The sequence below is a fragment of the Acinetobacter sp. YH12201 genome, from assembly GCF_013418145.1.
Classification (GTDB): domain Bacteria; phylum Pseudomonadota; class Gammaproteobacteria; order Pseudomonadales; family Moraxellaceae; genus Acinetobacter.
This window is the reverse complement of sequence record NZ_VPCP01000008.1, coordinates 1-57,671: the sequence shown is the minus strand read 5'-3', so window position 1 is coordinate 57,671 and position 57,671 is coordinate 1. Positions and strand designations below refer to the sequence as shown.

At 43.4% G+C, this 57,671-nt stretch carries 50 protein-coding genes and 1 tRNA gene (1 of these 51 running past the window's edge); 25 read left to right on the top strand and 26 right to left on the bottom strand.

The features are described 5' to 3' along the window. Together tkt and FTU91_RS03335 are read left to right on the top strand one after the other, a co-directional pair. On the top strand, positions 1 to 1,283 hold the 3' portion of the coding sequence (gene tkt, locus FTU91_RS03340) for a transketolase (RefSeq protein ID WP_180043108.1). 706 nt of this gene lie to the left of the window's left edge; only the last 1,283 of its 1,989 coding nucleotides appear in the window; its start codon lies beyond the left edge, outside the window; its stop codon occupies positions 1,281 to 1,283. A 160-nt stretch (positions 1,284 to 1,443) separates the two neighbouring features. After that, entirely contained in the window at positions 1,444 to 1,659 is a 216-nt protein-coding gene (locus FTU91_RS03335; RefSeq protein ID WP_180043107.1) for a hypothetical protein, read from the top strand. 249 nt (positions 1,660 to 1,908) lie between these two features. Here the strand turns inward: FTU91_RS03335 and FTU91_RS03330 are convergent, their stop codons facing one another. Both FTU91_RS03330 and FTU91_RS03325 read right to left on the bottom strand, forming a co-directional pair. After that, on the bottom strand, positions 1,909 to 2,448 hold the full coding sequence (locus FTU91_RS03330) for an IS630 family transposase (RefSeq protein ID WP_126038012.1): 540 nt from the start codon (positions 2,446 to 2,448) through the stop codon (positions 1,909 to 1,911). Then, positions 2,444 to 2,920, bottom strand: a complete 477-nt coding sequence (locus FTU91_RS03325) for a helix-turn-helix domain-containing protein (RefSeq protein WP_004677047.1) — start codon at positions 2,918 to 2,920, stop codon at positions 2,444 to 2,446. The genes FTU91_RS03330 and FTU91_RS03325 overlap by 5 nt, the downstream gene beginning before the upstream one ends. A gap of 188 nt (positions 2,921 to 3,108) precedes the next feature. Between FTU91_RS03325 and FTU91_RS03320 the strand changes: the two genes are divergently transcribed. Beyond that, positions 3,109 to 3,693, top strand: coding sequence for a YceI family protein (locus FTU91_RS03320; RefSeq protein ID WP_086195076.1), 585 nt, complete (start codon positions 3,109 to 3,111; stop codon positions 3,691 to 3,693). A 65-nt stretch (positions 3,694 to 3,758) separates the two neighbouring features. Here the strand turns inward: FTU91_RS03320 and FTU91_RS03315 are convergent, their stop codons facing one another. Next, complete coding sequence (locus FTU91_RS03315; RefSeq protein ID WP_180043106.1) at positions 3,759 to 4,478, bottom strand: glutamine amidotransferase; 720 nt, start codon at positions 4,476 to 4,478, stop codon at positions 3,759 to 3,761. A gap of 142 nt (positions 4,479 to 4,620) precedes the next feature. Then, positions 4,621 to 6,132 (bottom strand): aldehyde dehydrogenase family protein, encoded by a 1,512-nt coding sequence (locus FTU91_RS03310; protein WP_180043105.1) that lies wholly within the window; start codon positions 6,130 to 6,132, stop codon positions 4,621 to 4,623. Positions 6,133 to 6,336: 204 nt separating this feature from the next. On the opposite strand from FTU91_RS03310, the gene FTU91_RS03305 reads away from it, so the two are divergent. Beyond that, positions 6,337 to 7,518, top strand: a complete 1,182-nt coding sequence (locus FTU91_RS03305; protein ID WP_166168067.1) for a transcriptional regulator — start codon at positions 6,337 to 6,339, stop codon at positions 7,516 to 7,518. Positions 7,519 to 7,534: 16 nt separating this feature from the next. Here the strand turns inward: FTU91_RS03305 and FTU91_RS03300 are convergent, their stop codons facing one another. From FTU91_RS03300 to FTU91_RS03280, 5 genes are all read right to left on the bottom strand, one after another. Next, on the bottom strand, positions 7,535 to 8,503 hold the full coding sequence (locus FTU91_RS03300; RefSeq protein ID WP_086195080.1) for an alpha/beta hydrolase: 969 nt from the start codon (positions 8,501 to 8,503) through the stop codon (positions 7,535 to 7,537). Positions 8,504 to 8,743: 240 nt separating this feature from the next. After that, positions 8,744 to 9,955 (bottom strand): iron-containing alcohol dehydrogenase, encoded by a 1,212-nt coding sequence (locus FTU91_RS03295; protein ID WP_180043104.1) that lies wholly within the window; start codon positions 9,953 to 9,955, stop codon positions 8,744 to 8,746. Between the two features lie 466 nt (positions 9,956 to 10,421). Further along, complete coding sequence (locus FTU91_RS03290) at positions 10,422 to 12,497, bottom strand: TonB-dependent siderophore receptor (RefSeq protein ID WP_180043103.1); 2,076 nt, start codon at positions 12,495 to 12,497, stop codon at positions 10,422 to 10,424. Between the two features lie 183 nt (positions 12,498 to 12,680). After that, a complete protein-coding gene (locus tag FTU91_RS03285; RefSeq protein ID WP_180080931.1) occupies positions 12,681 to 13,679 on the bottom strand; it encodes an ABC transporter substrate-binding protein in 999 nt (332 codons plus the stop codon). Between the two features lie 3 nt (positions 13,680 to 13,682). Then, a complete protein-coding gene (locus FTU91_RS03280; RefSeq protein ID WP_086195084.1) occupies positions 13,683 to 14,270 on the bottom strand; it encodes an ANTAR domain-containing response regulator in 588 nt (195 codons plus the stop codon). Between the two features lie 448 nt (positions 14,271 to 14,718). On the opposite strand from FTU91_RS03280, the gene FTU91_RS03275 reads away from it, so the two are divergent. The 13 genes from FTU91_RS03275 (at position 14,719) to FTU91_RS03215 (ending at position 30,337) form a co-directional block, all read left to right on the top strand. Continuing rightward, a complete protein-coding gene (locus tag FTU91_RS03275) occupies positions 14,719 to 16,065 on the top strand; it encodes an MFS transporter (RefSeq protein ID WP_180043101.1) in 1,347 nt (448 codons plus the stop codon). 24 nt (positions 16,066 to 16,089) lie between these two features. Continuing rightward, entirely contained in the window at positions 16,090 to 18,636 is a 2,547-nt protein-coding gene (gene nirB, locus FTU91_RS03270; RefSeq protein ID WP_218944719.1) for a nitrite reductase large subunit NirB, read from the top strand. 20 nt (positions 18,637 to 18,656) lie between these two features. After that, a complete protein-coding gene (gene nirD / locus FTU91_RS03265; RefSeq protein WP_180043120.1) occupies positions 18,657 to 20,291 on the top strand; it encodes a nitrite reductase small subunit NirD in 1,635 nt (544 codons plus the stop codon). Between the two features lie 274 nt (positions 20,292 to 20,565). Continuing rightward, positions 20,566 to 23,346 carry a nitrate reductase gene (locus FTU91_RS03260; protein WP_180080929.1) on the top strand — a complete coding sequence of 927 codons (2,781 nt, stop codon included), beginning with the start codon at positions 20,566 to 20,568 and terminating at the stop codon, positions 23,344 to 23,346. Beyond that, positions 23,343 to 23,969 (top strand): molybdenum cofactor guanylyltransferase, encoded by a 627-nt coding sequence (locus tag FTU91_RS03255; RefSeq protein WP_180043099.1) that lies wholly within the window; start codon positions 23,343 to 23,345, stop codon positions 23,967 to 23,969. Before FTU91_RS03260 ends, FTU91_RS03255 begins: the two co-directional genes overlap by 4 nt. Before the next feature lie 133 nt (positions 23,970 to 24,102). Then, entirely contained in the window at positions 24,103 to 25,155 is a 1,053-nt protein-coding gene (gene moaA, locus FTU91_RS03250; RefSeq protein ID WP_180043098.1) for a GTP 3',8-cyclase MoaA, read from the top strand. A 1-nt stretch (position 25,156) separates the two neighbouring features. Next, complete coding sequence (locus tag FTU91_RS03245; RefSeq protein ID WP_131274261.1) at positions 25,157 to 25,408, top strand: MoaD/ThiS family protein; 252 nt, start codon at positions 25,157 to 25,159, stop codon at positions 25,406 to 25,408. Between the two features lies 1 nt (position 25,409). Further along, the gene (locus FTU91_RS03240) at positions 25,410 to 25,943 is read left to right on the top strand and encodes a molybdenum cofactor biosynthesis protein MoaE (protein ID WP_180043097.1); all 534 of its coding nucleotides are present in this window, start codon (positions 25,410 to 25,412) and stop codon (positions 25,941 to 25,943) included. 84 nt (positions 25,944 to 26,027) lie between these two features. Continuing rightward, entirely contained in the window at positions 26,028 to 26,951 is a 924-nt protein-coding gene (moaCB, locus tag FTU91_RS03235) for a bifunctional molybdenum cofactor biosynthesis protein MoaC/MoaB (protein ID WP_131274259.1), read from the top strand. Beyond that, positions 26,948 to 28,189: a molybdopterin molybdotransferase MoeA gene (locus FTU91_RS03230; RefSeq protein ID WP_180043096.1), complete on the top strand. Its 1,242-nt coding sequence runs from the start codon at positions 26,948 to 26,950 to the stop codon at positions 28,187 to 28,189. Before moaCB ends, FTU91_RS03230 begins: the two co-directional genes overlap by 4 nt. A gap of 14 nt (positions 28,190 to 28,203) precedes the next feature. Beyond that, positions 28,204 to 28,962 (top strand): molybdate ABC transporter substrate-binding protein, encoded by a 759-nt coding sequence (gene modA / locus FTU91_RS03225; protein WP_180043095.1) that lies wholly within the window; start codon positions 28,204 to 28,206, stop codon positions 28,960 to 28,962. Positions 28,963 to 28,995: 33 nt separating this feature from the next. Further along, positions 28,996 to 29,679 (top strand): molybdate ABC transporter permease subunit, encoded by a 684-nt coding sequence (modB, locus tag FTU91_RS03220; RefSeq protein ID WP_180043094.1) that lies wholly within the window; start codon positions 28,996 to 28,998, stop codon positions 29,677 to 29,679. Position 29,680: 1 nt separating this feature from the next. After that, complete coding sequence (locus FTU91_RS03215; protein WP_180043093.1) at positions 29,681 to 30,337, top strand: ATP-binding cassette domain-containing protein; 657 nt, start codon at positions 29,681 to 29,683, stop codon at positions 30,335 to 30,337. Between the two features lie 81 nt (positions 30,338 to 30,418). On the opposite strand, the gene FTU91_RS03210 is transcribed toward FTU91_RS03215, so the two are convergent. The 5 genes from FTU91_RS03210 to FTU91_RS03190 form a co-directional block, all read right to left on the bottom strand. Further along, a complete protein-coding gene (locus tag FTU91_RS03210) occupies positions 30,419 to 30,805 on the bottom strand; it encodes a carboxymuconolactone decarboxylase family protein (protein WP_180080926.1) in 387 nt (128 codons plus the stop codon). Positions 30,806 to 31,096: 291 nt separating this feature from the next. Further along, positions 31,097 to 31,549 carry a universal stress protein gene (locus tag FTU91_RS03205; protein ID WP_131274254.1) on the bottom strand — a complete coding sequence of 151 codons (453 nt, stop codon included), beginning with the start codon at positions 31,547 to 31,549 and terminating at the stop codon, positions 31,097 to 31,099. A 286-nt stretch (positions 31,550 to 31,835) separates the two neighbouring features. After that, positions 31,836 to 31,911, bottom strand: a tRNA-Gly gene (locus tag FTU91_RS03200). Positions 31,912 to 31,976: 65 nt separating this feature from the next. Beyond that, positions 31,977 to 33,398 carry a cysteine--tRNA ligase gene (gene cysS / locus FTU91_RS03195; RefSeq protein WP_180043092.1) on the bottom strand — a complete coding sequence of 474 codons (1,422 nt, stop codon included), beginning with the start codon at positions 33,396 to 33,398 and terminating at the stop codon, positions 31,977 to 31,979. Between the two features lie 347 nt (positions 33,399 to 33,745). Then, complete coding sequence (locus tag FTU91_RS03190; protein WP_180043119.1) at positions 33,746 to 34,441, bottom strand: DUF1826 domain-containing protein; 696 nt, start codon at positions 34,439 to 34,441, stop codon at positions 33,746 to 33,748. 271 nt (positions 34,442 to 34,712) lie between these two features. Between FTU91_RS03190 and FTU91_RS03185 the strand changes: the two genes are divergently transcribed. The 8 genes from FTU91_RS03185 to FTU91_RS03150 all read left to right on the top strand — a co-directional run bounded on the left by FTU91_RS03185 (position 34,713) and on the right by FTU91_RS03150 (position 40,466). After that, on the top strand, positions 34,713 to 35,690 hold the full coding sequence (locus FTU91_RS03185; protein WP_180043091.1) for a KpsF/GutQ family sugar-phosphate isomerase: 978 nt from the start codon (positions 34,713 to 34,715) through the stop codon (positions 35,688 to 35,690). Positions 35,691 to 35,693: 3 nt separating this feature from the next. Beyond that, the gene (locus FTU91_RS03180) at positions 35,694 to 36,233 is read left to right on the top strand and encodes an HAD family hydrolase (RefSeq protein ID WP_092819354.1); all 540 of its coding nucleotides are present in this window, start codon (positions 35,694 to 35,696) and stop codon (positions 36,231 to 36,233) included. A gap of 41 nt (positions 36,234 to 36,274) precedes the next feature. Then, complete coding sequence (lptC, locus tag FTU91_RS03175; protein WP_180043090.1) at positions 36,275 to 36,823, top strand: LPS export ABC transporter periplasmic protein LptC; 549 nt, start codon at positions 36,275 to 36,277, stop codon at positions 36,821 to 36,823. After that, positions 36,807 to 37,373, top strand: a complete 567-nt coding sequence (gene lptA, locus FTU91_RS03170) for a lipopolysaccharide transport periplasmic protein LptA (RefSeq protein WP_180043089.1) — start codon at positions 36,807 to 36,809, stop codon at positions 37,371 to 37,373. Before lptC ends, lptA begins: the two co-directional genes overlap by 17 nt. Then, complete coding sequence (gene lptB, locus FTU91_RS03165; RefSeq protein ID WP_166168127.1) at positions 37,373 to 38,119, top strand: LPS export ABC transporter ATP-binding protein; 747 nt, start codon at positions 37,373 to 37,375, stop codon at positions 38,117 to 38,119. Before lptA ends, lptB begins: the two co-directional genes overlap by 1 nt. A 162-nt stretch (positions 38,120 to 38,281) precedes the next feature. Then, entirely contained in the window at positions 38,282 to 38,881 is a 600-nt protein-coding gene (locus tag FTU91_RS03160) for a YigZ family protein (protein ID WP_180043663.1), read from the top strand. Further along, the gene (locus FTU91_RS03155; RefSeq protein ID WP_180043661.1) at positions 38,874 to 39,491 is read left to right on the top strand and encodes an acyltransferase; all 618 of its coding nucleotides are present in this window, start codon (positions 38,874 to 38,876) and stop codon (positions 39,489 to 39,491) included. Before FTU91_RS03160 ends, FTU91_RS03155 begins: the two co-directional genes overlap by 8 nt. 132 nt (positions 39,492 to 39,623) lie before the next feature. Continuing rightward, positions 39,624 to 40,466, top strand: coding sequence for a universal stress protein (locus tag FTU91_RS03150; RefSeq protein WP_180043659.1), 843 nt, complete (start codon positions 39,624 to 39,626; stop codon positions 40,464 to 40,466). A 142-nt stretch (positions 40,467 to 40,608) separates the two neighbouring features. Here the strand turns inward: FTU91_RS03150 and FTU91_RS03145 are convergent, their stop codons facing one another. The 12 genes from FTU91_RS03145 to FTU91_RS03090 form a co-directional block, all read right to left on the bottom strand. After that, positions 40,609 to 41,274: an O-methyltransferase gene (locus FTU91_RS03145; protein ID WP_180043665.1), complete on the bottom strand. Its 666-nt coding sequence runs from the start codon at positions 41,272 to 41,274 to the stop codon at positions 40,609 to 40,611. A 135-nt stretch (positions 41,275 to 41,409) separates the two neighbouring features. Then, entirely contained in the window at positions 41,410 to 42,123 is a 714-nt protein-coding gene (locus FTU91_RS03140) for a D-Ala-D-Ala carboxypeptidase family metallohydrolase (protein ID WP_086195110.1), read from the bottom strand. Positions 42,124 to 42,263: 140 nt separating this feature from the next. Next, positions 42,264 to 42,587, bottom strand: a complete 324-nt coding sequence (fdxA, locus tag FTU91_RS03135) for a ferredoxin FdxA (RefSeq protein WP_004279936.1) — start codon at positions 42,585 to 42,587, stop codon at positions 42,264 to 42,266. Between the two features lie 200 nt (positions 42,588 to 42,787). After that, positions 42,788 to 45,439, bottom strand: coding sequence for a DNA mismatch repair protein MutS (gene mutS, locus FTU91_RS03130; RefSeq protein WP_180043655.1), 2,652 nt, complete (start codon positions 45,437 to 45,439; stop codon positions 42,788 to 42,790). Positions 45,440 to 45,768: 329 nt separating this feature from the next. Beyond that, the gene (locus tag FTU91_RS03125; protein ID WP_180043653.1) at positions 45,769 to 47,778 is read right to left on the bottom strand and encodes an alpha/beta fold hydrolase; all 2,010 of its coding nucleotides are present in this window, start codon (positions 47,776 to 47,778) and stop codon (positions 45,769 to 45,771) included. Between the two features lie 131 nt (positions 47,779 to 47,909). Beyond that, positions 47,910 to 48,824: an ABUW_2363 family tetratricopeptide repeat lipoprotein gene (locus FTU91_RS03120; protein ID WP_180043651.1), complete on the bottom strand. Its 915-nt coding sequence runs from the start codon at positions 48,822 to 48,824 to the stop codon at positions 47,910 to 47,912. A 111-nt stretch (positions 48,825 to 48,935) separates the two neighbouring features. Continuing rightward, positions 48,936 to 49,745: a serine O-acetyltransferase gene (gene cysE / locus FTU91_RS03115; protein ID WP_086195115.1), complete on the bottom strand. Its 810-nt coding sequence runs from the start codon at positions 49,743 to 49,745 to the stop codon at positions 48,936 to 48,938. Continuing rightward, positions 49,738 to 50,595, bottom strand: coding sequence for an RNA methyltransferase (locus FTU91_RS03110; RefSeq protein WP_086195116.1), 858 nt, complete (start codon positions 50,593 to 50,595; stop codon positions 49,738 to 49,740). Before FTU91_RS03110 ends, cysE begins: the two co-directional genes overlap by 8 nt. 33 nt (positions 50,596 to 50,628) lie before the next feature. Then, a complete protein-coding gene (gene dnaE / locus FTU91_RS03105) occupies positions 50,629 to 54,198 on the bottom strand; it encodes a DNA polymerase III subunit alpha (protein ID WP_086195117.1) in 3,570 nt (1,189 codons plus the stop codon). Positions 54,199 to 54,440: 242 nt separating this feature from the next. Continuing rightward, positions 54,441 to 55,136, bottom strand: coding sequence for a methionine ABC transporter permease (locus FTU91_RS03100; protein WP_086195118.1), 696 nt, complete (start codon positions 55,134 to 55,136; stop codon positions 54,441 to 54,443). Then, positions 55,133 to 56,158 carry a methionine ABC transporter ATP-binding protein gene (locus FTU91_RS03095; protein ID WP_180043649.1) on the bottom strand — a complete coding sequence of 342 codons (1,026 nt, stop codon included), beginning with the start codon at positions 56,156 to 56,158 and terminating at the stop codon, positions 55,133 to 55,135. The genes FTU91_RS03100 and FTU91_RS03095 overlap by 4 nt, the downstream gene beginning before the upstream one ends. 73 nt (positions 56,159 to 56,231) lie before the next feature. After that, positions 56,232 to 57,104: a MetQ/NlpA family ABC transporter substrate-binding protein gene (locus FTU91_RS03090; protein ID WP_086195120.1), complete on the bottom strand. Its 873-nt coding sequence runs from the start codon at positions 57,102 to 57,104 to the stop codon at positions 56,232 to 56,234. Positions 57,105 to 57,671 lie beyond the last annotated feature (567 nt).

The window sequence follows — 57,671 nt, the reverse complement described above, 5'->3', positions numbered from 1 at the left end:
AAACGGCTAAACCGACTTTAATTATCTGTAAAACAATTATTGGTTTAGGTTCACCAAACAAACAAGGTAAAGAAGATTGTCATGGTGCACCACTGGGTAATGACGAAATCGCCTTGACGCGTGAAGCTTTGGGTTGGACTGAAGGTCCATTCGAAATTCCTGCTGACGTTTATGCAGCTTGGGATGCCAAAGACAAAGGTGCTCAATCTGAATCTGCATGGAATGAAACTTTTGCTGCATATGCTGCAAAATACCCAACTGAAGCGGCTGAACTTAAACGTCGTTTAAGCGGTGAATTACCGGCTGACTTCGTCGCTAAAGCAGATGCTTATATCGCTGAAGTAAATGCAAAAGCTGAAACTATTGCGACGCGTAAAGCCAGCCAAAATGCACTTCAAGCACTTGTACCATTGTTGCCAGAAGTTTTGGGCGGTTCTGCTGACTTGGCAGGTTCAAACCTGACCTTGTGGAAAGGTGCGCAAGGCGTACAAGACAATCCAGCGGGTAACTATGTTCACTACGGCGTACGTGAATTTGGTATGACTGCAATTGCCAACGGCGTTGCATTGCATGGCGGTTTCATCCCTTACGTTGCAACATTCCTGATGTTTATGGAATACGCGCGTAATGCAGTGCGTATGTCTGCATTGATGAAACAGCGTGTCATCCATGTTTATACCCATGACTCAATCGGTCTGGGTGAAGATGGTCCTACGCATCAACCGGTAGAACAGATCGCCTCTTTACGTGGCACACCAAACTTAAATACCTGGCGTCCATGTGACACTGTAGAAGCTTCTATTTCTTGGAAATCTGCATTGTTACGTAGCGAAGGTCCTACAGCATTAATTTTCTCTCGTCAAAACTTGCCATTCCAGACCCGTACTCAAGCACAAATTGAGAACGTTGCTAAAGGTGGTTATGTGCTGGCTGAAGAAAAAGGTGAATTAAAAGCGATTATTATTGCGACTGGTTCTGAAGTTTCATTGGCAATGGAAGCTTATGCACAGCTTGATGGTGTACGTGTAGTATCTATGCCATGTGCCGAAGAGTTTGTGAAACAGGATGCTGCTTACCGTGAAGCGGTTCTTCCATCTCATATTCGTGCGCGTGTCGCAGTTGAAGCTGCGCATGTGGATTACTGGTGGAAATTTGTGGGTCTGGATGGTCGAGTGATCGGTATGACTACATACGGTGAATCTGCACCTGCGAAAGACTTGTACCAATATTTCGATATTACCACTGAAGCGGTTGTTGCAGCAGTAAAAGACATTACCGCTTAATCAATCCGATTAGCAGGTTAAAAAGACGCCCCAGCAAAAGGGGCGTTTTTCATTGCAGAAATAACGATTTGTAACGAATGATTTAAACGTCTAGGTTTAAAATTAATTCATTCATACAGTATTCAGCCCGGGGTGCATGATTGCCCCAAGTGAGGAAAATATGAGCCTTTATGATCAGATTAATGATGAAATTGTCCTGATGGATGCTGGTGAACAGAAATGGATTGGTACAGACCTTGAACTTGATGCTATGGTTGCTGTGGAACTCATGCTGCAAGACTTGCAGGAAGACAAGGTGATCAAGATCCGCCGTAAGAATCATGAAAAGCATACCGGTTTAAAGCAAATCGACCGTATTTTGGTTGAAAAGTTATAAAGATGAAACATCTTTAAAAAGCCCCAATGGGGGCTTTTATTATTTTGGATATTTAAAAATGTGAACAGTTACGAATAGATGGGCTGTACTTTTCATTAATTGATCATGATTTTTATAAACTGTATATTTTTGTATTAAATATTTAATAAAAACAGAAACAAGTGATAAAGACATAAAATTGCGAATCAGGGTTTAAAATAAATTATGATGATGATCAATATATTAAGATGAGGTGACCATAAGTATCAACTAAAAAGTAAACATGTATTCATTACCAAAACCCTTTGAAATCTGCCCAACCCAACGCTCTATTTGATCTGCCTTCATCACCTTAAAATCCCGCCAGTTATACTTCATCTGCTTCCAAACCATCTCAATTCTATTCAGCTCAGGACTATACGCAGGTAGAAAATACAAAGTCGTTGAATACTCTTGTACAAGAAGCTTGCGCCAATCTACCATCTGTTTGCTGCGATGAATCGAGGCATTGTCAACAATCAACACCAAAGGAACTTGATAGCTGCGTTTCACCTGTGCTGCTACACCCATCAAATAGGCATAAAACCAGCGACTGTTAACGGATTCCTGTAGGCAACTGGTGATCAGATGACCCGTTGACAGGAGACAACCCATCACATTAACTCGCTTTAGTCTTACAGCATCAACCGCATGAACATCGCCTATCTTTGTCCACGCATAACGGTTATCTGGCGTAGCCGAAAATCCTGTTTCGTCGACATAGCCCAATACAATTTCACCACGTGCCGCTTGCTCACGTAATGCTTCAATCTGCTGTTGCGCTTGTCCAAATGCGGTCGGGTCTCTTTTTTTTCAAGCTGTGGCGGGTGCGTTTGAAGACCATGCCTGAATCTCGCAAAAACTTGCGAAGAGTTTCAACAGACACGGACACACCGTGTTTTTCATGCAGTTTGACTCGGATTTGTTCTGCATTGAGTGGGCTTGTGTTGACCCACTCTAAGATTTGAGCCTGATAGTTTGAGGTCAGTGTATTGGGACGGCCTGAGCGATGACCTTCTTGAATCGATTCAAACTGATGTAGCTCCCAATGTCGGCGTTGTAGCCTTATGGTTTCTGGGATACGCTCTTGTAACGCAGCAACTTCGGCAACAGTTTTACCTTCGGAAAGCCAGAGAATGGTTTGGGCACGTTGTCTTTCACGCCAATGTGCTGCATGCTTGGTCAGGAGAATTAGTTGTGCACGCTGTTCTAAGCTGAGTGGGACGGTAACAATCCGTGGCATGTGCAAACATCGTTTAACCAAAAATGTCTTTTCGCATGTTTAGTTGTTTTTGTCAACTTATCATTTCATTTATGGAGCTAGATAACCGGTAATTGTTCTATTCTTGCAACATATCGTTTTATCTATATCGGTGAATTAAAATAAGAAAGGTATAAACTAATAATCATTCCAATGCGAGATAACAAGACATGAATTTTAAAGCACTAACTTTAGGTCTGGCGGTTGCATCAGTGGCAACTTTTACTATGGCAAAACCGGTTGCCTATCAGATTGATCCAACCCACACAGCAACTGTTTTTTCCTGGAGTCACTTTGGTTTCTCTACGCCTTCTGCAAACTTTAGCGACATTCAAGGTACAATTAACGTCGATAATGCAAAACCTGCAAATTCATCTGTGAATGTGACTATTCCTTTATCGAGTTTAAATACCAACGTAAAAGCATTGGATGAGCATTTAAAAACAGCAGATTTTTTTGATGCAGCGAAGTATCCAAACATCACATTTAAAAGTACTAAAGTTCAGGCATTAGGTAAAAACAAATACAAAATCACTGGTAACCTTACAGTGAAAGATGTGACTAAACCTGTAGTTTTAGATGCAGTGTTAAATAAACAAGGTGTACATCCAATGACTAAAGCAGAGGCTATTGGTTTCAATGCCACGACTTCATTCAACCGGTCAGCATTTGGCGTAGGGGCTTATGTACCAAATGTGGGCGATAAAATCACGGTAAACATTACCACTGAAGCTTCTGTTCCTGCGAAAAAATAAGCCTGAATTGGCTAATAAAAAAAGCACCCTTGAGAGGGTGCTTTTTTATTGGTTGAAATTTTACTTTAAATTGCTGAAATCTGTTTGAGATATGCCTGCAATACAGCCTGTGCCTGCAATGCTAATGCAGTGGCATAGCGTTGATTGTCGGCTCGCAAAGCCGGAATATTAACGTTAGCTTTTCTTAATTCGCAGGTATGGCCAATCAGCCATTTTTCCAGACTTTCTGGGGCCACTTCAAGATGAAATTGTAAGGCCAGAATATTTTTCCCCACAGAAAATGCCTGATGAAGATAAATCTCTGAACCTGCTAATAATGTAGCCTGTTCAGGCAAATCGAAGGTATCGCCATGCCAGTGTAATACAGCAGTTCCAGTTAATGGCTTAAGCAGATTATTTGCACAATCTGTAATACTGAGTTGGCTCCAGCCAATTTCCTTTTGATGTCCTGCATACACTTTGGCACCCAGGGCATGAGCAATCAGTTGAGCACCTAGACAGATGCCTAAAGTTGGCAAGTTTTCTTTTAGGCGAACTTTAAGTAAGTCTATTTCTTGTTGTAAGAAAGGGTAGTCATCTGTTTCATACACGCCAATCGGTCCACCTAAAATAATGGTGAGACCTTTATGCTGCAATGCTTTGCTTAAATCATCTACACCGGCTTCAAAATAACGTACCCGAAAACCGAGTTGATAAAAGACATCTTCAAATGCCCCCAGGTCTTCAAAGGCAAGATGTTGAATGGCATAAATGGTGTCAGGAAAGTCTGGAGGAATAGTTATCATGCTTTTGTTTTCATAGAGAAGGAATCATAGCAATTTAGCCTGAATAGTCAGAAAAATGAAGATTTCTCTGTTGATCGTTTGCAATTTAAAGCAAAAAAGCGAACCGAAGTTCGCTTTTGAGATACTTGATACAACGTTATGTTTAGAAGAAGCCCATTGGCTTGGTGGCATAGCTCACCAGCAAGTTTTTGGTTTGCTGGTAATGATCCAGCATCATCTTGTGGTTTTCACGTCCAATACCTGATTTTTTATAACCACCGAATGCAGCATGTGCAGGGTAGATATGATAACAGTTGGTCCATACACGACCTGCTTCAATCGCACGGCCTGCACGATATGACGTATGCGCTGAACGTGACCAGACACCAGCACCTAAACCATAAATGGTATCGTTGGCAATCTTGATGGCATCATCAAAATCTTTAAAGGTGGTCACTGCGAGTACTGGTCCAAAAATTTCTTCCTGGAACGTTCTCATGTCATTGGTGCCTTTGAAAATGGTCGGTTCAATGTAGAAACCTTGGCCAACTTCATGGCGTGCTTCACCACCCGTCAATAGTTGAGCACCTTCTCCACGGCCGGTTGCGATACATCCCAGAATTTTGTCTTGCTGTTCTTGAGAAGCCTGTGCCCCAATCATGGTCTCAGTATCCAGTGGATGACCGGTTTTAATGCGTTTCACACGTTCTACTGCAAGTTCCAGGAACTGGTCTGCAATACTTTCCTGAACCAAAGCACGTGATGGACAGGTACAGATTTCCCCTTGGTTCAGGGCAAACATGGTAAAGCCTTCTAGCGCTTTTTCTAGGTAGTCATCTTGCTGAGCCATAACATCTTCAAAGAAAATGTTTGGTGATTTACCACCTAGCTCTAAGGTTACCGGAATAATATTTTCGGTGGCATATTGCATGATCTGCTGACCGACAGCTGTTGAGCCAGTAAATGCAATTTTGGCAATACGTGGGTTGGTAGCCAATGGGCGGCCCACTTCAACGCCATAACCATTTACAATGTTTAATACGCCTGCAGGCAACAGGTCCTGAATCAGTTCAACCAGTACCAGAATACTGACCGGTGTTTGTTCAGCCGGTTTTAAAACAATACAGTTACCTGCAGCCAGAGCCGGTGCCAGTTTCCAGGTTGCCATTAAAATCGGGAAGTTCCACGGAATGATTTGTCCGACTACACCTAAAGGTTCATGGAAATGGTAAGCAATAGTATCTTCATCGATTTCTGAAATGCCGCCTTCTTGTGCACGGATACAGCCGGCAAAATAGCGGAAATGATCAATCGCCAAAGGAATATCGGCAGCCAGGGTTTCACGAATCGGCTTACCATTATCCCAGGTTTCAGCAACTGCCAAAAGCTCCAGATTGGCTTCTAAACGGTCGGCAATTTTTAACAGGATATTGGAACGGGTCGTTGGCGATGACTTGTTCCATTGTGCTTTGGCTTTATGTGCAGCATCAAGAGCAAGCTCAATATCTTCAACGCTAGAACGCGGAACTTTGGTGAAAGCTTTACCATCTACAGGCGAAATATTGTCAAAGTATTCTCCTTTGACAGGCGCTACCCATTGTCCACCAATGAAGTTTTCATATTGGGCTTTAAACTGAACTTTTGAACCAGGTTGATTAGGATCGACGTAACGCATATGTATTTCCTTTGCTTATTTTAGTGTCTTAAAACCGTATCTACAGCTTTGGTATATAAGGTACTTGTGTACATTATATGATTAGCATAACCTGAATAAGGTTGGAGAAAGGTTGGATACAAGAAGGTTTACAATCTTTTCAATCCAGCATAAAAAATAGCGATTACAGTGGATGTAAATCATGAATTGTTGTGAGAATAAGGAATGATGACAAAACAAAATTTGATGCAAAAAAGGCATAAAATTGATCAGTTTAGGCAAAGTAGCAGTTTATCTGCCTTACATGCGGAACAACTGGGTCAAAGTATTGCGAGTTCTTGGCAACGTTCATCCTCGGCCGAAATTCCCAAGGATCGCTTGGCTGCCCCACTGGTTCACTTACAAAAAGAAACCTATCCTTCGGCTTTGGCAAATGCCTTGCAACATTGCGCACAGGATTTAAAGCATATTGCCGAACAGTCTTCGATGGTAATTGCAGTCGGGGATATCGGTAGCACCATTATCTGGTCAGCCTCCAGTCCACAAATGCAGCGTGCAGCAGAAAGTGTGCATTTTATTGAAGGCGGGCAATGGCGCGAGGAACTGGTCGGAACCAACGCCTTGGCACTGTCGTTAAAAACCCAGCAATCGAGTTGTGTGTTTTCCAATGAACATTATATGCCTTCCATTCATGATTGGGTCTGTTATGCTGCCCCGATTATTGATCCTTATTCCAAGCAGGTGTTAGGGGTGATTGACCTGTCGACTACCTGGCAAAAGCATAACAGTTTGGGACTACTTGCAGCGGAACGCTGTGCTTCGATTATTCAATCGGCTTTGCTGGAATACCAAAAGCAGCGTCTGTTTATCCGGGCTTTTTCCGTGCCTCAGGTTTTGTTTAATGGCAAGGTACTGGTTCTGACCCCCCGCCAAATTGAAATTTTGACCATCCTGGCATTATGTCCGCAAGGTTTAAGTCTGGATACCCTGCATCAGGCTTTATACGGAGAACGAAAAGTCAGTATAGGTACCTTAAAGGCGGAAATGTCGCAGTTGCGTGATGTACTGGGCGGTATGCTGGGTTCCAGACCTTATCGTTTATTGGCACATGTCGAGGCTGACTTTTTATTGACAGAACAGTCTTTGGATGCCGGCTATATCGATTCGGCCTTAAAACTGTGTACTGGCGTATTTCTAGCCAAAACTGAAAGTCCTTTTTTATGTGCCTGGCGCGATTGTCTGGAATCACGTTTAAGTGATGCCATTTTTAAAGCCAATGAAACCGATGTGCTGCTAAAACATGTGGCTCGATTCCCTGAGGCGATTGATGCGGTTGAACGCCTGATTGAGCTCATGCCCAAAACGCACCCTGTGCATCAAACCCTGCTGAAATATAAGGATGCCTGAGAGCTGTAAGATATATTTACAGCCCTTTAATTTCTAGCCATTCAAACAGCCGCAGATAGACATTCTGGCGTACCGATTTTTCCGACAAGACCAGATCATGTAAGCCATTCTTGATTTTAGCAATGGTGACATCACCTTTGATTTTTCTGGCATATTTGTCGATATGTTTGACATCTAGAATCACATCACTGCTTTGCGCATATTGATGCCATTTTTTTGGATTTTTGCTTTGATCGGAATGCATCACCAAAGCAGGTACCGTTAAGCTGACTCCCTGATGGATTTCTTTCTGTGCTTCAAAAATGGCCCGAACAAAACTCAAGCGAACCAGAGGGTAAGACTGCGGTTTCCAGTCCAGATTAAAGTCCCATTCGCCATGCAGATTTTTATGCAGACTGGGAACATACCATTTGTTCAGCTCACTGGGAAATTTTAAATCCGGGCAAACCTTACCCACCCGGCTTAAATTGGGAATGCCCAATTTTTTCTTGATCGGGTTCATATTGAAATCATAAAACGGACTATTGACCCACAGTGCCTTAATTAAAGGATGCTCTGGATGATGTGCCGCATACAGTGTGGTGGTTAAGCCACCGGTAGAATGGCCACTGAGTAAAATGGCATCATGGCCTTCTGCGCCTATAATGTTTAAGGCTTCGGTAATTTCCGCATCGTATTCGGCAATTTCACGCACATTATAATATTTTTGATGCGGCAGAATGGAGCGGCCATATTTACGTAAATCCAGTGCATAAAAGTCAAAACCATGCTGGTTGAACTGTTCGGCCATTTCGGTCTGGAAGAAATAATCAATAAAGCCATGAATATATAACACAGCTTTGGATGTGGTTTGGTCGGCTTTTTTTCTGACTAAGGTCGCTGTAACCTGACCTTCATAATCATCCGGGAAATTTAAAGTGGCCTGTTCATAACCTGGGCCTAAGATATCGCGTTGATAAAGTGGGGCGGTGTTGCCATTGCTCATTTTTATACTCATAGAGAAGAATCTGTTTTCTCTTATCCTTCATGATGAGTGGTAATTTGTCAAATTGAATTATTTTTATAAAAAAAAAGCAACCACAGTTCTTATCCTGTCATCAAGGACACAGGATCAGCCAGGAAAAGGGAAATGGTTTCTTTTCTTGGCGCACTTCTTGACGAAGTGCGAACATGGGTTGCTAAAAGTGTAAGTCAAAGAATTGGATAGAAGACTTACAGGGAGGTATTACATTGCTGCTTTAAAATCGACTACCGATGCATTAGGTTTCAATGCTGCCTTAAAGATATCGACCACTTGAGCATGGTTAGCTTTACGTGGGTTGGTCAGCATGCAGGCATCTTTTTGCGCATTTTCTGCCATGATGGCCAGATCAGCTTCTTTGACACCCAGTTCAGCCAAACCAGATGGAATACCAATAGAAGCAGAAAGTTGACGAATGGCATTGATGGCTTCAAATGCAGCTTCAGTTACCGTCAGGCCTTCAGTGTTGACTCCCATTAACTGTGCAATTTTCGCATAGCGATCCGGGCAGGCGATCAGGTTAAATTCAGATACATGCGGAAGCAGAATGGCATTACAAACACCGTGTGGCAGATTGTAGAAACCGCCCAGCTGATGCGCCATGGCATGAACATAACCTAAAGATGCATTGTTAAAAGCCATACCTGCAAGATACTGTGCATAGCTCATGGCATCACGTGCTTCAAGATTTTCACCATTGGCAACAGCCGGGCTAAGCCATTCGCTAATCATGGTAATTGCTTTTTCGGCACAGGCATCGGTAATTGGATTGGCTGCAGTTGATACATAGGCTTCAACAGCGTGAGTCAATGCATCCATACCGGTTGCCGCAGTTAAACTGGCTGGTTTGGCAATCATCAGTTTAGGATCGTCGATGGCAATCAGCGGGGTACAGCGCCAGTCAACAATAGCCATTTTTACATGGGTATCGGTATTGGTAATAATACAGAAACGGGTCATTTCTGAAGCCGTACCTGCCGTGGTATTGATCGCAATCAGCGGTGTCATCGGTACAGTGCTTTTATCGATCCCTTCGTAGTCACGAATATGACCGCCACCCGCTGTCACCAGGCCGATACCTTTGGCACAGTCATGTGATGAACCACCGCCTAAAGAAACAATAAAATCACAACCCTGTTCATTATAGGCTTGAACGCCGTTATGTACGTTAATGTCGGTTGGGTTCGGTTCTGCACCCGGGAAAATATGACTGTCAACGCCAGCATCTTTTAAATAGTTTGAAATAGTATCTGCGACACCAAATTTGAATAAACCTGCATCAGTCACAATCAAGGCCTTCTTGGCACCTAGATTTTGCGCTTTAGTTCCAATTTCTTTGGCACAGCCTGGGCCAAAAAGTGAAACACAGGGAATATAAAAACCGTTGGTTTGATCTGCAATATTTTTAAAAGCCATGGTGCGATTCCTTCTACCATTCATTATATTATCGGTGACTCTCACCGTAATTGGAGTATCGAATGAAGCTGGAAAAAATCCTACCTACCAAATACCTACCATTTTAAGTTAATGAATTTTATAATTTTTTTATTAAATATTGCCCGGTTATCTATTTTTGATGCATCATTTACTCATATCTAGGCTATCTTGCAAACCATGTATAAGAGGTTCTCGAACTTTAGCATGTTTGAATCATATTCAGGTGATCAACCATTAAAAAGCCCTAAGCATCAGATTGATATTCAAGCTCGAATACCAGTTTTGAGGGCGGTGATAGGGTAAAGCTAAAAATCCTGACTAGTTGAGAAATCATAGAAAATTGGCAACGGCCAGAAGATTAAATTTTTCCGCTGGGCAGCATAAATACAATCATTATCTGGAGATAAAAAACCGGTGACTGGCACCGGTTTTTTATCTTCCCCGTTTAGAATTTTTTTTCTACACTGAGGAGTACACTTGGAATGGCCTGATTGACCCGGGATTCATACAGGCTGCCATCAGATTGATTGGTTAAACGCTCTTTATAATCTGTACTCAAGATATTGCGTGCACTCAGGGTCATTGCCCAGCCATCATCAAAGCGTTTGCTCATACTGATATCGACATTGACCCGTTCATTACTGGTGCGGTCATAGGGTTGGTTATCCAGGGCACGGGTAAATTCAGGAACATAGTTCAGGTTCACACTGCTGGAAAGACGCCAGGGCTGGTAGTTATAAGATAAACCGGCACTGGCTGTATAAGGTGCCACATCACTGGCTAAACGTTGCTGATGATTGGTCTCTTCAATTTTTGCACGTACCGTCGACAGTTGACCATTCAACATCAATGCATGCCCATTTTCAGTTTGCTTTAAGGCATAACGAGCAGCAATTTCAACCCCATAGGTGGTGGCATTATCCTGATTTTGCGGGCGTTCTACAAAACGCGAGCCTTCCTGACGAATCACTTTCTCAATGTAATCTTCAATTTCACGTTGATATGCCGTGATGTTGACGCCACCTGACGGGGTGTTATAACCTAAGGTGGATTCAAAGGCGGTTATTTTTTCCGGACGTAAATTGGGGTTTCCACCACGATCCGGATTGTTCAGGCTACCGGCATCACTATCGGTAGAAACAGAAACCGTAGGTAACAGCTGGTCGGTTTTAGGACTGCGGAATGCCTGGCTGATATTGCTTTGTAATGACCAGTGATCATCAAAATCAAATCGGTGTGCCAAAACAGGACTAAAGTGCTGGTCACTGTAATCCACAAGTCCTGAACGATGAATCCATTCCTGACGTGCACCCAAGGTCACGGTTTGCCGGTCGGTAAACTTCCAACTACCTTCGGTATAGAGCGCATAATGCTGTTCATCGAGTGTATCGGTAATATTACTTTCAAGTTCATTCGAGCGAATATCCGTACCAAACTTCAGTTGTCGGGTGTCATCAAATTTACGCACACCATCATAAGCCACACCATACTCATGGATGGTTTCATCGGTATAGCTGCTGAAGAGCGGTGACCGGGTCGATTCGATTTCGTTCTGCTGTTCGACTGAAAGACGAATTTTGTCGGAATTATCCTTGTCTTTACGTTCATAACGGGTATTTAAACGGATGCTGTCATTCTTGTCATTTTGCGTCTGATCGCCACGGCTGCCGTCACTTTCATTGTTACGATAGAACAGTTCGGCAACCAGTTTTTGCTGGTCATCCAGTTCATATTCAACACGGGGTGTCAGCATTTGCGACTTGCGTTCAGTAATACGCTTTTGTTCGCGGGTTTGGCTGCTGTTTTGGGTCTGGGTGATCGAGATGGTGTCATTCCACATCTGGTTGGCAGACAGGCTGTATAACCAGGCATTATCCCGGTCATCAGCCTGAACACTGATATTTTTACGTTCCTCTTCTTTTTGGTCAGATTTTGCCAAACCATATCCTGCACGAATGGTTCCGCTGATGCGGGCATGATCCAAGGGTTGTTTCAGAATAATATTGATGACGGCGGAAGATGCCACAGAAACCTGAGCGACACTTGGCTGTTTGGTAATTTCAATCCGTTCGATCATGTCTGGCGTGATGCTGTCAACAACCGACATGCCACCGCGTGGGCCACCTTGAACCGGTTCACCATTGATTAAAAATGCCGGGGCACCACCGCCACGAAAACGCATAGCTGAAGCACCGCCACCCCCACGTGGACCTTGTCCCGGTGTGGGCATCTGAAAACCGGCGGCACGGCGTAAGGTATCATTCACGGATTGATCACCAAATTGCAGCATTTCTTCACGCGTGACAATAGTTTTCGCCACCGCACTGATATCCGGGTCTTTGGCTTGGGCGGGCGTTGCTTGAAATTTTAGGGTTGCCAGTGTCTGTACCGGGTCTGTTTGAACAACCGTGCTGTTTGTTGTGGCATCGCTAATCGTGTCAGCCGCCCAGCTTGGGGAGATAAAACTAAACAGTGCACAACTCAGGGTGCTCCATTGCCAACGCGGTTGTATGCGTTTCATTATTCGATGTTCCCTATGTAATTTTGCGTAAGATAACGTAAAAATATGGAGAAAATTTGTGGGAAACAGCAGAAATGAAAATAAACCATAAAACTGGATTACAGCGATAAAATAATCAAAATGAATGGCTTAACCCCAGCATTCTGATTATTTTTTGTGGCCGGGGGCAATGCGGATGCTGCCTTATTTCGTCAAAGATAAAATACAGTTTTGGCTGATGTTTTCAATCACCGCATCATTCAAGTGAATTGGGTTATCCCATTTCAGCATTTTTTGGGTCAGCCATTTAAAATCATCTACCTTTGGCACAGATGTCTCATCGACAAAATTGCGGATAATATTTTGAATGGAGTGGAATTTTTGTACATGAATGCTGTCTGAGCATTGAAATTGCACAATATTGAACTCGGTCAGCATTTGCCAAACGTCAGCATAGTCCTGTAAATCTTTCAGTTCTTGCTGGGCTTTTTGAATGGCCTGCGTTAAAGCCTGATGCGTGTTTGGATGTTGCATTGCCCAATCACAGGTGACTGCCAAAACCGTATCTGCCACTTGGGGAATAATGTCCTGACTGGAAGCGACAATTTGACCGATTCCCAGTAGTTCAGCCTGGCTGTTCCAGGGTTCACCGACACAAAAACCATCAATGACCTGATTGGCTAATGCCTGCACCATATAGGGTGGGGGAAGCGTGGCCAGTTTTATATTTCGTGCAATTTCAGGATTGGCAAGGGCGAGCCATTCTCTGAGACAATAATGATGAATCGACTGCTTAAAGACATGGGCAAATTGAATCTTTTTTTGCGCTTGTAGGGCAGAGACGATTTTTTGTGCAGATTGTTGTGCGCTGTCCTGACTGGAAATGTTCAGATCAAAGCACAGTTTTTGACTCAAACTAATAAAGGCACGGTTATAACTTAATACCAGGGCAGTCTGGAGTGGAATACCGAGCTGGTCTTCACCAAGTGCTGCGGCAGGCAGCATGGCAGACAGGCAATGTGCAGCATCTAAAAAACCAAAAGCCAACCGGTCTCTTAAGCTGGCCCAAGATGCTTCCTTCACCAGCGTGACCTCTAAACCCGCTTCCTCAAAAAAACCACGCTGCTTGGCCCAAAGAATGGCCACACAATCCAGCAGAGGAATATAGCCGAACTGGATTTGAGTTTTTTCTAAATCTGGCATGGCTTAATCCTTCAATTGGCTTTGTAGTAGTTGCTGTGCATCCAGTAAACGCCGTGCCATTTCGCCAATGGTCATACGGTGGCTCATGGCATTTTTACGCAGTAACTGAAAGGCTTGATCTTCAGTAAGATGGTGCAATTGCATCATCAATACTTTGGCTTTCTCCACATCTTTACGGTCGGCTAGCTTATTTTTGGTGTCTTCCAGATCGCCGAGCAATTTTTTATGTTTTTTAAACTGTTCAATCGAGATTTCTAAAATGCTGTCCAGTTTGGATGGGTCAATGCCATCGACAATATACGCCGTAACCCCGGCATCAATGGCGTTTTTGATCGTGTCTTTGTGGCTGTTTTTAGTGAACAGTACTGTCGGCAGATCGAACTGGCTGACACAGCTTTCAATGATGTCACGATGGGGATGATCCATATCCAGCAAAATCACGTCGGCATGCAACTGTTCGAGGCGGAACATGCTTAAATGATCCGCGCTGAGGCAGGCCACGACCTCGAAATTGTGTTCGATCAGGGAGGCTTGAATGTAATGGGCACGGTCTTGATCGTCATCAATCAGTGCGATTTTGAGTTTTGGCATATGGGCTAAATATCATCAGGCCATGCCTGAAAGAAAAAGTCATAATCTATTTAAAGCAATTAAAATGCCAAATGAGTTAAATCATTATGATTTCAATAAAAGTTCACTGAACCAAGGAACGGTGAGCAAATTGCGCACTGTCTTAATGCAAAAATGCGCTACAAGGAAGCATAATCATTGTTGAGCTGAGTCAGGAGGTCATAGTTAAAAATAGAGAAGCAGACCATTACTGGCATTGAAAAATTATAAATAAAAATTAAAAATGATAAAAAATATAAACTTATAGTTTTCTCTGAGTTATTGGCACGCGCATTGCTATATCTCTTGTGAGTCAAAGACGACTCCAAAAATTGTAAGACGGCCAAAGACGTCCGTTCTGATCGAATCTGCTGTGCAGCTATCTGCATGACAGATAAAACAATACGTTCAGTTCAGGAAGGAGAGGGCTATGTCTTCAAATTTAAATGCTAAAAAAGCAACAAAAATAAGTCTTTTCAATTTCAGTAGCGCAGCAATGCGGGCCTTCCATATGAGTTGGCTCGCATTTTTTGTCTGTTTCTTTGCCTGGTTTGCCTGTGCCCCACTCATGCCTGTCATTGCCGGTGAATTTCATCTTACTAAAGATCAAATTGCCAATATTAATATTGCCGCAGTCGCAATTACTATTTTAGTTCGTCTGATTGTCGGGCCTTTATGTGATAAGTATGGCCCACGCAAAACCTATACCGCATTACTGATTATCGGCAGTATTCCTGTCTTTGGTGTGGCCTCTGCCAACAGCTATGAATCTTTCCTTTTCTTCCGCTTATTGATTGGTGCCATTGGTGCCAGCTTCGTGATCACGCAATATCACACCAGTATTATGTTCGCTCCGAATGTGGTCGGGACTGCCAATGCTGCATCAGCAGGTTGGGGGAATGCGGGTGGTGGTGCAACTCAAGCCTTGATGCCGTTAATGCTTGCTGCCTTGGTGATGTTTGGTGTTGAACAGGCGATGGGCTGGAGAATTGCGCTCATTGTTCCAGGTTTGATGATGCTGATTGTCGGTGCAATGTACTGGAAATTCACCCAGGACTGTCCACAAGGCAACTTTAAAGAACTTCGTGCACAAGGCATTCAAGTTGGTAGCGATAAAAAAGGCGGCATGGCGATTCTGATGCACGCTGCACGTAACTACCGGGTCTGGATTTTATTTGGTGCTTATGCTGCGTGTTTCGGTATTGAAATCTTCATTCATAACATTGTGGCGATGTACTACGTTGAACACTTTAGCTTTGGCCTCAAAGAAGCAGGACTGGCAGCAGGGATCTTCGGTTTACTGGCGCTGTTTGCCCGTGCTTTAGGTGGCATTGTCTCGGACAAAGTCGCAATTAAAAAAGGCCTGGATGGTCGTACCAAAGTGCTGTTCGGCATGATCTTGATGGAAGGCCTGTTCCTGATCTTGTTCTCTCAAATGAATACCGCAGTTCTCGCAATTCTGGTCATGACAGTTTTTGCACTGTTTACCCACATGGCCTGTGGTGCCACCTATGCCTTGGTGCCTTTCATTGACCGTGATGCTTTGGGTGGTGTTGCTGGCATCATTGGCGCAGGCGGTAACGTCGGTGCAGTGGCAGCAGGTTTCTTACTGAAAGGCATGCTGGATATTCAAACCTGCCTGATGGCTCTAGGTGGACTGGTGGTGATTGCAGCAAGCTTTGTACTGATGATTCGCTTCTCGGTTGAGCATAAACAGAAAGAACAAAAACTGTTTGAAGATGCAGTGCTTGAACGCAACAACATGGCGCAAGGTTAAGCAAAGGGATTAAGGAGAATTGATATGAAATTAGTCATGATTGGTCACGGTATGGTAGGGCACAAGTTCATTGAATCGGTTCTTGAACATGCAGGTGACGAGGTTGAAATCACGATTCTGGCAGAAGAACCACGTTTAGCTTATGACCGTGTGCATTTAACCGAATATTTCACTGGTAAATCAGCCAAAGACTTAACTTTATGTCGTGCGGATTTTGCCGATGCCTATGGTATTGATCTGCGTTTAAGCACCAAAGCTATTGCAATAGATACTCTGAATAAAACCGTTACCACCAATCATGGCGAAGTCATTGCATATGACAAACTGGTGCTGGCAACTGGTTCATATGCTTTTGTTCCTCCTATTCCAGGGAATGAGCGTGAAAACTGCTTTGTTTACCGTACTATTGAAGACCTAGATGCCATTCGTGCCACGAGTTTAAATGCCAAAACCGGCGTGGTGATTGGTGGTGGTTTACTCGGTTTGGAAGCTGCGAAAGCCTTGCGTGATCTGGATCTTGAAACCCATGTGGTCGAATTTGCACCCCGTTTAATGGCGGTACAAATTGATGATTTAGGCGGTAAGGTTTTACGTGCAAAAATCGAAAATCTGGGTGTGAAAGTTCATACCCAAAAAGCTACACAATGCATCGAAGCCGGTGAAAATACCACGCATGTGATGAAGTTTGGCGATGGTTCTGAACTTGAAACCGATATCGTTTTATTCTCTGCGGGGATTCGCCCACGTGATGAATTGGCGCGTCAAAGCGGCTTGGCGCTGGGTGAGCGTGGCGGTATTGTCATCAATGATTATTGCCAGACTTCTGATGCTGACATTTACGCGATTGGTGAATGTGCACTGTGGCAAAACAAAATTTATGGTCTGGTGGCTCCGGGCTATGACATGGCACGTATTGCAGCCAAACATGTCATGGATCAGGCTTGCAATTCATTTACCGGCGCAGACATGAGCACCAAGCTCAAACTGATGGGGGTAGATGTGGCATCGGTGGGTGATGCGCATGCCATGACGCCAAATGCCTTAAGTTATTTCTATGCAGATGAAGATGCCATGATTTATAAAAAAATCGTGGTGAATGCGGAAAAAACCAAGCTACTCGGTGCTGTTCTGGTGGGCTGTGCCAAAGAATATAACGACCTGCTGCAAATGATGCTGAATGGATTGGAAATTCCAGAAAATCCGGAAAGCCTGATCATGCCAGGCTATGCGCAATCTACGGCCAAAGCGGGTGGTAGCGGTGTGGATCTGCTTCCAGATAGTGCCACCATCTGTTCATGTAATAACGTCTCTAAAGCCGATATTTGCAGTGCTATCGCTGATGGTTCAACCTCGCTGGGTGCCTTGAAAAAATGTACTAAAGCGGCAACGGCTTGTGGCGGATGTGCACCTTTAGTCACTCAAGTATTGAAATCTGAATTGCAACGTCAAGGGGTGACTGTAAACAATCACCTTTGCGAACACTTTGCCTATTCACGCCAGGAGCTGTATCACCTGGTGCGGGTCAATGAAATCAAAACCTTTGATGATTTGATCGGACAACATGGTCACGGTCTAGGTTGTGATATCTGTAAACCGACTGCAGCCAATATTTTAGCCTCCTGCTGGAATGACTTTGTATTGAAGCCAAGCCATGCAGGGTTGCAAGACAGTAATGACTATTATCTGGGTAATGTTCAAAAAGATGGCTCTTACTCGGTTGTACCGCGAATGGCTGGAGGTGAAGTCACTCCAGAGGGCCTGATTGCAATCGGTCAAATTGCCAAAGAATACGGTTTATATACTAAACTCACCGGTGGACAACGGGTCGACATGTTTGGTGCACAAGTGCATCAGCTGCCTGAAATCTGGGAGAAACTGATCAATGCCGGTTTTGAGTCAGGACATGCTTACGGTAAATCATTGCGTACCGTGAAATCTTGCGTCGGCAGTACCTGGTGCCGTTATGGGGTGGATGACTCAGTCGGTTTGGCCATCTTCCTGGAAAACCGTTACAAAGGTCTGCGTTCACCACACAAACTGAAAATGGCGGTGTCGGGCTGTACCCGTGAATGTGCCGAAGCACAAAGTAAAGATGTTGGGGTGATTGCTACAGAAAAAGGCTGGAACCTGTATGTCTGCGGTAATGGCGGCATGAAACCACGCCACGCGGAATTGCTGGCATCGGATCTGGATACGCAAACTCTAATCCGTTATATCGACCGCTTCTTTATGTTCTATATCCAAACTGCAGACCGTTTGCAACGTACTTCGGTATGGCGTGACAACCTGGAAGGCGGTCTAGATTATTTAAAAGATGTGGTGGTAAATGACTCACTGGGTCTGGCTGCTGAACTGGAACGCCGTATGAACCATGTGGTCGGCACCTATCAAGATGAATGGCGTACCGCGGTGGAAGATCCGGAAGTCCGTAAACGCTTCGTAACCTTTATCAATGCAAAAGTTGAACAACAAAATGATCCACACATTCAATTCGCCGAGGTGCGCGGGCAAATCCGTCCAAAAACCGAGGCTGAACGTGATGTGATGCGTATTCCTGTTGTTGAAGCTTAAAAGAATAAAGGAGAAAGATGATGACAATTTTAAAAGAAATGAATAAAACCAATGAGCTGGAATGGCTGGAAATTTGTGCACTGGATGACATTACCCCGAATACCGGTGTAGGTGCATTAATTGAAAATCAGCAAATTGCCATTTTCCGTGTCGGTAATGAAAAACGCGTCTATGCCTTGAGCAATCAAGATCCGTTTAGTCAGGCTTTTGTCATGTCGCGCGGCATCATTGGCGATTTGCAGGGTGAGCGTGTAGTGGCATCTCCCATCTACAAGCAGCATTTCAGTCTGGCCACCGGACGTTGTCTGGAAGATAAAGATCAAAAGTTACTGGTTTTCCCAAGCAAGATTGAAAATGGCAAGGTCTGGATCAGTCCTACACCGCAAAAAACCTATATCACCAATAACGGCACTTCCCAAGAAAAGATGAAACTGGTGTTGGTAGGTAATGGTCTGGCGGGTATGCGCTGTCTGGAAGACTTACTGGATATGGCACCTGAACGTTATGAAGTGACGGTCATTGGCGAAGAGCCGTGGGGCAACTATAACCGCATCATGCTTTCACCGGTGTTATCTGGCGATAAAACCATTGATGACATCATGCTGCATCCACATGCCTGGTATAGCGATAAAAACATTCGCTTTATTGCCGGTGATGCTGCGGTGAAAATTGACCGTCCACGTAAGCAGGTCTATACCGAAAAAGGCTTGGTGGTGGATTATGATCGTCTAATTCTGGCAACAGGTTCCAAACCCTTTGTCCCGCCTATTCCAGGTTCGGACTTAAAGGGCGTGATCAGTTTCCGCGATATCTATGATGTCAATACCATGCTGGATTACTGCAAATCTAAACAGAATGCCGTGGTGATTGGTGGCGGTCTGCTTGGGCTTGAAGCGGCTTATGGTCTGAAACAACGCGGCATGAATGTGACAGTTTTGCATTTGATGGACCGGATTATGGAACGTCAATTGGATAGTCGTGCAAGCAGCCTGTTAAAACAAAGTATTGAAGCCAAGGGCATCAACATCATGACTCAAGCCAATACCGAACAACTGATTGGCGAAGAGGGTCATGTCACCCAAATCAAGCTGAAAGATGGAACGGTGCTGGATGCTGATCTGGTGGTTTTTGCTGTGGGCATCCGTCCGAATATGGCATTGGCGCAAAGTGCCGGCTTACGTTGTAACCGTGGTGTGATGGTGAATGACACCATGCAAACCTTTGATCCGAGTATTTATGCGGTGGGTGAATGTATTGAGCACCGTAATCAAACCTTCGGTCTGGTTGAACCACTTTGGGGTCAAGCCTTTATTTGTGCCTCACATCTGGCCGAACACGGCAGCTTAACTTTTAAAGCACCGACAGTTCCAACGCAGCTCAAGGTCAGTGGCTGTGATGTATTTTCAGCGGGTCGAATTGATTTAGAAAATGGTGAACCACAGGACGATTACGAAGACATTATCTTGAATGATGAAAAACGTCAGATTTATAAACGCATTATTATTCAAAAAGATAAAGTCATTGGTGCAGTGCTGTTTGGTGATACTGAAGATGGTACCTGGTATGCAGAACTGATTTCTGATCAAACGCCAATCAGTAATATTCGTAATAAATTGCTTTTTGGTAAAGATTTTGCATTAAAGAAAGCAGGCTAATCACATAAGTGGTATTTGTTCAATTTTAAATATTTGCACAGCCACACTTTGCACTAATAAGTAAAGAGTAATTGCGTAGGCATGATCTTACTTTTGAAAGATCAAAAGTAACAAAAATCTTTGTTTCCCATACATTACGTCCTGTAATGATGGGAAACGGTGGCATCCATGCCACCTCGACAGAATACATGCTTACGTGAACTCTAAAGATTTAGATAGCTTGGAAAATAGAAGAAATTATTCAAGTGAATTTATTCGATAGAAAGGAGCATCCATGAATAGTATTCCCGTTATGGAACTGCATAGCTCCACAGAAATAAATACCAAAATCACCAATACCACCTGTCCCTATTGTGGGGTAGGTTGTGGTGTCACTGCGACTGTGCAGGACACTGCTTTAGGGCAAAAAGTGTCGGTTGCAGGGGATGTTAATCATCCATCCAACTACGGGAAACTGTGCATTAAAGGCAGTAATCTGGCCGATACCCTGGGGCTTGAAACACGCGTTCTTTATCCTATGCTGGGCAGAAAAAATCAGCGTGAAAAGACCGATTGGAATACTGCAACGGATTTAATTGCCAATAAGTTTCAGCAATGCATTGATCAATATGGTCGTGACAGTATTGCCTTTTATGTGTCCGGGCAATTGCTGACGGAAGACTATTACGTAGTGAATAAGTTCGTTAAAGGTTACCTCGGTACAGCCAATATCGATACCAATTCACGACTCTGCATGTCTTCCGCAGTTGCGGCACATAAACGTGCTTTCGGTGAAGATATTGTACCGGCAAGCTATGAAGATTTTGAACATACCGACATGGTGGTGCTGGTGGGTTCCAATACCGCATGGTGTCATCCGGTATTGTATCAACGCATCATGCAAGCCAAAGAGCAACGTGATCTGTTTGTGGTGGTGATTGATCCGCGCTTTACCAGCACCTGTGAAGCAGCAGACTTACATTTGCCGATTTTACCGGGGCAGGATGTCAAGTTATTTAACGGCTTATTGCAATATCTATCGCAAAATGGTCATGCTGCCCCAGATTTTATTGCTGCACATACCCACGGCTTAGAGCAAGCTTTGATCCACAGCCAAACTGAATCGTCCATTGAAGATGTCGTGGTACGTACCGGTATTTCACTGGAAAAACTGCAAGTTTTTTATCAGAAATTTGCCCAAACTGAAAAAGTAATGACTCTGTTTTCCATGGGGGTGAATCAGTCTTCACAAGGGGTAAATAAAGCCAATAGCATAATCAACTGCCATTTATTCACCGGAAAAATTGGCAAGCTCGGTGCAGCGCCATTTTCCATGACTGGTCAGCCGAATGCGATGGGCGGTCGTGAAGTCGGTGGATTGGCCAATATGCTGGCAGCACATTTAGAGCTGGAAAATGAAAACCATCAACAGCTGGTGCAAAACTTCTGGCAAAGTCCCTATATCGCCAAGCAGGCTGGGTTTAAGGCGGTTGATCTATTCCATGCGGTAGAAAGTGGCAAAATTAAAGCCATCTGGATTATGGCCACCAATCCGGTGGTGAGCTTACCCGATGCCGATCAGGTCAAACGTGCCTTAGACAAGTGTGAATTTGTGGTGGTGTCCGACATTTGCCAAGACACCGACACTACACAATATGCCGACGTGCTGTTACCGGCTTTAGGCTGGGGTGAAAAAGATGGTACAGTCACCAATTCTGAACGCCGTATTTCCAGACAGCGTGCATTTTTAGAAGAGCCAGAACAGGCTAAAGCCGACTGGTGGGCGATCAGTCAGGTCGCAAAACGCATGGGCTTTAGCGGTTTTGATTTTAACAATAGCCATGACATTTTTCTGGAACATGCCCGTTTATCGGCACATCAAAATGCAGATTTAAGCCAGTGCGATATAACGCCATATTTCCGCTATTTTAATTTAAACGGCTTAACAGATTTAACCTTTAATCAATATGATGACCTAAAACCGGTGCAATGGCCGGTCTGGACTAAACATCAGGCAGATGGTTGTGTAGCGCGACTTTATTCCAAAGGTCAGTTTAGTCATGCGGATGGCAAAGCCCAATTTATTGCCATTAGCGCAGTTAATCCCGTCAATCAGGTGTGTAGCGAATTTCCTTTGGTGCTGAATACCGGGCGGATTCGTGACCAGTGGCACACCATGAGCCGTACCAGTTTATCTGCCAATTTAAGTAGTCATCGCGCAGAGCCATTTTGTGAAATCCATCCACATGATGCCTTGAAATACGGGGCCAAAGATGGCGAGCTGGTGGAAGTCAAATCGAAATGGGGGAGTTGTATATTACGCGCCACAGTCAGTGACAACATCCGTCGTGGACAGGTTTTTGCACCGATTCACTGGAATGACCAGGTCGCGTCCGATGCACGGATTGGCAAAGTAGTCAATCCGGTGGTGGATGCCATTTCCGGTGAGCCTGAATTTAAGCATACCCCAGTCATCATCCAGCCATTTTACAATCAGTGGCAAGGCGTCCTCTATGTACGTCAGGGCTTTGAAAAGATTGTGCAATCATCCATTCAGAATATGGTGTGGTGGACCAAAATCATCACCGCCAAGGCTGTGCGTTATGAACTGGCCGACCGTAAAAAATTTACCCAGACCACAGAGCAGTTAAAAGAGCTATTACCATTTCAGGATGAAAGTTTTGAATGGCTGAATATTGAAGATCAGACTGCCCATATCAGTCACAGTGTGGTGCTGAAAGATGGGCATTTGATTGCTAGCCTATATATTGCTCCCAAGGCTTTATTGCCTGATCGTGACTGGGTCGCCAGCCTGTTTAAACGTGAACGTTTAAGTGCCATGCACCGCAAGGCATTACTTGCCGGACAACCGATGTCGATGGCAAATAATGAAGGTCCATTGGTATGTAGCTGTTTTAAGGTGGGTAAAAACCGCATTATTGAAACCATTAAAGAAAAAAATATAACCAATGAAAAACAGGTCACTGCCTGTTTAAAAGCGGGCGGTAACTGTGGTTCATGTCTGCCTGAAATTCGTGGTCTGATTAAAGCCTGTCAAATGGAGGCGGTAGAATGAGAAAAACCTTAAAAAATGCTGTTTATCCGAGCACCGATCTGGTGATTTTAGCCGGGGGGCAGGCACGGCGCATGAATGGCATCAATAAGCTGTTGCAGAAATTTGATGACCAGATTCAACTGATCAAAATCCATCAACAGCTAAAATCCGATGTGGCACATGTCTGGATTAACAGTCACCGGGATGATTCGATTTACCAGAAAATCATTCCCAGTATTGATTGCTATCAGGATGATGAGAGCGGCTTTTTAGGTCCACTGATGGGCATGAAAAGTGCCTGGGCACATGTACAGGCCGACTATGTGCTATTTGTCCCTTGTGATGTGACCTATATCCCTTCACGAGTTCTACTCAAGTTGCATCAAGCTTTGGCCAAAAACAGTCTGGCAGAGGTGGCTTATGTGGAAATCAACGGCAAGGCACTCTATCCATTTTGTCTGCTTAAACGCAGTAGTCTACCTACCTTCATCAGTCATCTCGAACAAAAACAGCGCAGTCTAAAACACTGTTTTGCCGACTTGCACGCTCAAGTGGCAAGTTTTAAAAATCGTGCCCTGTTTTTTCACAGCATTAATTCACTGGATGAGCTACAGCAGCATCAACAACTTAAATTTCTGCATTAAAACTGAATCTTTTGCCTTTGGCACAAACTTGGAACACTTATTGCAATTCTAACAATAACAAGATTGGGCACTTTAAATCTTGCGCACAATTGCTGTGCGGTAACAGGAAGTTGCTCGAAGATGGATGTTCAACATGAATATGATGACAGAACTTGAAACCGAAGCGCGTTTTGTCGATCAGTTTGGTCGCAGCAAGCGCAAATTACGAATTTCAGTGACCGATCGCTGTAATTTCAAGTGTATCTATTGCATGCCGGAACACCCTGAATGGATGAAAAAACACGATTTGCTCAGTTTTGAACAGCTTTATCATTTTTGTGATTTTATGGTGCGTCGTGGCATCGAATCTATTCGCATTACCGGTGGCGAACCTTTAATGCGTCAAGGCGTGGTGCATTTTATTGCACAACTACAACAGCTAAAAAAGCTGGGTTTAAAACGCATTTCCATGACTACCAATGCGCATTATCTTGGACAATATGCACAGGCTTTAAAACAGGCCGGACTGGATGATTTAAATATCAGTTTAGACAGTCTGGATGCACATCAATTTAAACAGCTGACACAAAAAGAGTTATCTCCCGTACTGGAAGGAATTCATGCAGCACAAGCGGTAGGTCTGCCAATCAAGATCAATTGTGTATTGATGAACGGGATCAATGACAATCAAATTCTGCCTTTGGCACGCTGGTCGGTTCAGCAAAAAATTATGCTGCGTTTTATCGAATTTATGCCCCTGGATGGTGACCGTAAATGGTCATCAGAACATGTGGTCAGCGAACAGCAGATTTTAGATAGCCTGAGTACTGAATTTACTGTAATTCAACAGCCAGGTGATTTATCACGCTCCAGTTCAGAGCCGGCACGACAGTATTTTATGGATGGCCATCCGCTTGGAATCATATCCACCATCACCAATTCATTTTGTGGAACTTGCGATCGTGTCCGCTTAACCGCACAGGGTGAATTTTATAATTGCCTGTTTGCTCCTCAAGGCCTGAATCTAAAAACTGAAATTAAAGCCCTGGGTTGTTCTGAGCCTTTGAGTGTGCTGAGTTTGCATGCCGTGTTATCAAAATATATCTGGAACAAAGAATCAGGTTATCACGCCATAGCACAACGTTTGGAAAATCAGCGCATGAATAAAAGCAGCCGAAAAATCAGCATGCACATGATAGGAGGTTAAGATGCCACAGATCAAAATTAAAATTGAGGCCTTTGGTGCGGTAGAACGCCAGTTACCGGAAAATCTGGAAATGATGTGTAGCCCATACAGCACGGTTGCTCAGGTACTGGCTCAAGTAGGGCAAGATTATCCGGCAGCGTTTGCCATGATTGAACGCTGTGCCTGTGCCATCGGTGAAGACATTATTTCACGCCAGACGCAATTAAGCATCGACAGCAGGCTAGTGCTGTTATCGCCAGTGGCAGGAGGCTGAAATGACGTTATTGAAAACATTTTGCAGAATTCAGGATACTGCCTTAAGCTTGGACAGTTTTGACCCGATCGAACATTTTCCCGAGTGTGGGGGAATTGGCGTATTCATCGGAACCGTGCGTAATCATCATGAAGGTAAAGCGGTTAAAGCGCTGAAATATACCGCCTATGCACCCGTGGCGGAAAAAATGATCCGTCAGATCGAACAGGAGATTCAGGCCAAATATGCGGTGTCCTATGTTCGGGTGATTCACCGGATTGGGGCTTTGGCTATTGGTGAAAAAGCCATTATTGCCATGGCCTATGCGGCCCATCGCCGCGAAGCCTTTGCTGCCTGTGAAGAAGCGGTGGAACGGGTCAAACATGAAGTTCCGGTATGGAAAGAGGAATTTTATCTGGATGGCAGCAGTCAATATGTAGAAGGCTGCTGTATCCGTAAAGATACAGCGGAGCAGGTGCATGTCCATCATCATGCAGATAAACAATATGCAGATAAACAACCTGCACACGGTGATCATGCCCATTGCCATCATTAAAAACAGTTTCATCTACTGAGTGAACCCGGGTAGATGTCAGTCAACAGCAATATTTAAAGTAAAAATGAATTCAGGAAATATGCAATGAAAAATGTCGGGATGAAAGCAGAAAGTTACCGGACTGCAGTAGCCACAGGGATTTTGCATGCACCGCCACATTGCATTGAATTATTACGTCAAGGCAATACTGAAAAAGGCGATGCCTTGAAGACAGCACGGATAGCAGGCATTTTAGCTGCGAAACGCACCGATGAGCTGATTCCACTGTGTCATCCGCTGCCGATTTACCGTGCCGATGTGGAATATGAACTGTTCGATGCCCATGTCGAGATTATTGCAACCGTAGAAACCATCGGTCCGACCGGGGTGGAAATGGAAGCCTTAACCGCAGTCAGTCTGGCCGGTTTAACGCTGTATGACATGTTGAAACCGCATTGTGAACCGGAAGATTTATGCCTGGATCAGGTCAAGTTACAAAAGAAAAAAGGCGGCAAATCCCATTTTACCCGTGTATTAAAAGAAGCGCTGCCTGCGTCTATCATTGTGTTGTCCGATACCGTTGCTGCAGGAAAGAAACCGGATACGGCAGGACAGAATGTGCGGGAAATTTTGCAGGAAGCCAATTTTAGCGATATTGCTTACCATGTCATTCCTGACAGTCCGGAACAGTTACTGGCCTTGATTGAACAGCAAAAAAATGACTATCCGCTAATTTTAACCGTTGGGGGAACGGGTCTGGGACCAAAAGATTTAACCGTGGAAACCCTGCAGCCTTTATTAAAACGTGAAATTCCCGGACTGATGGAAGCCTCGCGCAGTTTTGGCCAAAAGCGTACGCCTTATGCGGCTTTAAGTCGCGGTGTAGCCGGTTATATTGATAACAGTCTGGTAATGACTTTACCGGGTAGCCGTCAGGGGGCGAAAGAATCGTTGATTGCAGTCTTGCCGGCATTGGTACATTTATTTGATGTCCAGAAAAATATTCCCCATCCAGGGGGGTACCAATGAATAGCATCATGTCTGGATGTGGAGCAGAGCATGGCCTGATTACGGTAGATCAGGCCCTGGATTTAATTTTGCAGCATACTCAGGGACTGGCCACGGAAAGTCTGGAGTTAAATGGGGCTTTAAACCGCTATTTGGCGCAAGAGGTTTATTCTGCCATTAATCTGCCCTTATTTTCGCAAAGCGCTGTAGATGGCTATGCAATTTGCGCCCAATCTGCCATTGAGCCGCATAGCGAATTTAAACTGATCGGTGAAATTCAAGCCGGACATTCGTCCGAATTACAACTTAAGGCAGGGCAAGCCGTACGGATTTTTACTGGCGCCAAAATTCCCTATGGAACCACCACGGTGGCACGTCAGGAAATCGTCAAGCTCATCGATTCAGGCAAAATCGCAATAGTCGAAAACCTGCATGCTCATGCCGATATTCGCAATGTGGGTGAAGAAATTTCGGTTGGACAATTATTGGCCCACAAAGGACAGTTCCTTTCAGTAGGTGCAATTGCCTCCTTAAGTATGGCAGGCATTCAAAAGGTTGAAGTTTTTCGCTATCCCCAAGTTGCAGTGGTCATTACGGGAGATGAAGTCGCGAGCAGCATCGAGGATTTTGCAGCAGGAAAAATTTTTGATGCCAATGCTCCCCTGATTCAGGCCTGGTTTCAAAATGCAGGACAGCAGGTTGAAATTTTCCATGTGGCTGATACAGAAGATGCCGTGAAAGCCTTAATCCAGGAATTATCGGAAAGCCATGATGTGATTTTAACCACCGGTGGTGTATCCGTTGGAGATTATGATTTTATTCGACCGGTAGCCCTCGATTTGGGTTTTGAACAGCTGTTCTGGAAAGTGAAACAAAAGCCGGGCAAGCCGATGTTCTTTGCAGAATTAACACGCCCTGATCGCACACGTTGTTATCTGCTTGGACTGCCGGGCAATCCGGCAGCAGTTTATGTAGGCATGCAAATTTATACTTCAACCCTGTTAAGGGCTTTGCAAGGACAGAAACAGCAACCGGACTGGTTTAGCGTCGTGTTGACCCATGAGCTAAAAATGGATAGCCGAGAACGTTTTTTAAGAATGTCGGCCAGTTTTGATCAGGGACTGCTCAAAGTCCGGAGCTTGTCCAAACAGCAGTCACATATGCTGAGCAATTTAATGCAGGCCAATTGTCTGGTCAGGATTCCTGCGGGAGCTGCATTATCTAAAGGGCAAATCGTGCAAGGTCTGTTTATTCACTGAGAAGGAAAATATCGATGAAAAAATCCCTGTTTTTAGCAGCGTGTTTGTCAGTTACATTTTCCTCTACCTATGCAGGCACGGTAAAAATCTACGCAGCAGCCAGTCTGAGTAATGCCCTTAACGACATTAAAAAATTGTATGCAAAGCAGCATCCGAAAACGGATGTTGTAGCGGTATTTGGTGCATCCTCAGCACTTGCCAAACAGATTGAAGCTGGTGCCAGCAGTGACCTCTTTTTCTCTGCAGATCTGGACTGGATGAATTATCTGATTAAAAAGCAATTCATTCATCACAATAGGGCCAAGCCCGTATTGTTCAATCAGCTGGTGGTCATTAGCCCGAAAAATTTAAATATTGCATTTAAGCCACAGCCCAATTTTAATTTTGCCCAAGCCTTTAAAGGGCATTTATGTACAGGACAAATGGAGTCAGTACCTGCGGGTAAATATGCCAAACAGAGTTTGATCAAGCTGAATTGGCTGGCTCAGCTCAAAAGCCGCATTGTAGGAACGGATGATGTTCGTTCAGCCTTGGCTTTTGTAGAGCGGGGTGAGTGTGAGGTAGGCATTGTTTATAAAACGGATGCATTTATTAGCCAGAAAGTGAAAATAATCGGAACTTTTCCCGCAGATTCGCATCATCCCATTATTTATCCGATTGCCTTGACCAAGCAGGGCGAGAAAAATGCAGAGGCAATGCAGTTCGAAAAATTTGTGAAAAGCAGTTCACAGGCAAAAAGCATCTTTCAAAAATATGGATTTCGCATGAATTAATCTATAAATCAACCATAGGGAGATCGCCACGCAATGTTCAGTCCCGAAGAACTGAGTGCCTTATATCTTTCCGCAAAAGTCGCCTTCTGGGCAACGGTCATCTGTTTACCGTTTGCAGTGGCTTTGGCCTGGACATTGGCACGCCATGAATTCAGGCTGAAATTTTTGCTTGAAGCATGTTTGCAATTACCGATGGTGCTGCCGCCTGTGGTCTTGGGCTATTTACTGTTGCTGCTGTTTGGCAATAAAGGCTGGATTGGACAATATCTGAATGCGCTCGGGATTGAACTGGCCTTTAACTGGAAAGGGGCGGTACTGGCATCAATGATTGTGGCATTTCCCTTGATGGTGCAGCCGATTCGCCTGTCTTTTCAATTGATTAACCGGCAATTAGAACAGGTGGCCGGCTCGTTGGGAGCAAGCCCGTTCAGGGTGTTTTGCAGTATTAGCCTGCCTTTGGCACTGCCGGGCATGCTGATCGGGAGCATTCTGTGTTTTAGCCGAAGTCTGGGAGAGTTTGGTGCCACCATTACCTTTGTCGGCAATATTCCAGATGAGACCCGCACCATTCCAATCGCGATTTATTCCTTGCTGCAACAACCCAATGGCGAAGAATTTGCCATGCGGCTGGTGGTCTTATCTTTATTTCTGGCATTTTCAGCCCTGATTGCGAACTATTTTATTTTGCAAAAATATCAACGGAAATTGGGAGCCTGATATGTTGAAATGTGATTTTCTCTATCAGCAGGGTGATTTCAGCCTGAACGTTGAACTGGAGATGCAGCAGCAACTGTTAGGCATTGTCGGAGCATCAGGGAGTGGCAAGAGTACCTTGCTAAAAAATATTGTGGGTTTGCTCAAGCCACAACAAGGCTATATCCAGTTGAATGAACAGCTGTTAATAGATACCCGGCAGAATATTCATATCCCGATGTATCAGCGCAAAATCGCTTTAATTTTCCAGCATGCCTTGCTGTTTCCACATATGAATGTGCAGCAGAATCTACGCTATGCAGAGAAATTAGTAGATAAGTCAGAACGAAAGTTCCAGTTTGATGACATTGTCGAATTGCTGGATTTGACCACCTTGATACAACGTAAGGCCCATCAGCTTTCTGGTGGGGAAGCACAGCGGGTCTCGATTGGGCGGGCACTGCTATCTTCCCCCCATTTATTGCTTCTGGATGAACCCTTAACGGGACTGGACCGTAGCTTAAAACAGCAAATTTTACCGTTTTTTAAACGGATAAAAGAGGAGCTGGATTTGCCAGTGATTTATGTCACACATCATCCCGAAGAACTGGAATATCTGGAAGCGGAAACTTTGCAGTTAAGTCAAGGTCAATTACAGCGCAATTCAATGGATTGCGGTTGAATCAGATCGTCAACAATAAAAATAGCCTAAGCAATTTAAATGCTAAACTGCTTAAACCATTTCTATAAATATCAAATTATATTATTCAGTTTTTTGATATTCATTGATGACTTCAAGTGCAGCACGAAAGGCTTCCTGGGTGGCAGGAGCGCCACAGTAGGGCAAACTGTGTAATAACACTTCCTGAATTTCTTCTACTGTTGCACCGTTATTGAGTGCACCACGAACATGTCCCTTAAGTTCTGTGGGGCTTTTTTGTGCGGTTAAAAAAGCAATGGTGATCAGTGAACGATATTTACGTGGAAGAACGCCTTCGCGTTGCCAGGTTGAACCCCAGGCATGTTCATTAATCCAGTCCTGTAAAGGCTGGGTAAAGGGTACCGTATTGTCCTGTGCACGTTTTACGAAAGCTTCGCCCATGACTTCGGTGCGAACTTTTAAACCATTTTCAAAATCTTGTTTTGACATGTTTTGCTCTTTGAATGTCTATAAAAAATTGTGAACAAAGTTTATGTCTTAATCACGTTTATGCGTATAGGTTTATGGTCGTAGTTTGATGTTTTTTATAGAATCTGCGAGATGATTGCTTGGCTCATGTCTATGTTTTTAAATGCTAATCTAAGTGTTTTAAAATGAGTGCAGCAATAAGGTCAGCTGAGCAGAACACAAATCCTTAAAAGACAGTTTTTAAGCCCAATTGCGTGAAGCCATTAACTCAGAAGTGATAGGTTAATGGCATAAAAAAGCAGAGTAAAAGGGTTATTGGGTATGTTTAACCACAAGCACAGGAACATGACTGGCGGTCAGAATATCTTGGGCAATACTGCCAATGAAGGTTTTTTTCAAACCGGTTCGGCCATGCGATCCAACCACAATCAAATCGGCCTTTAGTTCATCGGCAAGTTCAGCAATGGCCTCACTAGGGGATTGTTTGGCTAAAAGCTTGGTTTCTGCTGGAATACCTGCTTCGGAAAATCTGGCACCTAGCTCGGCCAATATATTTTTAGCATGAGCTTGAGCTTCCATAAAATAATCAGTGACGCCGGGAACATTTTTATAAAAACTGACACTGGTTAAAGGATCAATAATCACTACGCTCACAATGGTCACTTTACTGCCAAAAGCTTTGGCTAACACCATGGCCTGATCAGCTGCGGCTACGGCAATGGGCGAGTCATCGACAGAAACTAGAATGTGCTGGTAATACTCCATGATGCTGTCCTCTTGTTTCAATATTTATTATTTGTTCAAAGCTTAACATAGCCGGAATGTGGAAAGGAAAAAGGATAAAAATGTATCTTTTATGATTTATTATTGAGCCTGTAAATTATTTTAATTAATTTTCTAAACCATCTATGCGAGGGCAAACGATCTTGTGTATTTTACTAAAAAGTTTAAGTGGAACTATCATTATGGGTTTGGCGTATATTCAGCTTAAAACTTAATGAGATTAATAAATAAAAAAGCCCAGATCAATTGATCTGGGCTTTTCATATTCTGGAGCGGGAAAGGAGACTCGAACTCCCGACCCCAACCTTGGCAAGGTTATGCTCTACCAACTGAGCTATTCCCGCAATATGGAAGTGAATTATAGAGAGTTTCTTTTAACTGTCAACTCTTTATGCTTCCAAATGATTAATTAATCAGCACGACGCCAAATAGTGCCTTGACGTGTATCTTCCAGAACCACACCTTGATCCAGTAAAGACTGGCGAATTTCATCGGCCTTGGCAAATTCTTTGGCCTTTTTCGCATCTTTACGTTGCTGAATCAAATCTTCAATCTGTTCTTCAGATAAACCTAATGCTTCCTGACCAATATCAGACTTCAAGAAGTCATCAACATTGTACTGAACCAGACCTAGAATATTGGTAAGGTGACGTAAAGTTGAATAATAAACCGCTGCCTGCTCCTGGTTTTCGTCTTTCACTGCACGGTTGAATTCTTTGTTGATTTCAAACAGTACAGCAATGGCTTCTGCTGTATTGAAGTCATCACGCATAGCAGTATTAAAACGTTCAACCAATGCATCATCCAGAGTTTCTACGGTTTTTTCACCGTAGACCTGCTGATAAGCCTTAAATGAATGATAGAAACGGGAAAGGGCTGTTTTGGCTTCTTTTAATGCCACATCCGAGAAGTTCACTGGGCTGCGGTAGTGTGAAGACACAATAAAGTAACGGATCACTTCAGGGTGGAATTTTTCCATCACATCACGAATGGTAAAGAAGTTGCCTAAAGACTTAGACATTTTTTCGCCATCAACATTAATGAAACCGACATGCATCCAGTAATTCACATACTGTTCATCCGTAGATGCTTCTGATTGGGCAATTTCATTTTCATGGTGCGGGAACATTAAGTCTGAACCGCCACCGTGAATGTCAAAATGATTGCCTAGGCAGCAAGTTGACATTGCCGAACATTCGATATGCCAGCCCGGACGGCCATTGCCCCAAGGTGAAGCCCAAGACGGTTCATTTTCTTTGGCATGTTTCCACAGCACAAAGTCAAATGGATGTTTTTTCTCTACTTCAACATCAACGCGTTCAGATGCACCGGCCTGCATATCTTCCAGTTTACGGCCTGAAAGACGGCCATATTTGGCAAATTTTTCCACTTCAAAATACACATCACCATTTGATGATGGATAAGCAGTGCCTTTATTGACTAGGTTACCAATCATGCTTTGCATCTGGTCGATGTAATCAGTCGCACGAGGGGCTTCATCTGGATGCAGACAGCCCAAGTTTTCAGCATCTTCATTCATTGCTTGAATGAAACGATCCGTTAAAGCTGTAATGCTTTCCCCATTTTCATTGGCACGTTTAATAATTTTGTCGTCAATATCGGTAATGTTACGTACGTATTTTACATTCCAGCCCTGACTGCGCAGGAAACGGATAATGTAGTCAAATGCAACCATCACTCGAGCATGCCCAATATGACAGTAGTCATATACGGTCATACCGCAGACATACATGTCGATATGACCTTCTTTACGAGGTACGAATTCTACTTTTTTACGTTGCTCTGAGTTATATAGAACAAATGGCTGCATAGGTCTTCTAAGATGCTTTTACAAAAGATGGCTCATCTTAACCTAAGCATTTTTTTTCATAAAGTTAAAACGAAAAAATGCAGAAGTTTTTTAGGGAATATAAAACTCGATATGAAAATTTAATGTCATTACTTATGGCTTAAGAAAGCACACTGCTCATGAAAATAATCAGCGATACCTGAAAAATAACAATTCAGCAATCAAAATAGTTGTATAGCGGGAATGTGAGTTCATACGGACCAATCTGTCCCGTTCCTCTAGAGCATTCAAGAGCAGAGCATTGAATAAACAGACAGATGTAACATCTAAATCTTATAGATCAAGTGAGCCCTATATCTCATCAATATTTAACAGATCAAGAGAAGTCTGTATTCACCCGCTTCAGCAGGCGCTCTATGCACGCAAGGCAAAACGGGCTGCGTTGGATGATCGACAGCCAAACGCCAAAGATGTCCCTGGCCTAAATTGATCGGTGTTGCATCCGCTTTGGGGGCATAATGCAAATCAAAGAAATATTCTTCCAGGAAATTTTCGAACTCAGTTTCTGGACCATCATGTAAGTCTTTCAGCTTTGCTCTTAATTCGGGAATCAAAATCTTTTGCTCAACCTGATCATTTGGCAAAATATCACTGGCACAACCAGAATAAGTACATAAGAAAGTATCGGTTTCTATAGGTGAGCGGTCAACGTGATAGGAATACACATCTGTTGCAATGAAATCCAGCTCTTCATCCCGTTCATAACTTTTAAGTAAATTAAGAGATGGGGATGCTCCGAAATCGGTTAATAGCTGGATATCTTTTAAGATCATTTCCCGAGCCAGATGACCTTGTTCTGAAAGTTGCAGCGCTAAAAGATCTTCCACAGAAATTTCTGTAATATTCTCTTTTAATTCAAGTTTAGTCACAATCTCTTTAAAATCACCAGCCAGATTTCTATACCAGCACATGGCATTCATATTTCCTTGAAACTTGGAATTGACCAGTTCAGGAAAAGTGGCAACCACACCAATTTGCTTGTGATCAGAAAGCGTATTTTTCATATGAGAATTAAATAATAAACCAAGTTTCATAATATACACTCAGCTTTACATAAATGCAGAATGATTCATGACACATGACCTGAAGAGAGTAAGGATGACGTTCGCGATAAACCTGAGTTTTACTCACCATAATTTCTGCACAATTATTGAAATCTTGTAATTTAGAAACGTGACATTTGCATAGATATGATAAAATTGCGAAAATTATTTTTTGCTTGATTGAATCAACTCTGTATAGAGTAAAGGTAAACCTATTTTGAACCCACCAAATATGCCAAATCAAATAGACTTTCAAAAAGTTGCATTAGAAACTTTGCGTATAGAAGAACGAGCACTGGAAATATTGGCAACACAAATTGACGATCGTTTTAGTCGTGCCTGTGAAATCATCTTGAAGTGTCGAGGGCGTTTAGTCATTACCGGTATGGGGAAGTCAGGGCATATCGGCCGTAAAATGGCAGCAACCTTTGCTTCTACAGGTACGCCGTCATTCTTTATGCACCCAGGTGAAGCGGGACATGGCGATTTGGGCATGCTGGTTCCTGGCGATGTGCTGATTGCCATTTCTAACTCGGGCAAGAGTGATGAAATCATGATGCTCATGCCATTAATCAAGCGTCTGGAAATTCCTCTAATTACCATTAGTGGCGACAACAAAGGCCCTATGCCGCAAAATGCCGATGTCGCTTTAACCTTGGGAAATATTCAGGAAGCCTGTCCACTGGGTCTGGCACCGACCTCAAGCACCACGGCAACTCTGGCTTTAGGCGATGCCTTGGCGGTTGCCTTGCTGGATGCACGTGGTTTTACTGCTGATGATTTTGCGCTGTCTCATCCAGCCGGTGCATTAGGTAAACGCTTGTTGTTACATGTCGAACACCTCATGCACACAGGTACAGAATTGCCAAAAGTCTCTCCAGATACACCAATGAATCAGGTTTTATACGAAATTTCAAACAAACGCCTAGGTTTAACCACAATTGTCGATCAAAATGACGTTCTATTGGGTATTTTTACTGATGGCGATTTACGTCGTTTAATTGATAAACAACAAGGCTTTGATGTGAACTTGCCGGTTTCTGAGGTCATGACTAAAAATCCATTGACCATTTCGCAAGAGGCACGTGCCGTTGAAGCCCTAGAGCGCATGAACGAAAAGAAAATTAATCAATTTGTTGTAGTAGATAGTGCAAACAAGGTTATTGGCGTGATTAGCATGCATGACCTGATTCAAGCCGGGGTAAATTAATAAATGGCATCTTATATTTTATTGGAACAGGCGCGCCATGTTGAAGCTTTGGTTCTTGATGTCGATGGAATTCTGAGTGATGGTTTTGTCACCCTGACCAATACCGGGGATGAAATCAAGTCCTTTGATATCCGTGATGGTTTAGGTATGAAACTCGTACAGAAAGCCGGTGTAAAAGTCATTATTATTACTGGACGTAAAAGCAATATTGTAGAAAAGCGCATGTCTGACTTGGGTGTAGACCTGGTTTTCCAGGGCCGTGAAGACAAAGGCACTGCATTACGCGAAGCCTGTGCCCAATTGAATGTTGCTCCAGAAGACTGTTTATATATGGGCGATGACTGGCCTGATCTTTCGGCATTTGCCATTGCCGGTATGAAAGTGACTGTTCCCAATGGTCATGTCGAAGTTCGACGCCGTGCTGACCTTGTTACTCAGGCCATGGGTGGTCGTGGTGCAGTGCGTGAAATCTGCGACATGATTCTGACGGCCAAAGGGGCTTATGAACAGCTGCTTGAAACCTATACCGCTGCCCCACATTAATTGTTAAACAATTCATTGAATTTGAGTTAAGTGCCACACTTATGGATACAAAAGTTTTATACCTGACTGCTATAGCAATTGCAGCTATAAGTGGTGGTTACTACTATTACAGTGGTAAGGGCAACAAGCTCGAGGTTGATTCAGCCAGAAGCATGACCTATTCCGCTGAAAAAATTAACCTGACTCAAACCGATGACAACGGTAATTTGTATGCCCGTGCTCAGGTCGACCGTATGGAACAGGACATGCAAAAAGAAACGGCCAAACTCGAGAACCTGAATGCCTCGCTGTATAAAAATGGCGCAGTTGATGCCACTTTTTATGCCAAAGTGGCGAACAGTTATGATGACAATCAACGGGTGATTCTGTCAGGAAATGTCGTGGCGACCAAGTTGATGCCACAGGGCAAAATGCAGTTTCAGACCCAGGAATTAACCGGATATCCTGAAACCCGGGAAATTGAGACAGATAAACAGGTCATTGTGCAATCTCCGCAAGCTGAATTTGTAAGCCAAGGTCTGAAAGCCAATTTAAATGACGGTCAATACGAATTTTTTAATATTCGAGGAAAATATGAACCACAATCTTAAGCTTACATTGTCTAAAACTTTGCTTAAACAGGCAGCTTTAGCCGGTTTGGTTGTATTCTCGTCGGCAGCGGCATTGGCCATTCCATCTGACCGAAATCAGCCTATTTCACTGGTTGCTGACCGTGCCACCTATAATGAAAAATCCGGGGTGACGACCTATAGCGGGAATGTCATCATCGAACAGGGCACCATGAGATTGCAAGCCAACTCTATTGTTGCCAATCTGAACAGTCAAAAACAGATCAGTAGCATTACGGCGACAGGCGGTCCGGCACGTTTCCAACAACAAATTGATGTCAATAAAGGCTTGGCGAAAGGTCAGGCACAAAAGATTCTTTATAATGCCCAAACTGGCATTATCACCTTGTCCGGCAATGCATTTTTACAGCAGGATGGGGCAAGTATTCGCGGTAATACTTTGAAATACAGCATGAATAAAGGTGATGTTGAAGCGACAGGTACACCGAACAATACTGGCTCATCTTCAGGTCGCGTACAAATTATTATTCCACCATCTAGCTCAAAAACGTTCCCAGGAGCACGTGATTAATGGATCAACCGCTAAATCAGCCCCAAACATTGTGTATTAAACATCTGGCAAAAAACTATAGTAAAAGATGGGTTGTGAAAGATGTCTCTTTTCAGATGCAGAGTGGACAGATTGTAGGCTTACTTGGTCCAAACGGTGCGGGTAAAACCACAAGTTTCTATATGGTGGTGGGTTTAGTTCGGATGGACAAAGGCGAGATTCATTTGGATGATCTTGATTTGTCAGACTTGGCCATGCATGAACGTGCCCGTAAAGGCATTGGTTATTTGCCGCAAGAAGCCTCAATTTTTAGAAAACTGACGATTTCTGAAAACATTATGGCGATTCTTGAAACCCGTAAAGATCTGAACAAGCAACAGCGTCAACAGCGTTTAAATGAACTATTGGCAGATTTTAAAATCACGCATATTAAGGATTCACTGGGGATGAGTGTGTCTGGTGGTGAGCGCCGTCGTGCTGAAATTGCCCGTGCTTTGGCGGCCGATCCCAAGTTCATGCTGCTTGATGAACCTTTCGCGGGGGTCGATCCTATTTCTGTAGCGGACATCAAGGATATTATCCGTGAACTTAAAGACCGCGGAATTGGTGTACTGATTACCGATCATAACGTACGGGATACATTGGCGATTTGTGAGCATGCCTATATTGTCAGTGAAGGTGCGGTAATTGCAGAGGGTACACCGCAAGAAGTGCTTGAAAATGACACTGTGCGCAAAGTCTATTTGGGTGAAGATTTTACTGTTTAATTAAAGTTTAATCAGAATGATTTAATCTTATAAATTACAGTATCATTTAAGTTTAAATATTTTTAATTATTAAGAAACCTTCTTTTATAGGAGGTTTTTTTGTATCTGCAAGCGGTTCAAAACAGGCTATACTGCTGCTGTATTGTTATTTATTCCAGATTTATGCCATTTACGATTGCCTCATCCGTTACTTTCGAAGAAGACATTAAAAAAAGTCGCTTTCAGGCGATTGCTGCACCAGTCGAAAATGAACAGGATGTCAAAAACTTTTTAGAGTTCCATAAAGATATCACCACCACACATCAGTGCTGGGCATGGAAAATTGGCCATAATGTTCGTTTTAATGATGATGGTGAACCATCAGGTACTGCTGGACGCCCGATTTTGGCAACCATTGAAGGCAATGAATTAACCAATATCATCGTTCTGGTCAATCGCTGGTTTGGCGGTATTAAACTCGGAACGGGAGGGCTAGTTCGGGCCTATGGTGGTTGTGCAGGGCAGTGCCTGGTACTGGCGGAAAAAATTGAACTGATTGAAAAAAAGAAAGTCAGCTTTGCCTCCCATTTTAATGAATGGGCTATTTTTCAGTATGAGTTGAACCACCAAAACATCGAATTTCAAGAACAATATACTGCCACAGGCGTACAGGTCGAAGCCTTGTTACAAGTTCATCAAATTCAGCCTTTGGCACTGAAAATTCAGGATGTGACTCGCGGACGTGAACAACTGAAAATTGTAGAAGAGCCGAACCATGACTGAACAGGATCCGCTATTAAAATATCGTGAACAACATAAGCACCGTTTAAATTACATGCCGTGGCTGTACTGGTCATTAAAACCGAAAAATCGCGGCTGGGCAGAACAGTGGCAAAAAGAATATCAGGCTTATTTGATGGAAATGGAAACTGTCGAAATTGGTGAAAACTGTTTTATTTCACCGCTGGCCCATATTTTTGCCGAGCCGGGCCGGAAAATCACGATTGGTGACAATACTTTTATTGCCGCAGACTGTACCTTGCATGGTCCTTTAGAAATTGGCAATGAAGTGGCCATTAACCATCACTGTATTCTCGATGGTGGGCGCATGGGGATCAAGCTACATGATCAGGTCCGTATAGCTGCATATTGCCATTTATATGCTTTTGACCACGGGATTGAACTTGCACAGCCCATTTACCAGCAAGCGGTACGTTCTCAGGGCATCGAGATTGGTCAGGATGTATGGCTAGGCGCGCATGTGGGTGTTAAAGATGGTATAAAGATTGATGCTCATGCCATTGTCGGCATGAACAGTATGGTCACAAAGGATGTTGAAAAGGCAACTATTGTTGCGGGTAATCCGGCCAGGTTTATTCGTCATCGGGATTAAAAAATCCAAGAAAATGAAGATGAATCAGGGAGTAAGTTTAATTACATAAAAGCCTGCACAGCGGTGAAGAGTTATGCTAAGTTAAAATAACAATTAGACTTAAAGCCTGTATGGGCGAAAAGCGAGGCGAAAATGAAACGTGTAATCGCTTGTATTGATTCTTCTCCATGTGTAAATGCAGTGGCTGAAGCTGCGGCATGGGTTGCAAAGCAGACACAACGTGAATTGGTACTATTACAGGTTTTAGATTATTACCCGGCTAGTTATCATTTGGGGGAAATTAGTGGGGTGATCGGGTTTGAAAGTAATGCAATGTTACTGAAAGAACTGGCAGAACTTGAACAAAAACAAAGTGAACTGGCACTGGATTACAGCAATAATCTTTTAACCCATATTTCTGACATGATTCAGCAGAAGTATGAGATTAGCGCCTCGCATCTGCAAGAAAAAGGCGATTTCCTGGAACAAAGTTTTCATGTGCTTAAAGAAGATGACATCGCCATTATTGGCCGGGTCGGAGAGCGTTCTGCGGAACGAAACAAACCAATAGGCAGTAATGTAGAAAATTTTATTCGTGGTGCAAAATGTACCGTAATGACCGTCGGGGAACAGTTTAAACCACCCACACGATTCATTTTTGCCTATGAATATTCACCAACCTGCGTTAATCTGATGAAACGTGTCGCACAAAGTGATTTATTAAGACTCTTACAGTGCCATCTGTTATATGTAGGTGATCATCCGGAAATACTGAATGAACCTTCGCAGTATTTACGTGATGCCGGGATGGATGTGGTGACTGAATACCGTTATGGCGATGTTTCGGAAAATATACTGGAATACCAAAGTGAACATGGCATACAACTGATATTGCTGGGTGCATTTAGTCACAGCAAGATTCGCCAATTCTTTTTGGGAAGTGTGGCAACAAGTATATTCCGAAACTCAACCGTACCCTTACTGGTGGTGAAATAACTGAGTCAATATCTAACAGGTTTGATTAATAATTGCCCATAGTTATCCGCATAAGTTGTGGATAACTATATGGACAGTATCTGTAAGTTATTAATAAAAAACAAAAAAAATAAAAAGATTGTTTTTTAACCTTTGTGTCATATTATTTCACTATGGCAAGTGCAAAGCCATCATGTCCTTTGCTACCAACTGTTTGTAATGCAGTACAGGACAAAATTCGAGGATGGTCTTGCAAGGCGACAAACATATCGCGAATACCTTCAATACTAGGTTTGTGGTTTGCAGGATTAATGATCTCGCCAGCACGAATCACGTTATCCAGCACAATAATAGTCCCTGAATGGGACAAGTTTAAGCTGAGTTCTAGATACTCTGGATAACTCTGTTTGTCGGCATCAATAAACACAAAGTCAAATGGTTCAAAATCTGCAGGCAATGCCTTTAATACATCTGCTGCACGCCCTACCTTAAGCTCAATGGTCTGCGGAAGTTTGGCATGATCAATATTTTCCTGACCCAAAGCTGCATGAGTATCACGACCCTCAATGGTCAGAATGTAGCCATCTTCTGGTAGCGCACGAGCCAACCACATTGTACTGTAGGCAGCAAAGGTACCCAGTTCCAGTACACGTTTGCACTTGTTCATCTGAATCAGCATTTGCAGCAGCATGCCCTGATTGGGTGCGACTGCGAGGTGATCTGGAAAACCTTTATCTTCAGTATTTTTTAATGTCTGTAGCAGAATGGGGTCTTCTGGAATTAAATGTGAATCGATGTAAGCATCAATCTCTGTCCACATTTGTTGCATAGTCTGGTCACCTGTGTTGCGATGCATGCATTTTAAACTTTTCCATTCAGAGTGCAATTTATCGTTTTGATTTATTGAAAATAGGGCAATAAAAAAGAGATCAGCAGGATCTCTTTTTTACCGCAATACACGATTTTAAAAATTACACATCGAGCTGTGGCGTGAGTGGTCTGGACCCCAGGTGCGGTAACCTTGAGTATCAATATGGATTTGACCAGAAGCATATAGCCCAAGTCCCATATTCAGGCTTTGTCCGTACTGCACCCAGAATTGACATAATTTAAATTTGCTATTTTCAATAAATGCATAATCTTCTGCTTGGGGCACTTCAGGCCCAATACGGAAATCGATCGCCGAATTAAATAAGTGGCGTGATGAATTTGCGCCACCGGCACACTGGTTAAGTGACAAATCCCGGTAAACAGAGGTCACTTCAAAGTCAGTAAGCACTTTGGCAGCAACCAGGTATTTAAAGACACGTAAAGTTGCAATTTGATTGTTCCACAATTCACGGTTAGGAATCATATATTGTGGACGGCCGCATTTTTGCCAGTCACGGGCAGAACGCAACAATTCGAAACTTGGGATAATATTGCCGACACCATTACGTTCCAGAAAATTTTCATATTCACGGACACGATGTAAATTATCACCGATGGCAATCCATGAATTATAAACATAAGGTACTGTTTTAGGTGGAATTGGGCGTTCAAGGCTAATGCGTTCTTGAGGAATGAAGATCCGTTTTCCATGGGGCATTTGCCCTTGTTTCTGAGGAGATGTGCTACATCCAATCATGACAAGTGGGACCAAGCTCAAGCCCAGTAAGCCCTTTAAAACATGCTTCATTATAGAAATCAGATATTTATAAATACATGCTATTTTAATCTAATTTGAAGGATAAAATTTGAAAATATTGCAATCAAATGTTTTTTTAAGTATAAAAAAAGATCAGCCTATGCTGATCTTTTTCAGGCTCAGAAACAGTCTTATTTTTCCAAGTATTGTAACTTGTCGGCTTTACCGTTCCATTCTTCACGATCGGCAGGCTGGTCACCAATTTGAGTGATGTTTGGCCATTTTTGTGAAAGATCGGCATTCAGCTCAATAAAGACTTCCTGACCTTCAGGCAACTCATCTTCCGAGAAAATAGCATTTGCCGGGCATTCAGGTTCGCATAATGCGCAGTCAATACATTCATCTGGATTAATCACGAGGAAATTTGGACCTTCGTAGAAACAATCTACCGGACAAACTTCTACGCAGTCTTGGTATTTACATTTAATACAATTTTCAGTGACAACAAAGGTCATGGCGACAGCTACCTAAAAAATATGGTTCTAGTTACTCTTGCTGTATTTTAGGCAAAAATGCTGCTAAGTAACAATTGCTTTTATTGATATTTATTATATATAAGGCTGTTAATTTTAGTAAAAATTGAATATTTCATTAAATATATGTAGTAAATGAAAAAGACTTCTATTTAGAAGTCTTTTTCTGGCACAGATTTAAATTAGCTTTCCAGGGCATCTTTTAAAGCATAAATTTGTTGCAAGGCTTCCCGGGGAGAAAGATTGTCTACATCCAGCGATCTTAACAACCTTAGTGCAGGGCTATCTTTTTCAATTTCCACTACACGTTCAATAATTTCTACAGCCGGTTCATCGATCGCACTAAACAAGTCATTTTGTACTACCTTATTGACCTGTTGATGTTGCTGTTTTTCCAGAATCTTTAACCGATTTTGTGCTTCTTTAATCACGCTGGCAGGAATACCGGCCAGTTTTGCTACCTGTAAGCCATGGCTTTGACTGGCAGGGCCGTGCTGAACCTTGTGTAGCAGGATTAAATTACCGTTCAGCTCCTTGGCTGTGACATGATAGTTATCAATTCCTGATTCCTTGCCCAGTTCGGTCAACTCGAAATAATGAGTCGCAAACAGGCACAGGCACTTAATCCGTTTGCTCAGGTCAATCACACAAGCCCAGGCTAGAGACAAACCATCATAGGTACTGGTTCCGCGTCCGACTTCATCCATCAGTACCAAAGACTGGTTGGTGGCATGATGCAGAATTTGCGAAGTTTCGGTCATCTCCACCATAAAAGTCGATTTACCGGTCGATAAGTCATCTGCTGAACCAATACGGGTAAACACGCGATCAATCGGGCCTAATACTGCGGACTTTGCAGGCACATAGGAACCGCAATAGGCCAGTAAACTGATCAGTGCGGTTTGACGCATAAAGGTGGATTTGCCGCCCATATTCGGACCGGTCACAATGGCCATACGGTGGTTAAAGTCTAGTGTGGTATCGTTCGGGGTAAAAGCAGTTTTGCTTAAGGCTTCCACCACAGGATGCCGGCCTGCAACAATTTTAACCCCAATTTCAGGGCTGAATTCTGGACGGGACCAGTTGCGTAAACGCGCCTGATGGGCAAAATTGGCCAGCATGTCAATCTGGGCAATAGCGCTGCTCATCATCTGTAAATTGCCAATGTCTTGACGTAATTCATCCAGCAGCATTTCAAACAGCATTTTTTCACGCGCAAGGGCACGTGATTCGCTGGACAGGACTTTATCTTCAAAAGATTTCAGTTCCGGCGTGATATAACGCTCGGCATTTTTTAAGGTCTGGCGACGGATATAATGATCCGGTGCCTGCTCGGCTTGAGCACGAGTCAGTTCAATATAGTAGCCACTGACACGATTATAGCCAATTTTCAGGGTTGAAATGCCGGTGTTGGCACGTTCTTGAGTTTCCAGATCAATCAGGAACTGGCCTGCATGATCACGGATTTTACGCAGCTCATCCAGTTCACTGTCAAATCCTTCTGCAATGACATTGCCATCACGGAGTAATACCGGAGGGTTTTCGACAATCGCAGACATCAGGCGTTGATGCAGGCCATTAAAATCCCCTAGTTCATCTGTCAGCTGCTGAATTAGAACGGATTGCTTAGTCTGCATCATTGGCTGTAGGGCATGGCGTAAAAAAGGAATTTGCGCACAGGCCTGACGTAGTTGTACCAGATCACGCGGACGTGCACTGCCTAAAGCGACACGGCTCAGTACACGTTCAATATCGCTAATTTCTTTCAGGACCAGACGAATCGGTGTTTCATGATAACCGCTCAACATAGCGGCAATGGCATCCAAACGGGCATCCAGTATTTTGGTGTCGCGTAAAGGCTGCATCAGTGTACGGCTGAGCAGTCGGCCACCCATGGCAGTCTGGCAGTCATTGATCAGCTGGAACAGGGATGTACCATGTTCAAATAGAGGTTCAACCAGTTCCAGATTGCGACGCGTGACCGGATCTAGCGCAATAAAATCACTGCTTTGTTCTAGCTGAATCGAGCGGATATGCGGTAAAGCAGTTTTCTGGGTTTCTTTGGCATAATGGATCAGTGCCGCTGCCGCCGCTTTGGCCAGCGGTAAATGGTCAATTCCGAAGCCGGACAGGGTAGATACCGCGAACTGGTCACATAAGGTTTTTTGTGCATTATTCAGGTTGAAATCGACATTCGGACGACGGGTCACAGGGCAGTCGAGTTGTTTTTTGATCTGCTCGATAATATTGGGATCGACAATATCTTCATCTACCACAATTTCACTTGGCATTAAGCGGGAAAGTTCAATTGCCAGTTGTTCGTGATGAAACTCTTGTTGTTGTACCTTGAAAATACCGGCACTTAAATCCAGCAATGCAATACCAATTTGCCCCTGATGTAAGCAGAGTGCAACCAGATTGGAAGACTGATGACTGTTCAATAGCGCATCATCGGTCAGGGTGCCCGGAGTGATGATACGCACCACACCACGCTCCATAGGTGCCTTTCCGCGAGAGCCTGCGCTCTCGCCCTCACCAAGCTGTTCGCAAATGACCACGGTTTCGCCTTTTTTGACCAGACGGGCCAAATAGCCTTCAGCGGCATGATAGGGAACACCTGCCATGGGAATCGGTTCGCCATTGGCCTTACCGCGGTGGGTTAAGGTAATCCCCAGTAATTTGGCGGCTTTATGGGCATCGTCAAAAAACAGTTCATAAAAGTCACCCATGCGATAAAACATCAGGGAGTGCGGGTGCTGCATTTTGACGCTCATGTACTGCTGCATCATCGGCGTTAAAGTGGAAAGATCAGCCATGATTTCCGGGTAACTCATTGAGGTAAAATCCTTAAATATTTAAATACATCTCATCGTTAAAATTTGGCTGTCTCACCAATTTCAAATTTATGCATGAAACGATATGCGTTAAATCCTAGACTCTGGCTTTGTTCTTATTGTTATTTTCAAGCCAACCCGAGCTATGGAAAAACGCTATTTCATTTGCTCAGACATCTTATCAAATTTGCATGAATTGCGAAAAATGCTTTGCAGTAAATGAATAAAAATTAGGAGAACAGTTTGACGGGTTTTATCGCAGTGCTGATTGTACCGGCAATGAAAATGACGCTGCGGGTTGATACGAAACTGGAGAACTCAAGCGGACATTAGGGCTGATGCAAACCAAGTCTGGTTAAATGTAGACGCAAGATACGACGCAATTCTAAAACAGCTTCTGGTGTTTCCTGAATGGAATGACCGCCTTTAATAATTTTTTCCGAAATAGCACCCTCCAGATGGGCACTCTTATAGGGCACTATGTCATCAGTGATCACATGGATATCATTACTGTTGGTGATATTGCCAATAATGGAATGAAAGACCAATCCTTTACGCGGGTTAATGTCTTTGGTCAGTTCAATAAACTTGGACTGATAACTTAAATCACTCGGTCCATTTTGAATCAGGCCATGATCAATCTGCTGTAACAGCTCTTTCAAATCCAGATCCTGAGTTTGTATGCTATCGCTAATCGCAGAGAGGAAAGCTCCGGGAATACGGATGATTTTACGTGCTGCCTTGGTAAACCAGCGATCGGCATAATCGGTTCCCCGATGCGGGGTGGCCAGAAAAATCGCCCGAGAAAAATTAGGAATGTCCTTGATGACCAGGCGCTGCGAAATAATCGGTAATTTTTGAAACTTGTTTAACTGACGATTATTCATCATGGATAAGGCTTTTTGGGTTAAGTCTGCATCACTGACCAAAAGCCGGGCAATAATGCCCCCCATACTATGTCCGACCAGTACCGCATCTTTTTTGGCAGGGGCATTGGCATCGACCTGGGCAAAGGCCTGAGTCAATAGGGCATAAATCTGAAAACGGCTTTCCATAATCGGCATATTAGTTGAATAAAATACCTGCCAGACCTGAAAATTTTCCCGTAGTACTGTGTCCCCCATAATATCGTTAGTCAGACGAATCCATGCTTCAGGGCTGCTGGCCAGACCATGGATTAAGACAATCACTTTTTTATTCGGATTATAAGGTTCCAGCATATATAAATGCGGCATGGTGAGATGATCATCACGGTCAATAAGGGTTAAATAGGCTGCCCGGCCGAGATTGTTTTGTGCAAGCCATAAGCCATAAGGCGTAGAAAAGTTTCCAGCCAGCGGATAGGTCTTTCCGGCCATATTGACCTGATCATATTTGTACGGATCAAAGGCTTTTATTTCAAATTCTGCATTGTTTAAAATGTCTTCTACACTGCTGGCCGCTTTAGGCTGGGCAGTCAGGGTTGCCGCTAAATAGCGGGCCTGATGAATATTGGGATTGACCCCGTTTTTGTAACTGAAATTTATTGGGTTAATAATATATTTATTTTTCCCTTCGCTAATACCATCCTTGACCTGCGGTAGAACCAGGACAAATTCTGAGCCAAAACCATCGCGACGGTTAATGGAACGTAAGCCTGAAAAATTCAGGTTGTAACTGGAAAGCAGCTGCTCGATTTTCTGATTTTTGAGCTGTGGATAGTAATCAAAGTTGATCTGATAAATACTTTTACCCACCTTGACCTGTGGCTCAACTACAGTAGGTTTATGACGCAAGGCATAAGCAGTTACCAGTTTAGCCAGTGCTAAATTATAAAAGTCACGTATTTGCACCTGCCGGTTGTCAAAAATGCGGTCTTTGGGCTGTCGTTTGGTCTTAAACATGTAGGCATAGCTGTAGCGGATACTTTTATCCAGCATATACAGTTGCTGATCCAGACATTGATCATAGGTTTCTTGTTGCTGTTTCTGTTTTTCTTCAGATCGGGTACTGGCTAAAGTACTGGTTTTACAGTCAGAAGAATTTTCAAATTCCAATGCTTTGGCCAGGTAAATTTCGCTGGAGGTAGAGAGCAGCTGTTCGTCCTGAATTTGCGGAATCTGTTGCAGTTCCTGAATACACTGGTCGGGTTGGTCGGAACAGATTTTAGCTTCACGACCGGTCATGGACAGCACATTTAAACTGGCTTCACTCAATTTATTTCGGGTAAGGATACTTTCACGTTCATTGGCAATGGTGACATTAATGCCCTGGCTTTTGACGCTGACAATTTGACAACCTGTAAGCAGATAACTACTCAGCAGCGAGGCAAATAAAAGCTGATATATTTGTTTTGGCATAAAGTATGTCTACGTTCAGTATTTATTTGAGTTTTGTTCATCATACGATGATTCTTCTAATTTTCAATTCGTACATATAAAAATAGACCGTTTTGAACGGTCTATCTGAAAGGTGAATGGACAAAGAAAAATTAAGACGTTTTAGCCGGATTAAGTACTTGCCATACATTCCAGCGACCTTGCTTTTCAATTTCTGCAATTAAACGGTCAGCCACTTCAGCTTCTTGCGGATATTTCACTTTGTAATTTTTCAAGACCTGAATCGCATTTTTCTTTTGTTCCATGGCAATGTAATTGTTTGCCGCAGATAAATAGGCTTCCTGCACACCTGCCTTCATGGCCTTGTCTAAATAAGGAATAGCTTCACGTTGACCACCACCTTCAGATAAGCCAAAACCGAACCAGAAGTTTGCTTCAGCATCTTCTTTGTTAATTTTTAAAATGCGCTGTGCATAAGTTAAAGACTTGGTGGTATAGACTGAACCTAAGTCCAGGTTACGTGCCATAACACTGGCTTTAAATGCACGAATCAACACATCAAAAGAGGCATTTTCTTTAGATGCCAGGGTATCGAGCTGTTGAGTCACTTGTTTCAGTTTGGCTTCAAAGCCTTTACGTTCCTGACGTTCAGTAAAACGAGGCGGATAATGGCGTGCTTTGCCTTCTACCAGCTGCAAGAAGTCATCAACTTCGGTGATATCTACTTCATTGTCACCCGCCACAACCGCATATTTTACATTACGTTGCTTGCTGTTTACGGTAGGAATAATCAGCTTGTTGACATCAAGCATCACTTTTTTCTTTGGATCACCCGGCAGTGTGACTTCCATTTTGGTTACCGGCTGTGCAGCAGCTTTTTGTAAGGCAATTTCAAATGGAGGTGGGGCATCATAGTTAAATGGATTTAGTGCATAAAACGGAGCAGTCAATTCAGGTTCAGTGAAAACGATCGGTGCATTGGAATTTTTATCTTTTGTTGGTGTCGAGCTACAGGCTGAGAGTAAAGAAACAGCAATCAATGTACATGCCAAAGGCTTAAGGGTCATAGGTGTCATCCGTTCATTTAATTTTAAAATTAATTAGTAGGTATGTTCCTCAGTCTAAAAAAACTTTCAGGAACATACAAGTCAGGGCTTGTTAATATTCAGGACAGCCGTTCAGGCTTTGGATTGACTGCTTTGCGCTTCGCATTCACGGCGAACGTCCTCCATAATTTTTAATTCTTCTGCACTAAAAGGTTGTTCATTCTGCTGCTGCTTTTTAAATGAAGGATCAATCACTGATAAACGCTGACATAGGGTATTCATACGTTTTTCATTAAGCTGAATCCGGTCCAGCAGTACGCGCATGCCATCCAGAATCGGGTCAGACTGGTCCTGTGTAGCTGCATAAGGCTGAAAGCCAATACTTTCTGCATAATCACGACGGCGGGCTTCTTCTGCATCTTTAGGTTTATCTTTGGTAATAAAGCGTGCCGGGTTTCCTACAGCAGTCGTATTCGGTGGAACAGCCTTGGTTACGACGGCATTGGAACCGACTTTGGCATTTTTACCCACGGTAAAAGGGCCCAGAATTTTGGCACCTGCACCAACCACCACGCCATCTTCCAGCGTAGGATGACGTTTGCCCTTGTTCCAGGTGGTACCGCCCAAAGTGACGCCGTGATAGAGCGTGACATCATCTCCAATTTCAGCCGTTTCACCAATTACTACACCCATGCCATGATCGATAAAGAAACGGCGCCCGATTTTGGCACCCGGATGGATTTCAATGCCGGTGGCAAAACGGCTAAAAGAAGACAGCAGGCGAGCAGAGCCTTTACACTCTTTTTGCCAAAGTTCATGGGCAATACGGTGCATGATCAGTGCATGAATGCCGGGATAGGTAGTGAGAACTTCTAAAGTGTTTCGTGCTGCAGGATCGCGCGCGAATACAGCTTGGATGTCTTCTTTGAGCTGTTTAAGCATTGGATTGATCCTCTGAAGAATCGGTTGTTTTGTCTGTAGATTTTTTCCATGTACCATTGTTCAATGCCTGTACACGGCTAAAGATGCCACGCAGTAAATGATATTCCATACGATCTAATTGTATACGTCCAAATAAACGACGCAAGCGTAAAGGCAATAATCGTGGGTTTTTCGGGTCCATAAATTCAATTTCGGCCAGCATTTTTTCAATATGTGGGTAAAACTGTTCCATCTGTTCATGCGTTACCAAAGGCTCATCCCACTGCATGTCAATGTCATCGGTGACATGCATGGTGGCTTTAGGGTCTTCCGCCTGTTCAGTCAATGCCATGGCAGCCATACGCATTTCATAGCAAATGACCTGAATGGCCTGAGCAACATTCAGTACGCCATAATCGCTATTGACCGGAATGGTGACATGATAATTGGCCATCGCCAGTTCTTCATTGGTCAGACCGCGATCTTCACGACCAAATACAATCGCAATTTCCTGTTTGTTCTGTACCACAGCTTGCAATGATTTTTCTGCAGCAGGGCGGGCATCGAGTAAAGGCCAGGGAATGGTGCGGTTACGTGCACTGGTACCAAAGACCAGATGACAATCCTTAATCGCTTCTTGCAAAGTCGGCACAATTTCAATCTGTTCAATCAGATCGGTTGCGCCTGCGGCCAGTGCATCAATATCAGGATGCGGATAGATTTTAGGCTCTACCAGTACCAGTCTGGATAGGCCCATGGTTTTCATGGCACGTAAGGCGCTGCCGATATTGGCAGGCAAGGTAGTATTGACCATGACAATACGCACATGAGAGAGATGTGCGGAAACCACAGCATTGTCAACTTGACTCATAAGGTGTCCGATTTGAATTTAAATATTTAAAAATTAAGAATATTGAGTGGCTTCAGCCTGATACATATCCATCGCTTCATCCATGCTCACATTGGCTGGAGGCGGCGGGACATTCGCAGGCATGGCCTGCTCGTAACTCACAGCTTTGGCCGCCTTGGATTTGACCTGATATTCAATATGAATTACGTCTTTACCAAAATAGTCACGTAATTTCGTCAGTAACTCATCCAGTGGAGCCACCTTCCAATTCAGGCCCAGGTTGATATCAGCAGAGGCATAGGAATAATCAATGTGTAATTGCATCGGGATATGATTGCACATATCGACATTACAGAATGGCATTAAGATTTTGCGTAAATCCTGACTGAGTGAAGGGTTGAGATGTTCCGCGTTCAGCTTGATTTGAATACTGTTGGCACGTTTCTGACGAATTTCATTCAGGCTAAAGGCTTTGGTCAGGCGTCCCATAGGACGGTCAAAACCTTCACGTTCATAAATTTCTCCTTCAATCACCACCACTTTTTCATTTTGAATAATGTCTTTAAAGCGTTGGAAACGTTCGTGATTGGCCGAGACTTCTATACGTGCAGTGCCATCATCCAGAGTAACCATCATGCGGTTCGGGAAGTTGGCGACATCGACCACCAGCCCGGCAAATACGGTAGTCACACCACGGCGTGTAGGGGTGAGCTCATTAATACGTGCAGGAATAAAGGATTTAAGTTCTGGACGATACACATCAATCGGATGTCCGGTTAAATACAGTCCCAAAGTGTCTTTTTCACCTTTGAGGCGAACTTCATCTGACCACGGTTTGACCGGTTTGGCTGGTTTGCGCTGAACTTCCTCAACTTCACCGAATAAATCCATGATGCCAGATTCACGGTTTGAACGTGCCTGTTCTGCGGCTTGAACCGCTTCAGGAAGTTGCGCCATGAGGTCAGCACGTTCAATGCCCAAACAGTCCATCGCACCTGCACGGATGAGTGCTTCAAGGGTACGTTTATTGATTTTTTTCAGATCGACTCGGTGGCAGAAATCAAACAAATCTTTATAAGGACCATCCTGTATGCGTGAATCAATCACCGACTGCATTGCAGCTTCACCCACGCCTTTAATTGCACCTAAACCATAGACAATGGTATTCGGACTGCTGGCATGGAAATTATATAAGGACATATTGATAGATGGCGGAAGAACTTCCAGACCATTAATACGGCAGTCATCAATCAGGAACACGATGTTGTCGGTGTTCTGCATTTCCGAGGTCATTACCGCAGACATAAACTCTGCAGGATAATGTGCTTTTAGCCATGCGGTCTGATAAGCAACCAGGGCATAGGCGGCAGCATGTGATTTGTTGAAACCATAACCGGCAAATTTTTCCATATAGTCGAAGATATGGTTGGCGGTCGCTTCATCAATATCTTTTTCAGCAGCACCTTTAATAAAGATCTGGCGCTGCTTGACCATTTCCTCAGGTTTTTTCTTACCCATGGCACGGCGCAGTAAATCCGCACCGCCCAGACTATAACCGGCACAGAACTGTGCAGCCTGCATCACCTGTTCCTGATACACCATAATCCCGTAGGTCGGTTCCAGAACTTTTTCCAGTAATGGGTGCAGGTATTCAAACTCACCGCCATGCATACGATGAATAAAGTCAGGAATCAGGTCCATTGGACCCGGACGGTACAAAGACACGAAGGCAATAATTTCTTCGAATTTGCTTGGACGTGCTTCCTTGAGCATTTTTTTCATGCCCACGGATTCAAACTGGAATACCGCAGTGGTGTTGGCGTTGGCAAAGATTTCGTAGGCCGGTTTATCATCCAGTGGAATATAGGAAATATTGACCGGTTCTGTGACATCTGGACGCGCATTGATATGCTTAATCGCATCTTCAATTACGGTTAAGTTACGTAAACCCAAGAAGTCGAACTTGACCAGACCAGCTGCTTCGACATCGTCCTTATCGAACTGGGCAACACGGTTAGTTCCGTCGGCATCACACATTACAGCTGAGTAGTCGGTCAGCTTGGTCGGTGCAATCACCACACCACCGGCATGTTTACCGGTATTACGGGTAATGCCTTCAAGTTTGAGTGCCATTTCCCAGATTTCAGCGGCATCGTCATTGTCCGGGTTGGACGGATTGGTGACAATATCCTTGAGCTGCGGCTCAGCTTCCAGCGATTCTTCCAGACTCAAACCCAAGGGCTTGGTTGGAATCATTTTGGAAATACGGTCCGCCAGACCATAGGATTTACCTAAAACACGTGCCACGTCCCGAATTGCACCTTTGGCCGCCATGGTCCCGAAAGTGGCAATCTGTGATACCGCATCTCGGCCATAAGTACGTGCCACATAGTCAATTACGCGGTCACGACCGGCAATACAGAAATCGACGTCAAAGTCGGGCATCGACACACGTTCCGGGTTCAAGAAACGTTCGAACAGCAGGTCATAACGCAGTGGATCCAGATCGGTAATTTTTAAGCTATACGCCACCAGTGAACCGGCACCTGAACCACGGCCCGGGCCGACAGGTACACCGTTACCTTTGGACCATTGAATAAAGTCCATCACGATCAGGAAGTAACCGGGGAAACCCATGTCGAGAATAATCTTTACTTCGAAGGCTAAACGCTCGTCATAAGGTTTACGGATTTCCGGCCAGTCTTCACCGCGCTTTTCAGGTGGATATAGGAAGTTAAGTCGTTCTTCCAGACCTTGTTCGGATAAATGTGCAAAGTAGGTATCAATGGTATGACCTTCCGGAATTGGGTAGTCCGGTAAGTCATTAAAACCTAAGCGTAAAGTCACATTACAACGCTTGGCAATGTGGTAGGTATTTTCAATGGCTGTTGGAATATCTGAAAATAGTTCCGTCATTTCTACAGCAGTTTTAAAGTACTGTTCAGGGCTATAGGTTTTAGGACGGCGGTTATCACCCAATACATAACCATCGGCAATACAGACCCGGGCTTCATGTGCTTCAAAATCATCACGTGTAATGAAGTGTACGTCGTTATGGGCGACCACGCCTATATTGTATTTTTTTGCAAGTTTGACAGCTTCTTCAATAAAGGCATCTTCATCAGGACGGTTGGTACGGGTCAAAGCTAAATAAACCCGATTGCCGAATTTTTCAATCCATTCTTGAAGGAGGGGTTCAGCTTTATCTGGATTTGATGTGATCAGCATTTTGCCAACATCAGATTGCATGCCCAATAGCACAATCAGGTCTTGATGCTGATCTAAAATCCAGTCTTTTTGTACACAAGGAATATCGAGTTGCTGACCTGAAATAAAACCTTGAGAAACCAGTTCGGTCAGACTGCGCCAGCCTTTATTGGTCATGGACAATAATGTCACACGATGTTCAGCATCATTCAGGCGGATTTCTGAACCTAAAATAGGTTTAATGCCTTTATCCAGACATTTTTTATAGAATTTTACCGCAGCATGCAGGTTGGACAGGTCGGTAATGGCCAGTGCTGGCATTTCATCATTTGCAGCAGCTTTAATTAGATCAGATATACGTACGATAGATTCTGTAATGGAAAATTCTGTATGTATACCAAGATGAACAAAGTGCATAAATGAGTCCCTGCAAAAACCACTGGATAGTTTAGCATGCTCTAGGAAAAGTCATGGATTATTATTTAGCTAATTCAAGTTCAAAATTGACTTTTTAAGTGTGATGAATAGGTGATTAAAATCATATCAGTAGGCTAAACGAATTTGAGTCCTCCTAATATTGATTGGAAGTGAAGCGGTACTTAAACTTAATTCTGAATATAAAAAAGCCCTCAATCGAGAGGGCATTCAATAATGGTATTTTATCTTAATCGTGACAGCCATTCACCAAAGGTCTGTACAAATTGCACCAGCAATAACAGCACAATCACGGTCAAAATGACTACACTGGTATCAAAACGCTGGTAACCGTAGGAAATGGCCAGATCGCCAATACCACCGGCACCGACCGCACCAGCCATCGCCGTTGCACCAATCAGGCTAATGGTTGCCGTAGTAAGGTTTAAAATCAGTGAACTGCGTGCTTCAGGCAAAATGAACTTGAAAATAATTTGCAGGGGCGAAGCACCCATGGCTTGCGCTGATTCGATAATACCTTCATTTACTTCAAGCAATGAAGTTTCAATCAATCGACCCATATAAGGACCAATATAAATGGTCAACGGCACAATTGCCGCCCATGTACCAATTGATGTGCCCACGAGTAATTTAGTCAGTGGAATAAAGGCAATCAGCAGGATAATAAAGGGTAAGGAACGTAGCGCATTTACAATCGGGTTTAAGCCATGATAAATCACCCGGTTTGGCAAAATGCCTGCCGGACGGGTCACCAGCAAAATGATGGCCTGGATAAAGCCCCAGATACAACCAAACAGCATGGCAAAGAACACCATGTGCAAGGTTTCTTGCAGCGCGGTTACAAACTGGTCAATCGAAAGTGAGCTTTTCCAGTAAGGCGCCGTGATTTCAGTCAGCCATTGAACAATTAAATCTCTCATGCGCTGACTCCAGACTGTTCAACTTTGACCCCATTTTGCTGGAAAAATGCAACAGCTTGCTCAATCACCACAGGATCACCTAGCAGCTGGACAAACATTTGTCCTATTACTGAACCGTTAATTTCAGTCATATTGGCAAACAGAATATTCAAGCTGATATCAAACTGTTTAATGGCTGCCTGTACTACGGTTTCTTGTGCAGATGTACCCAAAAATTGCAGGCTATAAATGCTGTTATGATTTTGATTTTCCAGGTTTTGTAGAATATTAAAAGGAAGTTGCTGCTGCAAAACGGTCTGAATAAAATTCTTCGTGGTTGGATGCTGTGGCTGACTGAAAATTTCCAGCGTCGAACCGGTTTCGATCACTTTACCCTGTTCCATTACCGCAACATAATCACAAACAGATTCAATCACATCCATTTCATGGGTCACCATAACAATGGTAATGCCTTGTTCTTTATTAATCTTTTTAAGCAAATCTAAAACAGATTTGGTGGTTTGCGGATCCAGTGCCGAAGTCGCTTCATCACAGAGTAAAATTTTAGGATGATTGGCGAGGGCACGGGCAATACCGACACGCTGTTTTTGACCGCCAGACAGTTCATCCGGATAAGCATCTTTCTTATGCTTAAGATCGATAAACTCGAGCAATTCCGCTAAACGTTTTTCACGCTCGGCTTTGCTCCAGCCCAACAGTTTCATTGGCATTTCAATATTGGCTGCGACAGTTTTACTCTGCAACAAATTAAAATGCTGAAAGATCATCCCGATGTTGGCACGTTCCTGACGTAATGAACGTGCATCCAATGCGGTAAAATCTTTTTGATTAATGATGACTTGACCATCATTTGGTCGTTCCAGCAAATTAATCAGGCGGATTAAGGTACTTTTACCCGCACCACTATAGCCAATAATGCCAAAAATACTGCCATCTGGAATCTGTAAATTAATTTGATCCAAGGCACGAATTGTTTGACCTTTAAGCTGATAATGTTTTGAAATATTTTTAAATTCAATCATATGGTCAAAAACTATCTATAAAAAGAAAAACAGGCAAAGAAACTTTGCCTGTTTAGATAAACCAATTATATTACTATTTCGAGTCAGTGAGATAGCTAATCGGTTTATTTACGTCAACTTTGGTACCGCCAAATTTCTGTTGCACAAATTTTTTCACGGCTTCAGAGTGGTAAAGTGCACCTACTTTTTGCAATACTGGGTCATTTTGACGACCTTCTGCAACAGCAAGAATATTGACATTCATTTTGGTGCTTTGGTCGATTGGCTCATAATAAATAGAGTCTTTCAGCACATTTAAGCCACCTTCCATTGCCAAAGTATTACCCAAAACAATGGCATCGACTTCGTCTTTTACACGTACAGCAGTTGCCATCTGAATTGGTTTGATCACAATTTTTTTGTTGTTTTCAACAACATCGGCAGGGGTGCCTTTTACGTTGTCAAAATTAGTTTTTAATTTAACCAAACCGGCAGATTGAAGTAACAATAATGCACGTGATTCATTTGCACCATCGTTAGGAATGGCAATCGTTGCACCTGTTTTGAATTCATCAAGTTTCTTCACTTTACTTGAATAAATACCCATTGGTTCCAGGTAAGTGGTAGAAAGCGGAGCAATCTTGTCTTTATTGGATTCGTTAAAAGCAACCAGGTAGGCATAAGACTGGAAGGCATTCACATCAATTTCTTTATTGGCTACTGCTGTGTTCATAGACACATAGTCAGTGAAGTTTTTCACTTCAAGCTTAATACCAGCAGTTTTGGTTTCCGGAAGTGTGGCAATATAACGCCAAACTTCTGCATCCGAACCTGTAGACGCCATAGTGACCGTTTGCAGACCATTCGCGTCTTTTGTTTGAGCTGCATTATTTGCAGGCGCTTCTTGCTTACCACAGCCAGACAAGCCAACTGAAAGACCTAAAACAAGACCAAGGAGCTTTTTCATGTATATGTCCTAGTAAATTTAATTTGGCGATAAATTTACGAATATGTCATTGGAGAGATTAAATCAAGTGTGAATCAGATCAACTGATTGATGCAGATAACTTTAAAATGTCCCATTCATCAACGCAATTGGATATCGGTAGCATCATGGAGAGATGTTTTTTGTTTGAAAAAAGCAAATTGCTGTAATCAAACAATTTTCATGATGACTTATTCCTAAAAATTGGATACATCATAACAATTTTTTTTATGCATAATAGTGATTATAAATCTGATATTTAGCTTAATTTTGCATAAAAAAGTGAGACGTTTTTATAAATTAATTCATAAAACAATAGATTAAATTTATTGAAATGAGTAAAACCGATAATTAAAGAATTTTGTTTCTATATAAATTTTTTGAAAATACAAAGCTAAAAAATGGATATTGATAAAAATACTCTCTGTACACGACAAATTTCACAGAACCCTTATCCTATCAGGATTCTGCTTTCTTAAAATTGCCAAAATTTCCTTAAACTCTTCTTTTTTCCCAAAACCAATTAAACGCTGAATCGCCATTTGAACA

Bases quoted from the DNA above. Each gene is read 5' to 3' on its own strand.
- FTU91_RS03335 (WP_180043107.1), top strand. From the start codon at position 1,444: ATGAGCCTTTATGATCAGATTAATGATGAAATTGTCCTGATGGATGCT.
- FTU91_RS03325 (WP_004677047.1), bottom strand. From the start codon at position 2,920: ATGCCACGGATTGTTACCGTCCCACTCAGCTTAGAACAGCGTGCACAA.
- FTU91_RS03320 (WP_086195076.1), top strand. From the start codon at position 3,109: ATGAATTTTAAAGCACTAACTTTAGGTCTGGCGGTTGCATCAGTGGCA.
- FTU91_RS03315 (WP_180043106.1), bottom strand. From the start codon at position 4,478: ATGATAACTATTCCTCCAGACTTTCCTGACACCATTTATGCCATTCAA.
- FTU91_RS03310 (WP_180043105.1), bottom strand. From the start codon at position 6,132: ATGCGTTACGTCGATCCTAATCAACCTGGTTCAAAAGTTCAGTTTAAA.
- FTU91_RS03305 (WP_166168067.1), top strand. From the start codon at position 6,337: ATGATGACAAAACAAAATTTGATGCAAAAAAGGCATAAAATTGATCAG.
- FTU91_RS03300 (WP_086195080.1), bottom strand. From the start codon at position 8,503: ATGAGCAATGGCAACACCGCCCCACTTTATCAACGCGATATCTTAGGC.
- FTU91_RS03295 (WP_180043104.1), bottom strand. From the start codon at position 9,955: ATGGCTTTTAAAAATATTGCAGATCAAACCAACGGTTTTTATATTCCC.
- FTU91_RS03290 (WP_180043103.1), bottom strand. From the start codon at position 12,497: ATGAAACGCATACAACCGCGTTGGCAATGGAGCACCCTGAGTTGTGCA.
- FTU91_RS03285 (WP_180080931.1), bottom strand. From the start codon at position 13,679: ATGCCAGATTTAGAAAAAACTCAAATCCAGTTCGGCTATATTCCTCTG.
- FTU91_RS03280 (WP_086195084.1), bottom strand. From the start codon at position 14,270: ATGCCAAAACTCAAAATCGCACTGATTGATGACGATCAAGACCGTGCC.
- FTU91_RS03275 (WP_180043101.1), top strand. From the start codon at position 14,719: ATGTCTTCAAATTTAAATGCTAAAAAAGCAACAAAAATAAGTCTTTTC.
- nirB (WP_218944719.1), top strand. From the start codon at position 16,090: ATGAAATTAGTCATGATTGGTCACGGTATGGTAGGGCACAAGTTCATT.
- nirD (WP_180043120.1), top strand. From the start codon at position 18,657: ATGACAATTTTAAAAGAAATGAATAAAACCAATGAGCTGGAATGGCTG.
- FTU91_RS03260 (WP_180080929.1), top strand. From the start codon at position 20,566: ATGAATAGTATTCCCGTTATGGAACTGCATAGCTCCACAGAAATAAAT.
- FTU91_RS03255 (WP_180043099.1), top strand. From the start codon at position 23,343: ATGAGAAAAACCTTAAAAAATGCTGTTTATCCGAGCACCGATCTGGTG.
- moaA (WP_180043098.1), top strand. From the start codon at position 24,103: ATGAATATGATGACAGAACTTGAAACCGAAGCGCGTTTTGTCGATCAG.
- FTU91_RS03245 (WP_131274261.1), top strand. From the start codon at position 25,157: ATGCCACAGATCAAAATTAAAATTGAGGCCTTTGGTGCGGTAGAACGC.
- FTU91_RS03240 (WP_180043097.1), top strand. From the start codon at position 25,410: ATGACGTTATTGAAAACATTTTGCAGAATTCAGGATACTGCCTTAAGC.
- moaCB (WP_131274259.1), top strand. From the start codon at position 26,028: ATGAAAAATGTCGGGATGAAAGCAGAAAGTTACCGGACTGCAGTAGCC.
- FTU91_RS03230 (WP_180043096.1), top strand. From the start codon at position 26,948: ATGAATAGCATCATGTCTGGATGTGGAGCAGAGCATGGCCTGATTACG.
- modA (WP_180043095.1), top strand. From the start codon at position 28,204: ATGAAAAAATCCCTGTTTTTAGCAGCGTGTTTGTCAGTTACATTTTCC.
- modB (WP_180043094.1), top strand. From the start codon at position 28,996: ATGTTCAGTCCCGAAGAACTGAGTGCCTTATATCTTTCCGCAAAAGTC.
- FTU91_RS03215 (WP_180043093.1), top strand. From the start codon at position 29,681: ATGTTGAAATGTGATTTTCTCTATCAGCAGGGTGATTTCAGCCTGAAC.
- FTU91_RS03210 (WP_180080926.1), bottom strand. From the start codon at position 30,805: ATGTCAAAACAAGATTTTGAAAATGGTTTAAAAGTTCGCACCGAAGTC.
- FTU91_RS03205 (WP_131274254.1), bottom strand. From the start codon at position 31,549: ATGGAGTATTACCAGCACATTCTAGTTTCTGTCGATGACTCGCCCATT.
- cysS (WP_180043092.1), bottom strand. From the start codon at position 33,398: ATGCAGCCATTTGTTCTATATAACTCAGAGCAACGTAAAAAAGTAGAA.
- FTU91_RS03190 (WP_180043119.1), bottom strand. From the start codon at position 34,441: ATGAAAAATACGCTTTCTGATCACAAGCAAATTGGTGTGGTTGCCACT.
- FTU91_RS03185 (WP_180043091.1), top strand. From the start codon at position 34,713: ATGCCAAATCAAATAGACTTTCAAAAAGTTGCATTAGAAACTTTGCGT.
- FTU91_RS03180 (WP_092819354.1), top strand. From the start codon at position 35,694: ATGGCATCTTATATTTTATTGGAACAGGCGCGCCATGTTGAAGCTTTG.
- lptC (WP_180043090.1), top strand. From the start codon at position 36,275: ATGGATACAAAAGTTTTATACCTGACTGCTATAGCAATTGCAGCTATA.
- lptA (WP_180043089.1), top strand. From the start codon at position 36,807: ATGAACCACAATCTTAAGCTTACATTGTCTAAAACTTTGCTTAAACAG.
- lptB (WP_166168127.1), top strand. From the start codon at position 37,373: ATGGATCAACCGCTAAATCAGCCCCAAACATTGTGTATTAAACATCTG.
- FTU91_RS03160 (WP_180043663.1), top strand. From the start codon at position 38,282: ATGCCATTTACGATTGCCTCATCCGTTACTTTCGAAGAAGACATTAAA.
- FTU91_RS03155 (WP_180043661.1), top strand. From the start codon at position 38,874: ATGACTGAACAGGATCCGCTATTAAAATATCGTGAACAACATAAGCAC.
- FTU91_RS03150 (WP_180043659.1), top strand. From the start codon at position 39,624: ATGAAACGTGTAATCGCTTGTATTGATTCTTCTCCATGTGTAAATGCA.
- FTU91_RS03145 (WP_180043665.1), bottom strand. From the start codon at position 41,274: ATGCAACAAATGTGGACAGAGATTGATGCTTACATCGATTCACATTTA.
- FTU91_RS03140 (WP_086195110.1), bottom strand. From the start codon at position 42,123: ATGAAGCATGTTTTAAAGGGCTTACTGGGCTTGAGCTTGGTCCCACTT.
- fdxA (WP_004279936.1), bottom strand. From the start codon at position 42,587: ATGACCTTTGTTGTCACTGAAAATTGTATTAAATGTAAATACCAAGAC.
- mutS (WP_180043655.1), bottom strand. From the start codon at position 45,439: ATGAGTTACCCGGAAATCATGGCTGATCTTTCCACTTTAACGCCGATG.
- FTU91_RS03125 (WP_180043653.1), bottom strand. From the start codon at position 47,778: ATGCCAAAACAAATATATCAGCTTTTATTTGCCTCGCTGCTGAGTAGT.
- FTU91_RS03120 (WP_180043651.1), bottom strand. From the start codon at position 48,824: ATGACCCTTAAGCCTTTGGCATGTACATTGATTGCTGTTTCTTTACTC.
- cysE (WP_086195115.1), bottom strand. From the start codon at position 49,745: ATGCTTAAACAGCTCAAAGAAGACATCCAAGCTGTATTCGCGCGCGAT.
- FTU91_RS03110 (WP_086195116.1), bottom strand. From the start codon at position 50,595: ATGAGTCAAGTTGACAATGCTGTGGTTTCCGCACATCTCTCTCATGTG.
- dnaE (WP_086195117.1), bottom strand. From the start codon at position 54,198: ATGCACTTTGTTCATCTTGGTATACATACAGAATTTTCCATTACAGAA.
- FTU91_RS03100 (WP_086195118.1), bottom strand. From the start codon at position 55,136: ATGAGAGATTTAATTGTTCAATGGCTGACTGAAATCACGGCGCCTTAC.
- FTU91_RS03095 (WP_180043649.1), bottom strand. From the start codon at position 56,158: ATGATTGAATTTAAAAATATTTCAAAACATTATCAGCTTAAAGGTCAA.
- FTU91_RS03090 (WP_086195120.1), bottom strand. From the start codon at position 57,104: ATGAAAAAGCTCCTTGGTCTTGTTTTAGGTCTTTCAGTTGGCTTGTCT.